The following is a 57,671-nucleotide window of genomic DNA, read 5'->3' as shown; positions in this document are numbered from 1 at the left end:
CAGTCAAGAAACACCGGCGGGCTCGGCGGCCAACGCCCCCTCCGAAGCCTGCGCGCCGCCTGGCATCCAGGCCAGGTTGTGGGAGCACCTGTTGAGCTGGCTGCAGCGTAAGCGAAGCCAGCGGGCACTCAATGGTGTGTTGCTGGTGGTCGACTTGCCGGCGCTGCTGCATGGCAAGCCCGAGCAGCGCGTCGCGCTGGCCCATGGGTTGCGCACACGCCTGTACGAAGTGAGCAGTCAATTGGGGGCGCGCCTGCCGCTGTACGTGGTACTGACCAAATTCGATCTGCTGGACGGCTTCGACCAGTTCTACAGCCAGCTTCCGGCCGCCAAGCGTGAAAGCCTGTTGGGGTTTACCTTCAAGCTGGATGCGGTAGACGCGTTCGACGCCTGGCTGGATGAGTATGACGAGCACTACGGGCGGCTTCTCACCCAATTGCATGAGCAGGTTATCGACCGGCTGGATGTACTGGGCAAGACAGCACCGTGCGGGCGCCTGTTCTCACTGCATGCACAACTGATCGGGTTGCGCCCCATACTGCAAGCATTCTTGCGCGAAACCTTGGCGAGTGACCGGTTCACCACGCCACCCTTGGTACGTGGTGTGTACTGGTCGTCAGTGGTACAGCAAGGCGACATGCGCAATGCCTTTGTCCGTGAAGCGGCACAGCCCTACACGACGAAGCTGCCCCTGCGTGAAGGTAAGGCACAAGGGAAGGCGTTGGTCTATTTCATCCAGCAAGCATTCAGGCGGGTTATTTATCAGGAAGCCGGGCTGGCGGGCGACAATGTTCGGGTTGCGCGCAGCAAGCGCCACTTGCTGTGGGTGGGCTCTGGTGTAGGCATCCTGGCGTTCAGTATCGCCATTGCCAGTTGGCAGCGTTACGCCGATATCAATGGCGCCAAGGCTGCCAGTGTGCTCGCCAAAAGCCAGGAGTACAGCGGTCACGAAGTCGATATGCGTCTTGATCCGACCGGGCGCAACCTGCTGGCGCCACTGGACCAGATTCGCGATGCGGTGGCGGTGTTTGGCGACTATCGTGCGGCCTGGCCGGTGGTTGCCGATTTTGGCTTGTATCAAGGGCGCAACATTGGTCCCTTGGTTGATGAGGCGTACCTCAGCTTGTTGTCGAAACGTTTCTTGCCGGCCTTGGCCAGTGGTGTGATCGATGCCATGAACGCAGCACCCCCTGGCAGCGAGCAACAAATGGCCGCGCTCAGGGTTTACCGGATGATCGAGGACCGCCACAGCCGCCGCCCCGAATGGGTCGAGGACTGGATGGCCCGGCAGTGGCAACGCGCCTTTCCTGGCCAGGGGCAGTTGCAGCGTGACCTCATGCAGCACCTGAAATACGCCTTGGCCTATGCCGATACCGATTTGCCGCAGTATCGCCAGCGGGTCAGCGAAGTGCAGCAGGCGTTGCGCAAATTGCCGTTGCCACAGCGGGTCTATGCTGGGCTCAAACAACAATCGTACCAGCAGTTGCACGCCGGGCTGGACCTGCGCCACCAGGTAGGGCCTGCGTTCGATGTAGTGTACCAGCCGTCTTCCGGGGCCAGGCAAGGAAATGAGGATGTACGGCTGGCCGCCATGCTCACCGCCAAAGGCTTCAGGGAATACTTCGCGCCGCGCAGCCAGCGGTTCGCTGAAATGGCGATGGTTGATCAATGGGCATTGGGGGAGCGCAGTCAACTTGACTATTCGGACGTTGACCGCGATGCGCTGACCGAGCGGCTGTATAACCTATACAGCGCCGATTACATTGACAGCTGGCGGCGCGCCCTGAACGCTTTTACGGTGGCTGACTTCCGTGATCTGGACCATGGTGTCACGATCCTGGAACAGTTGACCGGCCCCGCAGCACCTTTGCAGCGGCTGCTGGATACGGTCAGGGATAACACCTCGCTCGCGCCGCCAGCAGGTGTTGAAGCACCGGGTGAGCTGAGTGCGTTGTGGGCAGCAACCGGGAAACCCGAGCAACAGCAAGCGTTGGCCATCCAGCGGGCGTTTGCAGGCTTGGGCGCCATGCTGCAGGCGACAGGAGAAAAGCCGAGCTACTACGATGAAACCCTTGGCGCTGTTGCGGCCGTGCTGGACTACGCCAAGGCCGTACAAGACAGCCCGGACCGCGGCAAGGCTGCATTGCAAGCCGTGCATCAGCGCTTTGCGATGACAGGGCAGGACCCGATCGGCACCCTGCAACGTGTTGCCACAGGTTTACCGGAGCCCATCAGCCACCAGGTCAGAAAGCTCGCCGACCAGACTGCTCAGGTGCTGAACGTTGAAGCACTGCGCGAACTGGAGCGACGTTGGGATGCTGACGTGTACAGTTTTTTCCAGCAACGCCTGGCAGGCCGCTACCCCTTTGTGGTGAAGGCACCCGATGCTTCTTTGGATGACTTCGAGGCGTTCTTCGGGCCGAAAGGGCGCCTGCAGCAGTTTAATGATCGGTATCTCAAGGTTTTCCTGAAGGACAATCTTGAGGCTTTGCAGTCCGCTCAGCACGGGCAATCCCTGATTCGTGACGACGTGATCGAGCAGCTCGAGCTGGCGGATCGCATCCGCGAAACATTTTTCGATCAGCGTGGCAGGCTAAGTGTGCAGTTCAGCATCGAGCCCTTGGGGCTCAGTGCGAACCAGCGTACCAGCCTGCTGGACCTGGATGGCCAGTTGATTTCCTACACCCATGGGCCAAGCCATATCACGGGTATTGTCTGGCCCAATACCTTGGGGCAGCAGGTTCGTAGCAATCTCACCTTGCTAAGGCAAAATGGCAACAGCAGTAGCCTGGAGTACCGTGGCCCGTGGTCGATGTTCCGCTTGTTCAGCCGCGGCGCGCTCAATGGCCGGACGGCGACCAGCGTGGACCTGAGCTTCAGGACCGGAGATGGCGTGATGCGCTATCGGCTTAACGCTGAAAAAGCCTTCAACCCCATTACCCAGCAACCGTTCAAAGGCTTCCGCTTGCCCCGAGGCTTGTTGCAACAGCCAGCCAATGGGGGGCAGGCGATGTTGTCGGGTGAGCAGCGACCATGAACATCGTCACGGGCGCAGTTCATAGACTGCGCAGGCTTTCTAAGGCTGGGTATGCGCTGGCTGACCCCAGCCTCTGCTTACTCCACAGCCTCCGCCACGCCCTGATCCTCACCCAGGAACCCGCCACTCTGATGCTGCCACAACCGTGCATAGGTACCCTTTTTCGCCAACAGTTCGGCATGGGTGCCTTGCTCGATGATGCGCCCTTCATCCATCACGATCAGCCGGTCCATGGCGGCGATCGTCGACAACCGGTGGGCGATGGCAATAACGGTCTTGCCTTGCATCATTTCATCCAGGCTCTCCTGAATGGCCACTTCCACCTCCGAGTCCAGCGCGCTGGTGGCTTCGTCCAGCAGCAGGATCGGTGCGTTCTTCAGCATCACCCGGGCAATTGCAATACGCTGGCGTTGGCCGCCAGACAGCTTGATGCCGCGTTCACCCACCAGGGTGTCGTAACCGCTGTTGCCCTGGCGGTCGCTGAGCTGGCTGATGAAACCATCGGCCTGGGCACTGGCCGCGGCGGCACGGATCTGTGCTTCGGTAGCATCAGGGCGGCCATAGGCAATGTTGTCGCGAATCGAACGGTGCAACAGCGAGGTGTCCTGAGTGACCATGCCGATGGCGCTGCGCAGGCTGTCTTGCGTGACCTTGGCGACGTTCTGCCCGTCGATGCGTATTTCCCCTTTGTCCACGTCGTAGAAGCGCAGCAGCAGGTTGATCAAGGTGGACTTGCCGGCGCCGGAGCGGCCGACCAGGCCGACTTTTTCGCCCGGCCGAATGTGCAGCGTCAGCTCATTGAGCACCTGGCGCTCGCCATTGTAGTTGAAGCTGACCTTGTCGAAACTCACCGCGCCACCCGTGGTTACCAGCTCTGCGGCACCCGGCGCATCCTGCACTTTGGGGCCGCGGGTAAGGGTGGCCATACCGTCCTGCACGGTGCCGATGTTTTCGAACAGCGAGGTAATTTCCCACATGATCCAGTGCGACATACCGTTGACGCGCAAGGCCATGGCGGTAATCGCCGCGACGGCCCCGGTGCCGACCTGTCCCTGGTGCCATAGCCACAGTGCATAGCCACCGGCACCAAAGATCAAGCCCACCACCAGCGCCTGGTTGACGATTTCGAACTGGCTCACCAGGCGCATCTGGCGAAAACCGGTCTGCTTGAAGTCTTCCATGGCTGCGCGCGCAAAGTGCGCTTCGCGGTTGGAGTGCGAAAACAGTTTTACCGTGGTGATGTTGGTGTAAGCGTCAGAAACCCGCCCGGTCATCGACGATCGGGCATTGGCCTGCTCCTGTCCGACCTTGCCCAACCGGGGTACGAAATACAGCATGGCCAAACCGAACAGCACGACCCAGGCAATGAAGGGCAGCATCAGTTTCAGGGCAAAGCCACCGGCCAGGGCAATGATCGCGATGAAATACACGCCAATCCCGGGCAGGATTTCGATGAGGGTAAACAGCACATCGCGTACTGCCAGCGCCGTCTGCATCACCTTGGTAGTGACCCGGCCAGAAAACTCGTCAGAAAAGAACGACAAGCTCTGGCGCAACATCAGGCGGTGAAAATCCCAACGCAGCCGCAGCGGCAGGTTGATCGCCAGCACTTGGTGCTGAACCATGGTGCGCAGCGCCACCAGCCCGATGCTGACCAGCAGGACGATGCCAATACCCCACAGCACTCGGCTTTCCTCGGGGCCAACAGTACCGCCGGCCTGCCAGGACGCGAGCAGGTCGACCACCTGACCGAGGAACGCGAACAGCCAGGCTTCGTATATCGACACCCCGGCACTGAGCAGTGCCAGCGCCAGGATGTAGCCACGAGCGCCGCGGGTACAAGCCCACATGAAGCGCAACAGGCCAACCGGCGGCGGTGGTACCTCGTCGGGCGGGAAGGGGTCGAGCCGACGTTCAAAGATACGCAGCATGCTTGTCTCCGGAAAACGGTTTTTGCATTGGCCAATGCCCTGCCGGCTTGCCTTTGGCGACTTTTGTTTTTAACCCGGAAAAGGTCGGCCTTGGGGTGTTTGTTAACAAACCTTTGCAACTCATTACATTTCAGATTGATTTCATTCTGCCTTGATGCTGTATAATTGACGCAACTTTGTGTTTCTCATCATTTTTGTCGTTTTTTTGACATGAGTCATAAGGCGTCAGCAGAGGATGTGACACATTCCGCCTTCAAACCGTTTCAATTTACCTTTTGCAGAGCCAGTGTTTTGACTAATGGAATGCAGTTGTTGGCGATTTCCGGCCTGAGCGTCGAGAGCAGCCAGCTTCATCAACAAGGACTGTACTGGTTAGCCTGTGACGCCGCCGAAGACGCCTCCTTGCTATGCCGCCAGGTAGTCGAAGGCCTGCCCGATAATACCAGGGCAGCCTTGATCGCCGATGCGCAAGCCATGGATGACGTGCTGGGTGCGCTCGACGCAACGCGCGGCCCGGCCGAGCTGGCACTGTATGAGGCCAACTCGCAAGCCACCCGTTATCTGGTTGAAGACCTGCCTCGTCTTGATGCCCATGGGCGTGTGCTGGTGCTGCTGGCACCGGCACACGCCTGGCTGGATAGCGAAGTCGAGCACTGGTGCAATGCGCTGCGCACGGCATTGTTGGCTGAAGCGGCGTTGCTGCTGGTCGTCAGTGGGGGGCAGAGCACTGCCTTGGTCGAGCGTCTGCGCGTTTTCAACCAGTGCCTCGACGGCCTGGGGCAGGTGTACCGCGGCAAAGGTGGGGTACGCTACCTGCAGCATTTCTGGAGCAGCCCGCTTGGCAAAGCCGCCACCCGGGACATGGAGCTGACTCGGCTGAGCGCGGGCTTTGCCGTTGCTGCCGCGCCTCAGGCACCCAGCGACACCGGTGGTGACGAGTTGCTGTGCCTGGCCCAGCGCCCGGTACTGGAAGGCGCGCCAGCCTTCTCCGAACACTGGCAGGTCTGCGAAAGCTTTGAGGAACTGGGGGGCAAAGCCAGCCGGGCGGTGTCTGCCACGGTGATCTTTGCCATGGACGGTGGGCAGCGTCTGGATAGCCTGGCGCGCCAACTGCACCACCTGCGGCAGTCGCGTGGCAACGCCTTGAAGCTGGTCGTGCGCGAAATGGCGCCGACCCTGCGTTATCAGGACGAACAGTTGCTGCTGGCTTGTGGTGCCAGCCAGATCGTGCCGTTCGGTGCCAGCTTGTCACGCTTCCTGACCATGGTGGAGAGCATCCAGGGTTACGTCTGGCGTCGACACCTGCCAACCGACTTCGATGCCTTGCTGGCACGTCTGCGGCCGCTGGCCATCTGCGGATTGGTAGCGCCACGGGCGTTCGCCGATGCAGTGCAAAGCATGTGGCACGGGGTGCGCAACGGCGAAATCGTCCACCAGTTGTTGGTGTTGCGCCCAGCGCCCGGCCTGACCCCGCTACAGGCTTGCTCGCGTACGGTATTCCGCCGTGATGGCGACATTGCCTGCGTGGTTGGCGAGGTGCTGTTCCTGTTCCTGTTCGCTTGCCGCTCCGAAGGGGTCGAGCAAGCGCTTGACCACATTTTCCAACTGTCATGGAAAGAGTTGTTCATCAGCCAGGAAGTGCTTGCCGGCGTCGACAGCCTGGCCACTCCGGCCTTCCTTGACAGCAACCTACCGCAGCCACCCCGGAGCGACACAGTGGCGCAACTGCCTGCACAGGCATGGTCGGCGCTGGCACCGCGCAAGGTAGGCCTGGCCAAGCGGGGCGACGCATGAACTTCGTGCAACTGCTGCAGGTGGTCGGCATTACCGCACTCGTCACGCTGGGCCTGGCCTTGTTGCTAGTGCGCCTGAGTTCGGCATTACGTGGCGGGTTGCGCCGCCGCCTTCCCCCCCGCTATCTGAAACCGCTGGGCGTACGCCGCCGCGCTGCACGCCAGGAACCCCAGAATGACTAATACCACCATCACCCTACCGGTACTGGCCCGCTGGCCTGGACTGGGAGGGTGGAACCTCTATTTTTTTGCAAAGTTTCTGCTGGTCGCACTTGGCATGCTCGACTTCCAGGCGCTGCCGAACCTGTTGTTCGCTGCGTTTCTGCTTGTCCCTTTGCCGGGCAAGTGGCTGCGTATTGCCCGGCAACTGCTGGCGGTGCCAATCGGCATCGCGCTGTTCTACCAGGACACCTGGCTGCCACCCTTCAGCCGCCTGCTTGCGCAGCCGGGGGTGCTGGACTTCTCGTGGGACTATCTGCTCGAGCTGCTGGGCCGCTTCATCAACTGGAACCTGCTGGGGGCGCTGGCAATGTTGCTGGTGGGTTACCTGTACCTACGCCATTGGCTGCGCCTGAGCACCCTGAGCCTGCTGGGGTTGGCATGGCTGTCGGTCGGCGGCTTGCCGTTGCTGGGTGCAAGCCAGGCGCCCGGCGTGGCGGCGCGCACCGCAGCCGAACCCGCGCCAGCCACTGCAGTAGCCGACAATGCCGCGCTCGACAGCTGGCTTGAGCGCTTCTTCGCCAGTGAGCGCGAGCGGGTGACGGCGTTCCCGGCCGTGAATGCCGATGAGCAACCGTTCGACCTGCTGGTGATCAACATCTGCTCGCTGGCCTGGGATGACCTGTCTGCCGTGGGGCTACGGGACAACCCGCTGTTGTCGCGCATGGACGTGATCTTCGACCAGTTCAACTCGGCGACCTCCTACAGCGGCCCGGCCGCCATCCGTGTGCTGCGAGCCAGTTGCGGGCAGTCGTCGCACGCTGGCCTGTACCAACCGGCCCCGGAGCAGTGCCTGTTGTTCCAGAACCTGGCCCGGCTGGGTTTCCAGAGCAATACCTTGCTCAACCACAGCGGCCGGTTCGACAACTTCATCGGCGACATTACCCAGCAGCACATGCCGCAACCGGGCATGCGAAATACCGACTTCCCACGGGCACTGGTGGGCTTCGACGGCTCGCCGATTGCCAGTGACCTGGATGTATTGCGCCGTTGGTGGGGGCAACGCAAAGGTACCCCGGACGAGCATGTGTCACTGTTCTACAACAGCATCAGCCTGCATGACGGCAACCGTATCGTCACTGCCGACGGCGGTACCCGCGTGGCCGACTATGCCACCCGCGCCAATCGCCTGTTTGGCGAGCTTGGCACCTTCCTTGACGAACTGGAGCGCAGTGGCCGCCGGGTAGTGGTGGCCATTGTCCCTGAGCATGGGGCCGCGTTGCATGGTGACCGCATGCAGTTGTCTGGCATGCGCGAAATTCCCACGCCGTCGATTACCCATGTGCCGGTCGGCCTGAAGTTCATCGGCATGGGCCAGCCTGCCCGCAACGAGCCGCTGCGGGTCACAGCTGCCACCAGCTACCTGGCGTTGTCCGAGCTGATCTCGCGTGTGTATGCGGGCCTCGGCCAGCAGCAGGTGCTGGATGTGCCCGGCCTGCTGACCGACCTGCCAACCACCGAGCAGGTTGCCGAAACCTCTGGCGCACAGGTGCTGAATTACCAGGGGCGTGCCTACATGCGCCTGCAAGGCCAGCCTGACTGGCAGCCGATCCCCAAGGAGCGCCCATGATCACTGGCAAGTCAGACCCGTCCGACCGTAGCGACGATATTGCCCAGTTGCGCCAGCACCTGGACATGCCAGAGCTGAACTATCAGGACATCTCGATGCTGGTGGGCGTTCAGCAGGCCCTGCAGCGCTGGCCATTGCTGGGTGAAAGCTGCAGGGCCAGCAGCGACGATGCGCTGTACGCGGCTGTCATCCAGCGCGAGAGGGTCGCGCCATGACCAGCCTGGCATTGCATGGGGTGCGCGGAGGCCTGGGGCGCAGCGCCTTGCTGGCTGCATTGGGCTACGCGCTGCAGGGCGTGGGCGAACGGGTGCTGTTGATTGACCTGTGCCCCAGCAACTTGCTCGGGCTGCACTTCAACCTGCCGCTGAATACATCCGAGGGCTGGGCGCTGGCCGAGCGGGAAGGGCGGCCATTCAGTGATGCCGTGTACGAGGTGCTCGATGGCCTGTGCCTGCTGCCGTACGGCAACCTGGCCGACGGTGCGCAGCACCGTGTGCCCGATGCGCAGTCATGGCGCGCCCGCCAGGTCGAGCTGGCCAAGCATTTCGACTGGCTGTTGTACGACCTGCCGCAATTGCCGGGCGATACCGCCGGCAACGGCATCGAGACTGATGTACGGGTACTGGTGGCGGAAGCCGAAATGGCCAGCCATCTGCTGCTCGGGCGCCGCCCGGTCGAGCACTTCGACATGCTGCTGGTCAATCGCTACGACCCGGCCAGCCGCTTGCAGAGCGACCTGTTGATGGTGTGGCGTGATCTGTTCCGTGATCGCTTGCCGATCCAGGTGGTCCATCGCGACGAAGCCTTCCTCGAAGCGCTGGCGTACAAGGCACCTCTTGGCCTTTACGCACCGCAGAGCCTGGCCTGCCGTGATGTGCAGAGTCTGGCGGTGCGCTGTCTGACGAGGCGCCAGCCGTGACCCTGACCCCTCTGTCGGCCTATACCTGGTTCACAGTCCGTGGCACGCGCCTGCCGGTTGCATGGCTGTTCACCCTCGGCGTGTGGCTGGCCTTCCTGTTCCTGCGCCTGGAGTCTCCTGCCTGGCAGGCGCTGCTGGCCGAGCGCCAACGCCTGTACCCGCAACTGGCGGGCAAGCGCCCCACGCTGGGTGACCCGCTACGCCTGTTGATCCAGAGCCTGTGGTTGCTGCTGCGGCGCCAACCGCAGGCACGTACTGCAGGGCCTGGCCGCCGCGCATTGGGCGCGGTGCGCATGCACCTGCGGGGGGCAGGCGGGGTGGCGCGCCACTACCGCGGCCTGCTGATCGATGCACTGCACCAGGTGCCTGCGCGCTACCGCGCCAGTGCTTTCAGGCACGAAGCCTCGGCACGCCTGCGCGGCCTGAACGCGGTTGCCCGGCGGACGTTCTACAGCGTGCTGACGGTGTTCGCCCTCAGCCTCGCCCTGCTGTGTGTGACCGAGCCGTTCGGCTACCTGGCGCAGCTGATGTTCATCTGCCTGCTGCTGGTCATCGCCATGCTGGTGCGACACATGCCGGGGCGTTTCCCGACTTTGATGCTGATCGTGCTGTCGACCATCATCTCCTGCCGCTATCTGTGGTGGCGCTACACCTCGACCCTGAACTGGAACGACAACACCGACTTGGTATTCGGGGTGATCCTGCTGGCGGCAGAAACCTATTCGTGGTTCGTGCTGATCCTGGGTTACATCCAGACCAGCTGGCCATTGCAGCGCAAGCCGGCGAACCTCCCGGCCAACACCAGGCACTGGCCAACCGTCGATTTGCTGATCCCCACCTACAACGAAGACCTGTCAGTGGTGCGCACCACGGTAATGGCCGCGCTGGGCCTGGACTGGCCACGCGAGTGCCTGCGCATCTACATCCTCGATGATGGCCGCCGCGACACGTTTCGTGCCTTTGCCGACGAAGTGGGGGTAGGGTATATCGTGCGGCCCGACAGCAAGCATGCCAAGGCCGGTAACCTCAATCATGCGCTGGGCGTCACCGACAGCGAGTTGATCGCCATCTTCGACTGCGACCATGTACCGGTGCGCTCCTTCCTGCAACTGACCGTGGGCTGGTTTCTCAAGGACTCGAAACTGGCGCTGGTGCAGACACCGCACCATTTCTTCTCGCCTGACCCGTTCGAGCGCAACCTCGGCTCGTTCCGCCGCCGCCCCAACGAAGGGGAGCTGTTCTACGGCCTGATTCAGGATGGCAACGATATGTGGAACGCGGCGTTTTTCTGCGGCTCTTGTGCCGTGCTGCGCCGCACCGCGCTGGAAAGCATCGGTGGTTTTGCCGTCGAGACCGTGACCGAAGATGCCCACACCGCCCTGCGCCTGCATCGCCAAGGGTGGACGTCGGCCTACCTGAGCATTCCGCAGGCCGCGGGCCTGGCCACCGAAAGCCTGTCGGCGCACATCGGCCAGCGCATTCGCTGGGCCCGTGGCATGGTGCAGATCTTCCGCACCGACAACCCGCTGTTCGGGCGTGGCCTTAGCCTGTTCCAGCGGGTGTGCTACGCCAACGCGATGCTGCACTTCCTGGCCGGCCTGCCGCGGCTGGTGTTCCTGACGGCGCCTCTGGCGTTCCTGTTGCTGCATGCCTATATCATCTACGCACCGGCATTGATGATTCTGCTGTACGTGCTGCCGCACATGATCCACGCCAGCCTGACCAACTCGCGGATGCAGGGCAAGTACCGACAAACCTTCTGGGGCGAGGTCTACGAGACCGTACTGGCCTGGTACATCGCCCGCCCGACCACGGTGGCGCTGTTCGCGCCGAAAAAAGGCACGTTCAACGTCACCGCCAAGGGCGGCCTGATGGAGCAGGAACAGTTCGACTGGCGCATCGCCCAACCTTACCTGTGGCTGGCGGCGCTCAACGTGGTGGGTCTGGGTTTTGCGGTGTGGCGTCTGTTCGCCGGCCCGACGTCCGAAATCGGCACGGTGATCGTCAGCTCGCTGTGGGTGATCTACAACCTGCTGATCATCGGTGCCGCAGTTGCGGTGGCCGCCGAAGTGCGCCAGGTGCGCCGCGCCCATCGGGTGCAGATGCGCTTGCCGGCGGGGTTGATGCTGGCCAGCGGTCATGCCTACCCCTGCACCCTGGTCGACTACTCCGACGGTGGTGTCGGCCTGCAGGTACAGCCAGGTCTGGAGCTGAACCCGGGGGAGCAGGTACGCCTGCTGCTCAACCGCGGCCAGCGTGAGTTCGCCTTCCAGGCGTGTGTCACCCGTACGGTCGGGCAACACGTGGGCCTGGTGTTCCACGACCTCGCCCTGCAACAGCGCATCGATCTGGTCCACTGCACCTTTGCCCGCGCCGATGCCTGGCTTGGCTGGAACGAGCAGCACGAGGTCGAGCGCCCGCTGCGCAGCCTGATCGATGTGTTGAAGCTGGGCGGCGTCGGTTACGTGCGCCTGGTCGAGCACATGCCGCCATGGCTGCGGGCGTGGTTGCGCCCACTGCGTTCGCTGGCGCTGTGGCTGGCCAGCTACTGGCCCCGCACACCGCGGGCCATCCCTTCCATGAACCCTGTTGATCGAGACGCATGATGACTGGTTATCCCGCGCGTACCTGGGGCCTGGCGATGGCGCTGTTTACCGCCTTGTCGCAGAGCGCCGCTGCTGCTCCTGTAGCCCCGCTTGCCGAGCCTGCGGTACCCACAACCACGGTACCAAACTGGCCGGTTGTGAAAACCTTCGAGCAGCTTGGGCATGCGTCCGACAGCCTGCTGCTGGGGGTACGCAACAGCGAGCATATCGAGTTCGGCCTGCGTCGCGATCGCCTGGCCACCGATGCCAGCTTGCAACTGGACTACACGCCTTCGCCAGCCTTGCTGCCGAACCTGTCGCACTTGCGTGTCTACCTCAACGACGAGCTGATGGGCGTAGTTCCGGTGGAAAAGGAGCAGTTGGGCCAGCGTGTACGTCGCCAGCTGCCGTTGGACCCGAAACTGCTCGGCGACTTCAACCGGGTACGTCTGGAGTTTGTCGGACACTATACCGATGTCTGCGAAGACCCGGCGCACAGCGGCCTGTGGCTTAACCTTAACCGCAAGAGCCAGGTACAGTTGCACGAGCAGGCGCTGGTGCTGGAAAACGACCTGGCGTATTTCCCGTTGCCGTTCTTCGATACTCGCGACACCGGCAAGGTAGTACTGCCGGTGGTGTTCAGCGGCGTGCCGAGCCTGGGCGAGCAGCGTGCGGCAGCAATCCTGGCATCCTACTTCGGCAGCCAGGCCGGTTGGCGCAAGGCCAGCTTCCCTGTGCTGTACAACCACCTGCCGGCCCGTGGCGAAAAACCTGCACCGAGCATCGTGTTTGCCAGCAACGACCGTCGCCCGGCGTTCCTCGCCGATCTGCAGCAGTTCCCGCCAGTCGACGGCCCCGTGCTGCAGGTGATCGATCATCCGGACGACCGCTTCAGCAAAGTGCTGCTGGTGCTGGGCCGTAACGACGACGACCTGATCAAGGCCGCCTCGGCGCTGGCGGTCGGCAACAATCTGTTCCGTGGCGCGCGCGTCAAAGTGGAGCAGATGACCGCGCTGCAACCGCGTCAGCCCTACGATGCGCCGAACTGGACGCGCACCGACCGGCCGGTGCGATTTGCCGAACTGATGGATTACCCCGAGCAACTGCAAGTCAGCGGCCTGCAACCGCGGCCGGTGACACTGGAACTGAACCTGCCGCCCGACTTGTTCGTCTGGCGCAACCAGGGTATTCCGCTGCGCACCCTGTACCGCTATACGGCGCCAGCGGTGACCGACGAATCGCGCCTGAGCATCAGCGTCAACGATCAGTACATCACCAGCATGCCGCTGATGGGCAATGACCGGCGCGGCGGTACCCTTGAGGAAATGCGCCTGGCAGTGCTGTCCGGTGACAACACTGCATTGACCGAGAACTCGCTGGTGCCGGCGCTGAAGATTGGCGACCGCAACCGCCTGCGCTTCGACTTCAGCTTTGCCAGCACCCTGGGCAGCGCCCAGCGCGATCGCTGCCAGACCTCGCTGCCGGTGGACGTGCGTGCAGCGATCGACGACAACTCCACCATCGACCTTTCCGGTTACCACCATTACATCGCCATGCCCGACCTGCGTGCATTCGCCCGCAGTGGCTTCCCGTTCAGCCGCATGGCCGACCTGTCCGAGACGCTGGTCATCATGCCGGCCAAACCTACGGCGATGCAGGTCGGCACTTTGCTCGACACGGTTGGCGGGTTGGCCGGACAGATCGGTTACCCGGCGCTTGGCCTGCAATTGATCGACGACTGGCAACAGGCCGCAGCGGCAGATGCCGACTTGCTGCTGATCGGCAGCCTGCCCGAGGCCCTGCGCGATGCGCCCAACCTTGGCCTGTTGCTCAGCGCCCAGCGTGACTGGTTACTGCAGGGCCGCAGCGCATCGTTGCCCGGTGGCCAGCGTTTCGATACTGAGCCGGTGGCTGCAAGCAGCCGCGTGGCGGTCAGCGCCCAGGCGCCGATTGCGGCCATCACCGGGCTGAAGTCGCCGTTCCACGAGCAGCGCAGTGTTGTGGCCTTGCTGGCCAACAGCGACAGCGATTACGCATTGCTGCGCGACGTGCTTGGCGATGTGGGCAAGCTCGATGCGGTGGCGGGTTCGGTAACGCTGGTACGCAGCAGTGGCGTGAGCAGCCAGTTCGTCGGCGAGCACTACTTCGTGGGCGCGCTGCCGTGGTGGCTGCTGCTGTGGTTCCACTTGTCCGAGCACCCTGTGTTGCTGGCGGTGATCGCGGCTGTTTGTGTGGTGCTGTTCGCCTTCTTGTTGTGGCGGGCACTGCGCTGGGCTGGCAAGCGCCGCTTGGGTGAGGCGGGGTGATGAAGCGCCAGATGCTGGTAGGGCTGGTCGCCTTGGGCCTGCCCGTTTTCGCCACTGCCGGGTCGGTTTGCCCATGGCCTGCCTGGGAGCGGTTCAAGGCCGAGCTGGTGAGTGTGGATGGCCGGGTCATCGACCCGAGTGACGAGCGCCTGATCACCACCTCGGAAGGGCAGAGTTACGCGCTGTTCTTCGCCCTGGTAGGCAACGACCGGCAAACCTTCGCGCAGTTGCTGCGTTGGACCAGCAACAACCTCGCCGAGGGTGACCTGGCCCGGCATCTGCCTGCCTGGCTTTGGGGCCGTGACGGGCAGCAGCAGTGGCAGGTGCTGGACGCCAACAACGCCAGTGATGCCGACCTGTGGATCGCCTACAGCCTGCTGGAAGCAGGGCGGTTGTGGGACCAGCCGGCCTACACGCAGCTGGGCCAGCACCTGCTGTGGCGTATCGCCGCGCAGACCGTGCGCAAGCTTCCAGGCCTCGGTGTGATGTTGCTGCCAGGTGACTACGGCTTCGAAGACGCCCAGGGTACCCGCCTGAACCCCAGCTACCTGCCGCTGCAGCTGCTCGACCGTTTCAGCGAGGTGGACCCATTGTGGGGTGAGCTGGCGGCCAACACGCGGCGTTTGTGGTTGGCATCGTCGCCAAAGGGCTTTGCCCCGGACTGGTTGCTGTGGACGCCGGCCGGAAAGCCAGCGGCAGACACGAAACATGGCAATGCCGGTGATTATGACGCCATTCGCGTGTACCTGTGGGTCGGCATGTTGGCCGAGGGGGCGGCGCAACGCCGCGAACTGGTGGCCCATTATGCGCCGATGGTGGCATTGACCCAGCGCCAGGGGCTACCTCCTGAGCACCTGGATACACGCAGCGGTGAAGCCCGCGGCCATGGCCCGGCGGGTTTCTCTGCGGCCTTGCTGCCATTGCTTGCTGCCTCGCCTGAGCACGTGGCCGGCTTGGCGGCCCAGCGCCAGCGCTTGCGCGAACAGCCGATCGAGGCCAAGGCGTATTACAGCCAGGTGCTGGCGCTGTTCGGCCAGGGCTTCGACGAGGCCCGTTACCGTTTTGACCCGCACGGCCGCCTGTTGCCGGCCTGGAGCGCGCCATGCAGCGAATGATCGGCGTGTTGATGCTGGCGGCAATAACCTGGCAGGCAGATGCGCAACCCAAGGATATCGATGAACAGCGCCAATGGCTGCTGGACCAGGTACGCCGCGGCGAAGCGCTGCACCGTGACGACCTGGTGCGCGATGCGCTGGGCCGTTTGCAGTTGCTTGAACCGCGCAACCCGGACGTGTTGCTGGCGGCCTTGAGCCTGGCATTGCGCGAGAAGAACAGCAGTGAAGCCGAGCAGTTGAGTGCGCGGATCAGTGCCGTTGCGCCTGGCAGCCTGCAAGCACGTCAGGCCAGGCGCCTGCTTGAACTTCAACAACCGGCGCCTGCGCGGCGCTTGCAGCAGGCGCGTCTGCTGGCGGTTACCGGCCGTAACGAAGAGGCGCTGGCGGTGTACGAACAGTTGTTTGCCGGCGAACCACCCAGCCTTGAATTGGCCCTGGACTACTGGCGCGTGCGCGGCAATCTGCCAGGCCAACGCCCAGAGGCGATCCGCCAGTTGCAGCGGTTGGATCAGCAGTATCCAGGCAGTGCCGGGCTGCGCCAGACCTTGGCTGGCTGGTTGTTCGCCGAAAAGCGTGACCGCGAGGCCTTGGCCCTGCTCGATCAGCTGGCGCGAGACCCCGGTGCACGGGATGCCGCTGCCCAGCGCGAGTTCGACTACCTGTCCGGGCAAGCCGTGAGTGCCACCAGCGCGGCGGCCTGGCAAGCCTTTCTTCAGCGTTACCCGGCTTCACCGTTGTTGGCACAGGCCAGCGAGACCTTGCAACAGCAGCGCAAGCTGCTGGCCGACCCGGCATGGCAGGCCGGTCAACGGGGTAAGGCGTTGCTCGACAAGGGCCGTAATGTCGAAGCCGAAACGCAGCTGCGCCGCGCCCTGCGCCAGTACCCGGGCGATGCCAGCCTGCAGGGGGCCCTGGGTTATGCGTTGATGCGCCAGGGCCGCCATGAAGACGCCCATGCTGCGTTCCGCGCGGCGAGCGCCAAGGAGCAGGACACCTACCGGATCAGCCAATGGAAGGACCTGGAGTCGTCCAGCCAGTATTGGGCCCTGCTGAAAAAAGCCGAGCGGGCCCTGGCGGCGAAAGACGTGCGCGGTGCGCGCACACTTTACCGGCAGGCTCGCCAGCAACGGCCAAAGGATGAATACGCGTTGTTGGGCCTGGCAGATGTCTCGCTGGCCGAGGGCGATGTGGCGGCTGCCGAGCGGCAGTACCTGCAGGTACGGCGTATGGCGCCGGATAACGAAAGTGCCGTGCGTGGCTTGATGCGCGTTTACCAGGCGCAATCGCCAGGCAAGGCGCAGGCATACCTGGACAGCCTGCCCCCACGGCAGCAGGCGCAGTTCGCCAGCCTGCGACGCAGCCTGGAACTTGCGCGGTTACGCCAGCAAGGGGACGAAGCCCTGCAGCGCGAGGACTGGTCGACGGCCAGCCACGTACTGGGCCAGGCCGCGGCTCTGGCCCCCGATGAGCCTTGGCTGGTGTATCAGCTGGCCAACAGTCTGCGTCACCAAGGGCGCAATGGCGAGGCCGACGGGGCATTTACCTGGCTGGTGCAGCACCAGCCACGTGATCCGGCAACGCGCTATGCCCACGGCCTGTTCCTGGCGTCCAGCGACCGTGATGCCTTGGCTCTGGACAGTCTGAGGGCGGTACCTCAGGCGACCTGGAGCGCGGACATGCACGCGCTGGAGCAGCGTGTTCAACGGCGTATGACCCTGGCCTCTGCGCAGCAGTTGCAGGCACAAGGCCGCAGTGCCGAGGCGACAGCCTTGCTTGAAGCCGGCCTGGCGCGTGGTGAAGGTAGCCCGGACGACTTGATGCTGTTGGCTGACTGGGCAGCAGCGCGTGGTGAACATGGCAAGGCGCGCAGCTATTACCAGCGTGTACTGGTCGTGCAGCCTGGGCGTCCTGATGCACGCCTTGGGGTGATGGAAAGCGCAGTGGCCGAAGGCAACCTGCAGCAGGCCCGGCACATGCTGGGCGTGAAGGTGCCACAATTTGCCGCTGATGACGGCAACGCCCAGCGGCGCCTGGCGGCGGTGTGGACCGCGTTGGGCGAACACGATCAGGCGGCCAGGCTGCTTGACCGTGTTGCAGCGCAGCAGACGCGCCCCGATCCGTTGTTACGGCGCGACGCCGCCCGCCTGGTAGCGCAGGATGATCCTCAACGAGCACTGGACCTTTATGCGGCGGCGATGGCCGATGCACAGTTGCTGGACCGTGCTGCCGTAGCGCCACGGGATGACCGTGCATTGACCCTGGCCAGCCGCGAGCAGGATGGCGACGACTGGCTGGCCCGCAGCCTGCGCAGTGATGTGGATGCCCTGTATCGCCAGCGCAATACCCATGTGACGCTGATGCATGACTACGGCTGGCGCGAGGATGACGGTACGCCCGGCACGTCGGAACTGAGTACCCAGTCGACCTTGTTGCATGTCGACACTCCTTGGCAGGAGGGCACCGCGTTTGCGCGGGTAGAGCGCATTGGCATGGATGCGGGGTCGTTCGAGCCGAACGATCAGGGGCGCTACACCCCCGACTTCGGCAGTTGCCAGTTTGTTGGCCAGACCGCTGACGGCAAAACACTGCCCGCGTGCACGGGGGGATCGCAGACTGCAAGCGGCAGTCTGTTGGCGTTGGGTTGGCAGGGCAGCCGCTGGGCGTTCGACCTGGGCACCACCCAGGGCTATGCAATCAACAACTGGCTGGGCGGCGCAACGGTCAACGGTGACCTCGGGCAGGTTGGCTGGTCGCTGACCGCCTCGCGCCGGCCGATGAGCAATTCATTGCTGTCGTTCGCCGGCGCACGCGACCGCCCGACGGGCGTGCGCTGGGGCGGGGTCACTGCCAATGGCGCCACGCTCGGCCTGAGCTGGGACCAAGGTGGCGACAACGGGGTGTGGGCCAGCCTGGGGCACCATTGGCTGTACGGCGAAAACGTGGCCGACAACCAGCGGACCCGGGCCATGGCCGGCTTTTACCACCGCGTGGTGGAAAAGGCCGACGAGCGTGTGCGTGTAGGCGTGACGCTGATGCACTGGCGCCACGACAAGGACCTGGGCGGCTACAGCCTGGGGCAGGGCGGTTACTACAGCCCGCAGCGTTACAGTTCGGTGGGCGTGCCGGTCAGTTATGCCTGGCGCAACTACGACTGGTCGCTGCTGCTGGAAGGTTCCGTCAGCTGGTCTCAGGCCCATAGTGGCAGTAGCCGCTTGTACCCGGACGCACACATCAACCGCAAGGTACTGGCGCAATATAGCGTCGATTCCAACCTTGATGCGATGACTGAAGCCAGCGACAGCAGTGGGTTGGGCTACCGCCTGCGCGGGCTGTTCGAACGGCGCCTGAGTGACCAGTGGGTACTGGGCGGCGGCTTCGACTGGCAGCACAGCGATGACTATGCGCCTAGCCATGGCATGCTCTACCTGCGCTACCTGTTCGAACCGTGGCGAGGCAACCTGGCCCTGCCGGTGACACCACTGGAGCCTTACAGCGAGTGGCGGTGACGGCAATCGCGGCGTTGCAAGGGGCGCGCCTGCACGGGGCGATGCGGGCCAAGGGTTGACACCAGGCACGCCGCCCCACCATTATCCAGCCATACCTACGCAACGGGCTTGCCAGCATGTCCCCATCCAACCACGCCATTTCCGCTTCGGGCTTCATCGCCCAGGCAGGCGCGTGCGTTGCCGTTGCCAAGAAATCCAAGAAACAGCCGCTCATCTGACCGAGGCGCGCTGTCTCGTCAGGTGGGCTGACGAGACAGAAGGCGCCAGGTATCCCTGCCACCACCTCCACTCTTCGCCCTGCTGACGCTGACTTTCGGTCAACATCAGGAGTTTTTGCATGTCGAATTTCCGTGGTATCTGGATCGCCCTCGTCACGCCAATGCGCGCCAATGAAATCGACTTCCCAGGCCTGGAAAAGCTGGTGAAGAAGCTGCTCGAAGACGGTGTGGCCGGTTTTGTGGTGTGCGGTACCACGGGTGAGGCGGCGGCATTGTCCAAGGTCGAGCAACTGGCGGTGCTGGATGCCGTGCTGGCCTGGGTGGAGCCGGGCAGGGTGGTCATGGGCCTGTCAGGTTACAACCTGCGCGAGCTGTTGGCCTTCCAGGCTGAAATCCAGCAGCGTGACATTGGCGGGCTGCTGGTTCCCGCACCTTGCTACATCTGCCCTTCGCAGGCTGGCATCGAAGCCTTCTTCGCCACCGTGGCCGATGCCGCCAGCGTGCCAGTGATCGTCTACGACATTCCCTACCGCACCTGTGTGCGTATCGAACGTGAAACCCTGCGCCGTATCGTGCGCCATCCACGCATTGCAGCGGTGAAAGACTGTGGCGGTGACAGCGAGACGACCATGGCCTTGATCGAGGACGGCCACGCCCAGGTGCTGGCCGGTGAAGACCTGCAGATCTTCAACAACCTGTGCCTGGGTGGGGCTGGGGCCATTTCAGCCTCCGCGCATGTGCGCGCCGACCTGTACGTACGCATGGTGCAGCAGGTCGACAGCGGCGATTGGGCCGCCGCGCGTGGTACGTTCTACCAGTTGCTGCCCTGGATCAAGGTGGCTTTTACCGAGCCCAACCCGGCTGTGGTCAAGGCGGCGTTGCAGCTGCAAAGCTTGATTGCAGACGAGCTGCGCGAGCCCATGCAGGCGTGCACGAATACCACCCGAGACAAGCTGCAAAGCGTGCTGTGCTCACTCGGCGCCTGAAGCGGCAACGGTTGATGGCGGGTTGACAAGCCGCCACACCCGGCATATACCGTTGGTTGTCAGGAGCCGCGCATCAATGGCGATGTCGCGGCCTCCACACCGAACCCCAAAGAGCAAATGAGCTCTCTCCGCATGCGGAGAGGGCTTTTTTTCGTCCCTGAAAAATAACAACAAGAGGTGGTCAACATGCGTCATGGTGATATTTCCAGCAGCAATGACACCGTCGGCGTCGCCGTGGTCAACTATAAGATGCCGCGCCTGCATACCCGCGATGAAGTGCTCGAAAACGCCAGAAAAATCGCCGACATCATTGTCGGCATGAAGCAGGGGCTGCCGGGCATGGACCTGGTGATTTTTCCGGAGTACAGCCTGCAGGGCATCATGTATGACCCGGCCGAAATGATGGAAACCGCCGTGGCCATACCCGGCGTGGAAACCGAAGTGTTCGCCCAGGCCTGCCGCAAGGCCAACGTCTGGGGCGTGTTTTCGCTGACCGGCGAGCGCCATGAAGAGCACCCGCGCAAATCCCCCTATAACACCCTGGTGCTGATCGACAACAACGGCGAGATCGTGCAGAAGTACCGCAAGATCATCCCCTGGTGTCCGATCGAGGGCTGGTACCCGGGCGACCAGACCTACGTTGCCGATGGCCCCAAGGGCCTGAAGATCAGCATGATCATCTGCGATGACGGCAACTACCCGGAAATCTGGCGCGATTGCGCCATGAAAGGCGCCGAGCTGATCGTGCGCTGCCAGGGGTACATGTATCCGGCCAAGGACCAGCAGGTGCTCATGGCCAAGGCCATGGCGTGGGCTAACAACTGCTATGTTGCAGTGGCCAACGCCGCGGGCTTCGATGGTGTGTATTCCTACTTCGGTCACTCGGCAATCATCGGTTTCGATGGCCGTACACTTGGCGAGTGCGGTGAAGAGGAGATGGGTATCCAGTACGCTCAGCTGTCGATCTCGCAAATTCGCGATGCGCGGCAGAACGACCAGTCGCAAAACCACCTGTACAAGATCCTGCACCGTGGCTACAGCGGTATGCATTTGTCTGGCGACGGCGACCGCGGCATTGCCGAATGCCCATTCGAGTTCTATCGCACCTGGGTGCTGGATGCCGAGAAGGCCCGCGAGGACGTCGAGGCCCTGACCCGGCGCACCTCGGGGGTGGCGCAGTGCCCGGTCGGCAGTCTTCCCTACGATGCCAAGGAAAAGGAAGCCCGCTGACGGGCTTGCCCAGCGTGCCTGCGGGCACGCTGTTTCACAAAGCGAGGGGAAGACCATGCCGTTCCTGAACGACCTGCTGGAGCAGACGCGTCGCGATGCGTCCTCCAGCGCTGCACTGAATGCCGAAAACTGCCACACCCGGGCAATCGTCGAGACCCACCAGCGTAGCGAAGACACCCTGCAGTCGCGTTTCCGCTTCGATGTCGCTGCCGTCATGCAGGTAGTACGCAACGAAGTACTGGGCCAGGACGAAGCCTTGCAGGCCATCGAAGATGTGCTCACGGTGGTGCGGGCGGATATTCTCGACCCGCGCCGGCCGCTGTTCACGGCACTGTTCCTCGGCCCGACCGGAGTCGGCAAGACCGAGGTCGTGCGTGCCCTGGCCCGCGCCCTGCACGGTGATGCCGATGCCTACTGCCGGGTCGACATGAATACGCTGGCCCAGGAACACTACGCCGCCGCCCTGACCGGCGCGCCACCGGGCTATGCTGGCGCCAAGGAGGGCCGCACGCTGTTCGACCAGGCGCTGCTGGACGGAAGCCAGGGACGCCCGGGGATCGTGCTGTTCGATGAGCTGGAAAAGGCCAGCAAGGAGGTGTCCCAGGCGCTGCTCAATGTGTTTGACAACGGCCTGCTGCGCTTGGCCTCCGGTGAAAAGAGCTTCAATTTTCGTAACACGCTGGTGTTCATGACCAGCAACCTGGCGGCAGACGAGATACGCCAGCACCGGCTGGGCCCGCTGGCGTCGCTGCGGCGCCTGCTTGGCCTGCAGGCAGCGCGCCGCGAGCGTTTGCCGGGTCTGGTGCGGCGGCGCCTGGTGAAGCGTTTTTCTGCCGAGTTCGTCAACCGCATCGACAGCACCGTGGTGTTCAATGCCATCGAACAGGAGGTGGGCGAGCGCATCGTTGAACTGGAGGTGTCACGCCTGAACCGGCGCCTTGCCAAGCATCACTGCCGCCTGCAGCTGGATGCTGCGGTGGTTGGCAAGCTGGCCAGCGAAGGCCATGACCTGGAGTTTGGCGCGCGTGCGCTCAAGCGCTTTATCCGCCATGAGCTGGAAGTGCCACTGGCCGAGTACTTGCTCGGTAACCGCATCCCATGCCGGGCAGAAGTGACGTGCATGACGGTGGCCGGCCACCTCGAGCGCGGGCGCATCCGTTTTTCGTTGCCGACATGATGGTTGTCACAGGATGGTGTGATGAGTAGACAAGACAGGCAATTGAAGGTGGGTTTGCTGTTCGCCGAAACCGGCGTTACCGCAGCCATTGAACGCTCGCAGCGCTGTGGCGCGCTGCTGGCGGTAGAACAGGTTAACCGCGAGGGGGGAGTGCTCGGCCAGCCGGTGCTGACCCTGGTCGGCGACCCCGGAGGCGACCCGGACCGTTATCGCAACCTGTGTGACGACTATGTGCGCAACCACGGCGTGCGCCTGATGCTCGGCTGCTACATGTCGCACACCCGCAAAGCCGTGATGCCCGTCATCGAGCGCGCCGATGGCTTGCTGTTCTATCCCACGCCCTACGAGGGCTTCGAGTACTCGCCCAATATCATCTACGGCGGCCCGGCACCCAACCAGAACAGCGCGCCGCTGGCGGCATACCTGACACGTCATTACGGCGCCAGGGTCGCCTTCGTCGGTTCCGACTACATCTACCCGCGGGAAAGCAACCATGTCATGCGTCACCTGTACAAGCAGCATGGCGGCGAAGTGGTGGAAGAAGCCTACATGCCCCTGTACCCCTCGGCCGATGACTTGGCCCTGGTGGTCGAGCGAGTGGTACGTTCTGCCCCGGATGTGGTGTTTTCGACCGTGGTCGGTACGGGGACGGCAAGCTTCTATCAAGCAATAGCACAGCGCTATGGCAATGGCCCTCGGCCGCCGATCGCCAGCTTGACTACCAGCGAGGCAGAAATTGCCGAAATGGGGGCCGAGGTGGCTCACGGCAACATCGTCGTGGCACCGTACTTCACCAGCGTCGAGTCGCCGCAAAGCAATGCATTCGTCAGTCAGTGCCGTGCGTTCTTTCCGGCCGATGTGCGCATCACTGCTTGGGCCGAGGCGGCGTATTGCCAGATGCGCATGCTGTGCCAGGCGGTGAATGCCACCGGCAGCCTGGAGGTGGAAGTGATCCGCAATCACCTGTACCACACGAGCATGGATAGCCCCCAGGGCAGGGTGCAGGTGGAGCAGCAGAACAACCATTCGCACCTGTTTTCACGCATTGGCGAGATCGATGCAAGCGGGCAGATCTGCATCAAATGGCAATCGCCTACGACCATCCGTCCTGACCCCTATGTGGTGGTTCACAACCTGGACGACTGGACTGCGAGCATGATGGGAGGCGGCCCCTCATGAGCACTTCGAACATCCTGAACACGCTGCGTGAACTGCACGTGGGCATTGTTTGTCCGCCCAGTGAAATCACTGATGCCCTGGTACTGCAACTGATGCGTATCGGCTGCTCGGTGAAGCAGTGCTGGCCACCGCCCAAGGCCTTCGACACCCACACTGACCTGGTGTTTTGCGGGGTGTTCGAAGGCCGCCACCATGCCGAGTTGGGCAAGCTGCTGGCCCAGGGCGGCGTACGCCTGACCGCCATCGCCTTGGTGGAGTACGAGAGCCCGACCATTCTTTCGCAAATCCTGGAGCTGGGGTGTCACGGCGTGATGGTGCTGCCGCTGGACAACCACAAGGTGCTTCCGGCGTTGGTGTGCGCCAGAAGCAACAGTGAGGCCCAGGCCCGCTTGATGCAGAAAAATGCCCAGTTGCAGGAGCGTCTGGAGCACCAGGCCGACATCAACAAAGCCAAGGTCCTGCTGATGGCGGCCCAGGGCTGGCAGGAGCCTGAAGCCCATGCCTACTTGTCGAAAGAGGCGATGAAACAGCGGTTGTCGATGCTGGAAATGGCAAGAAAAACCCTAAAACAATTCGAATGAGAAGAGGTTGCCATGTTGTACGGACTGGTTCTGCTGTATGTGGGTGCAGTGTTGTTCATCAACAGCATCTGGCTGATGGGGCGTATCACCGACCGCGAAGTGACGGTGATCAACCTGTTTGTCGGTTTGCTCAGCCTGTTGGTGGCGGTCTACCTGATCTTCGTGGTGGGCTCGGACGAAGGCATCAAGGCCGGAGCCTTGACCCTCCTGTTCGCCTTTACCTACCTGTGGGTGGCCGCCAACCAGATGCTGCAGGTAGATGGACGCGGGCTAGGCTGGTTCTGCCTGTTCGTCAGCGTGACGGCGCTGGTGGTGACAGTCAGCTCCATCCCTGGCGCCGAAGGGCTGTTGAGGGTGTGGGATGTGCTGAACTGGGCGGCGTGGACGGTGTTGTGGTTCAGCTTTTTCCTGCTGCTGGCGCTGGCCAGGAAGATCCAGCGTCTGGTGGCGGCAATGACCTTGCTGTGCGCGATCTTCACAGCCTGGGTGCCCGGGTTGTTGATCTTGTGGCAGCAGATGGGCTGACGACCATGCGCCCGCTGTGGAGCAGCCTTGCGCTGCTTACGGCAGGCGCTTTTCCATCGGCTGATACACCAGCCCGGCAAGCTCGCCCACGTCGCCTGCCGGGGTAAAGCCGTACCGTTGGTAAGCGGGTACAGAAGACAATGATGCCTTTACCGTCACCACCTCAGTTCTGGCATGCTCCAGTGCTGCGTTCATCAGGCGCTTGCCTATGCCCTGGCGTTGCAGGCCTGGTGCAATGAACAGCATCGCAACGTGACGGCCTTCCTTGAGCTCGATCAGCCCTGCGATAGCGCCTTCGACAAAACAGGCCAGCATGAGGTTGTCACCCTGCATGCGCTCGGCAAACGCCTGGGGTGCCGACACCTGGGTAAAGGTTTCGATACCTTGCGCCGACAGCGTGGGCGCGACCGCCTGCATGAAGGCATCCATGCACAAGGCGCAGGCCTGGGGGAGGTCGTCAGGGGTGAGCGTGCGTACTTGCATGGTAATCGTCCTTGTATGGTTTCCTTGTGCTGCCAACTTTAACTTGTTACGGGTTCAAGGGCCGAGCCTTGAGGCGTTAACCTGAGGTACACAGCTTGCGCTTTGATTGGCGGCCTCAAGCTGCCGTGGCAGCGCCCGGCTTGCGTTCGTCAATCAGGATGTCTTCGAAGAATGCCCCGACAGGTTCGGTAGGGTGGCACAGTTGTATCTCCAGCACCCATACCACCTCGCTCGGGACAATCTCCACCTCGGCCAGCTTGTCCTGGCTGTACAACACATGCGGGAAGTCGGCGATGCGATGCCCGGCCAGGTTGCGCTCCAGCTGCCAACCTTTGGCCTGGGCACTGCGCTCGGCGAAGTCATACAGTTTTCGCCCGGTCAACCCGCGGCCCCAGGCCTGACGAGTCTCGTCGAACACTTCATGCAGTGCCTTCACGCAGGCGTGGTGCAGGGCGTGCTGGCCAAACACGAACGTATCGCCATAATCACCTTCATAGCCATCCCATACCGGGCCAACGTCGACCACGACGATGTCCGTGGCGCGTAGCGCACGTTGAAGGTCAATGCCTTGCCGTGGCGTACGCACGGTATCATCGCCAAATCGGATGTAGGTGGGGTGCCAGGTGTGTGAGGCGCCCATCGCCTGCAGGGTATGCGCGGCCATCTCCAGTGCCTGTGCGGTGGTCATGCCGACCTGCAGTTGGCTGGCAATGGCGGCCACGGCCCGCACCGACTGTTCGCGGGCCGCGAGCATGCCGTCCAGCGAATAACGTGGGCCGACCTTTTCCAGCTCAGGGTGCAGCGTGCTGGCTGCTGAAGCCTGCGTTGTCAGTGCACCACTGGCGACAAAGGCCTCGGCCACAAAACGATGGGGCTGTACCCCTGCCGCAAGGCATTGCTCGCGAGTCTGGCTGATCATTGTGGCATTGCCACAGGCGTAGACCTGGGCTTCGCCCCAGCGATGCGTCTGGCTGAGCGCCACCTGCTGTATACGGGCCTGGGCCGAGAGTACCGGTTGCCAGTGGAAGTGTGGGTGCACACTGCTGGACACGTCGAGAAATTCGCGGTCATAAAAATCCGCCGGCGATGAGCCGCCCCAGTACAGCGTGACGTCGGCATCGCCGGCCAAGGCCGTCAGCAGCAGCGGCTTGATGCCGGCGTAACCTGTGCCGGTGGCGAAAAGGATCAGCGGGCGTTGGTCATCGTGCTGCCAGGTACAGGCGCCCAGCGGGCCTTCGAGCTTTACCGTTGCACCTGCTTGCAGGGTGGGCAGCAAACCTTCGGTGAACAGGCCGCCGCTGACCTTGCGGATGTGAAACACCAGTTGCCCTTGTTCCTGGGCAGGCAGGTTGGCGATGGAGAAACAGCGGCTGTCGCCGTTGCCCAACTGAAACCGCATGTACTGGCCCGCCCGCACCTCCAGCGGCTGAGCAGGCTGCAGCACCAGTTCGACGATATCTGCGCTCAGCGCGCGCTTGCCAACCACCTGTGCCTGGGTTTCCAGTGCTGGTGCGTCCAGTGACCAGCCGGGTATTTCCAGGCGCATGTCGCTGCAGGCGTGGCTCTGGCACAGCAACATCTCGTCGGCGGCCAAGGGATAGGAAGGCGGCGGTGTGTCCGCATCCCGCTGCTTGTCCTGATGCTGCCCCGATACCACCTTGACCTTGCACGAGCCGCAGGTGCCGCGGCGGCAGGAAAAGGGTACCGGCAGGCCGCTGGCGAGCATGGCATCGAGCAGCAGCTCCTGGCTGGCTTCGAAGGTTTTGCCCGAGGGCGACAATTCAATGACGTGGCGGCTTTGCATGAGCACCTCGGGGCAAATGGAGGTTCGATTGTTGCTATAGTCCAGGACCAGCAGAACCTCCAGTTTTGGATATTTCATATGGTCCAGCTTCGTAAATGGCAGCCACTGCTCAAACTCGATGGGGCACAGGCTTCGTACCGGCAGATCGTCGAAGGGCTGGTGGCCGCAATCAGCGAGGGTCGCCTGCGCCCTGGCACGCCGTTGCCGGGCACGCGGGAGATGGCGCAACTGCTGAACGTCAATCGCAAGACCGTGATCCTTGCTTATGAGGAAGCCGAAACCAAAGGCTGGCTGCAAAGCGTGCAACGCCGGGGCACCTTTGTCAGCCAGCAACTGGCGCCAGGCACAGCGGCCGTGCCCGGTGCCGTGCAGCCTTTTGCCCTGGCGCTGCCAGAGGAACCTGCCGTTGCCTACTTCAAGGCGAACGAACAGGCTGTAGCGCAGCAAGGGCGGCCGGGGGCCTTGTTCTTCGACAACGGCGCCTGTGACCACCGGCTGCTGCCACAGGCTGTGCTGCACCGCTATTACCGCAATGCCTTGCGCAGCAGCTTCACCAGCAACAGCGTGCGCCACGGCAGCGAGTGCAGCAGCCGCAATCTGCGCAGCGCCCTGGCCGACATGCTGCGGCACAATCGCAGCCTGAACGTTGGCGCCGAGCATATCTGCCTGACCCAGGGGGTGCAGATGTCGCTGTCCCTCGTGGCCAGTGTGTTGCTCAAGCCGGGTGACGTTGTGCTGGTCGAGCGCCTGAGTTACCCCCCTGCGTGGGAGATCTTCCGTCAGCTGGGTGCCCGCCTGGTGACCGTGGAGCTGGACCATGAGGGGTGCCGGGTCGATCAGCTCGAGGCCCTGTGCCGGCAGCACAAGGTGCGGATGATGTACATAACACCCCATCACCAGTTCCCGACCACGGTCAGCCTGCCAGCCGGGCGCAGGCAACAGTTGCTGGAGCTGGCGCGCCAGCATGCCTTTTGCGTGGTCGAAGAGGATTACGACTACGAATACCACTTTGCCGGGCGGCCTTATCTGCCGTTGGCCAGCGACCGCCATCAACGGCACGTGATTTACATTGGCTCACTGTCCAAGCCTTTGGGCAGCACGTTCCGTTGCAGCTATATCGTGGCACCGGTGGAAGTGACAACCGTGCTGGAACGCAGGGCGATGCTGACCCTGGGGCAGGGCGATGCAGTCATGCAGCAGATGTTGGCGGACCTGATCAATGATGGCGAGCTGAAGAAACACCTGCGCCGGGTCAACCGCGAGTACCGGCGCCGGCGTGAGACCTTGTTGGGGTGTTTGCGCGATGCGTTCGGTGAGCAGATCAGCGTGCAGGCGCCAGAAGGTGGTCTGGCGCTGTGGGTGAGGTTTGCCGATGGGATCAACGTGGATCAGTTGGTCGACAAAGCGCTGGAGCTGGGCCTGGTGGTGCGCAGCGGGCGACAGTTTTCACCGTTTGGCCATGCCGAGAACGCCTTGCGCCTGGGGTTTGCTTCGCTGGATGCGGATGAGATCCGGCAGGCAACCCAACGCCTGGTAGACGCAGCGAAAGCGATTGGCAAGGCGCGGTGGGTGTAGGCACGGCCATCTGCCGCGACAGGGGATGGCACGGGCTTCGCCCGTGTTCGCTGGCAAGCCCGCAGTGATCGCGCAGGCCTCAGGATCTGTGCAAGAGGGTTACTCCCCCAAGGATCCCGCGGCCTTTTGGATGTTCAGCAAGGCAGCTGCTCCTGCCTGTCAATGCGATAGCCTGAGCGCCCACTCAGGAACAGCGGGTCGTAGGCGTCGCCCCACCCCAGATGCAGCGCGCCGGGTCGCAAACGATAGTTTTCCCACGCCTTGCCGCGCGCCTTATAGTGGCGGGCTTTTCCCGATTGAAGTCAAAGGAGTGGCACACATGCGCGTACTAACCCTGCTTGCGGCAATAGGAGCCAGCTTGTCGCTGTCCTCAACGTTGGCAGCACCGAGCCAGGCAGTGCCAGCGCCTGGTGAGCGCATTTCGGTGCAGGTCGAAGGCGCGGGGCCGGACGTTATCCTGATCCCTGGGCTGGCTTCATCACGTGAGGTATGGGCGGGGCTCGCCACTACCCTGCGCCAGCAGTACCGCCTGCATCTGGTGCAGGTTGCGGGTTTTGCCGGCTCGCCTGCCGTGCCTTCTGTAGACGGTCGCGTGGCCGCTCCCGTTGCTGAGGCGGTTGCAGATTATATCCGCAGCCAGCACCTTGAGGCGCCAGCCATCATTGGCCATTCGCTGGGCGGTGAAGTCGCGCTGATGCTAGGCGCACGCCACCCCGAGCGGGTAGGGCGGCTGATGGTTGTCGATGCGCTGCCGTTCTACACGTTACTGATCGATCCCACGGCAACTGCTGAAACGGCCGCAGCGCAGGCTGGCACAGTGCGTGGCGCGATGTTGGCGGCCCCGGCAGCGCAGACCGAGGCCATGCAGCGCGCGGCCATCGACCGGTTGGCCAAGACGGCAGCGGTCAGGCCTGCACTGGTTGATGCGGCGCTGCGCTCGGACCGCCAGGCAGTAGCCGATGCCACCCATGAACTGATGATCACCGACCTGCGTCCCGAACTTGGCGATATCCAGGCACCGCTGGAGGTCGTGTATGCCTATGACTCCATGTATGGCATACCCGCTGCCAGCGTTGACGCAACCTTCGCTAAGGCCTATGCCGGGGCGCGAGGTGTCAGCTTCAAGCGTATCGATGGCAGCTTCCACTTCATCATGCTGGATCAACCGCAGGCGTTCGCCGAGGCGGTAGTGGACTTCCTCAGCCGCTGAGGTTGGCCTCAACGCATTCCGTTCGGTTACCGCACATAACCGCATCGCGGCGCCTCAAGCCTGCGCCAGTACCTCCGATAGCAGCACACCCACCCTCGAATCATCGATCAGAAGTGGTGCCAACAAGGAGTACTGCCCGCATGCTTGCAAACCTGAAAATTCGCACCGGAATGTTCTGGGTGTTGTCGCTGTTCAGCCTGACCCTGCTGTTTTCGACCGCCAGTGCCTGGTGGGCTGCCTTGGGTAGCGACCAGCAGATCACTGAACTGGACCAGACTGCGCACCAGTCGGACCGGTTGAACAATGCGTTGCTGATGGCGATTCGCTCCAGCGCCAATGTGTCTTCGGGCTTTGTCGAGCAGTTGGGTGGCCATGACGAGAGTGCAGGCAAGCGCATGGCGCTGTCGGTGGAACTGAACAACAAGAGCCAGGCGCTGGTCGACGAATTTGTCGAAAACGCCCGCGAACCGGCCCTTCGCGGGTTGGCAACCGAGCTGCAGGCAACCTTTGCCGAATACGCCAAGGCGGTAGCCGGGCAGCGTGAAGCGACTCGCCAGCGTTCGCTGGAGCAGTATTTCAAGGTCAATAGCGATGCCGGTAATGCCATGGCGCGGCTGCAAACCCTGCGCCAGCAACTGGTGGGCACACTGAGCGAGCGAGGCCAGCAGATCATGCTCGAGTCCGATCGGCGTCTGGCCAGGGCGCAATTGCTGAGCCTGTGCCTGTTGGGCGTGACCATGGTGCTGGCGGTGCTGTGCTGGGCCTTCATTGCCCAGCGTGTGTTGCACCCCCTGCGTGAAGCCGGTGGGCATTTCCGGCGCATTGCCAGTGGCGACCTGAGTGTGCCGGTGCAAGGGCAGGGTAACAACGAGATCGGTCAACTGTTCCATGAACTGCAGCGCATGCAGCAGAGCCAGCGCGACACCCTTGGGCAGATCAACAACTGTGCCCGGCAGCTGGATGCCGCCGCCACGGCGTTGAACGCGGTCACCGAGGAAAGCGCCAATAACCTGCGTCAGCAGGGGCAGGAGCTGGAGCAGGCCGCGACTGCCGTGACCGAAATGACCACGGCAGTGGAGGAGGTTGCGCGCAACGCGATCACCACCTCGCAAACCACCAGTGAGTCCAACCAGCTGGCCGCGCAAAGCCGCCGGCAAGTCAGTGAAAACATTGACGGCACCGAAGCCATGACCCGCGAAATCCAGACCAGCAGTGCGCACCTGCAGCAGTTGGTGGGGCAGGTGCGGGACATCGGCAAGGTGCTGGAAGTGATCCGCTCGGTGTCCGAGCAGACCAACCTGCTGGCGCTCAATGCTGCCATCGAGGCGGCCCGTGCCGGTGAGGCCGGGCGCGGCTTTGCGGTGGTGGCGGATGAGGTGCGCACACTGGCCTACCGCACGCAACAATCGACCCAGGAAATCGAGCAGATGATCGGCAGCGTGCAGGCGGGGACCGAAGCTGCGGTGGCTTCCATGCAGGCCAGCACCAACCGCGCCCAGTCGACACTGGACGTGACCCTGGCCTCGGGGCAAGTGCTGGAGGGCATCTACAGTGCGATCGGCGAAATCAACGAGCGCAATCTGGTCATTGCCAGTGCGGCCGAAGAGCAGGCTCAGGTGGCGCGGGAAGTAGACCGCAACTTGCTGAACATCCGCGAACTGTCGAACCATTCCGCGGCAGGTGCGCAGCAGACCAGCGAGGCGAGCAAGGCGTTGTCGGGGCTGGTGGGGGAGATGACGGCGTTGGTGGGGCGGTTCAAGGTTTGAGCCGCTGCGCCTGCGTGGAACATTAAGATAAGGTTAAACTTATTCAAAGTTCCCCTTGCGGGTTGACTTCGATACTACGCTTGAATAAAGTTCGACCGCCCCGAGCGCGGGGCCTTTTTTCCCTTCACTGAAGAATTCAATGGACACAGTATCTAGTCGCTGTCTGACCCCTGCCGTATGGCCCGGTCAGGCACTTGAACCGGAACACCGGTCCCGACACCCCGGTCGGGCAAGCCGCGCCAGAGCCTGATGCTCCCCGTGACTTGCCGCCGCCGGTGTTGGCCGGTTGGAGGCAAGCTCATGAACCTCACTTCATTCGTTTCACATCGCCAGCCTGCGTGCCTTGCGCCGCGGCAGGCCCGCGCCTGGCCGCTGCGTCTGCACGGCTATCTTGACCACCACCAGGACCCCCCAAGTAGTTGCGGGGTGCTGGCGCGTCTTCATGCACGCTTGAGCCCCCGCACTTCTCACTGAATAAAAGATATTGAGCGGTATCTTTATGCTCGAGCTTTTCACGTTAAAAGTTCGCGGGATGACTATTGCCCTGTGTTTATGAAAAGGAATTAAACCATGGATTGCGCGAGTAGAAAGTTCGCTGCCGAAACAACTTCCGACTCTCGGCAGCGGACAGACAACTGTCGGAAAGAACCAGCATTATTCAGCGACCCGACATGCCTTCGTTCACCGCCTGAGTGAAACGTCTGTGTGTCGTGCCGCCGCAGCGGCAGGAGCACAGCAACATGACTGTCAAACACCGTAACACCTTATCGGCCAAGGCCGAACGCGAAACCCGCCTGTCCACCCGCGCCGCCCGTGAAGCGCGCAATGGCCTGGCGGTCACCCTCGCCAATCTCGATGCCAGCGATCAGGGCCTGACCGAGCACGAAGCCGCCAAGCGCCTGGCGCGCGATGGGGCCAACCAGGTCGCCCACGGCCCGCAACCCCACGCCTTGGTGCAGTTGCTCAAGGCCCTGCATAACCCGTTCATCTATGTACTACTGACCCTGGCCGGGATCAGCTTCGTCACCGACTACTGGCTGCCGCTCAGCGCAGGCGAAGCCGACGACGCCGACCTGACCAAGGTCATCATCATCATGACCATGGTCAGCCTCAGCAGCCTGCTGCGCTTCTGGCAGGAGTACCGCTCGAACAAGGCTGCCGACGCGCTCAAGGCAATGGTGCGCACTACCGCCACTGTGTTGCGCCGCGAGCAGATCGGGCAAGCCCCGCGCCTGCGCGAAGTGCCCATGGACGAACTGGTGGCCGGCGACATCGTGCAGCTTTCTGCAGGTGACATGATTCCCGCCGATATCCGCCTGCTCGAAGCGCGTGACCTGTTTATCAGCCAGGCCGTGCTCACTGGCGAAGCGTTGCCGGTCGAAAAGTACGACACCTTGGGCAATGTCGCGCAGAAGTCCGCCGCCGAGCATGGCGCCCGCCAGGACAACCTGCTCGAGTTGCCGAACATCTGCTTCATGGGTACCAATGTGGTCAGTGGCCGCGCCCGCGCCGTGGTGGTCGCCACCGGCCGACGCACCTATTTTGGCTCGCTGGCCAAGGCCATTGCCGGTTCGCGCAGTCAGACCGCGTTTGACCGCGGCGTGAACAGCGTCAGCAGCCTGCTGATCCGCTTCATGCTGGTGATGGTGCCGGTGGTGTTCATGATCAACGGTGTGGTGAAAGGCGACTGGGGTGATGCCTTCCTCTTCGCGCTTGCCGTGGCAGTGGGCCTGACCCCGGAAATGCTGCCGATGATCGTCAGCGCCAACCTGGCCAAGGGCGCCGTGGCCATGGCCCGGCGCAAGGTGGTGGTCAAACGCCTGAACGCCATCCAGAACCTGGGCTCCATGGATGTACTGTGCACCGACAAGACCGGCACGCTCACCCAGGACCGGATCATCCTCGAGCACCATGTGCGCTTCGACGGCCAAACCGACAAGCACATCCTCAAACTGGCCTGGCTCAACAGCCATCACCAAAGCGGCATCCGCAACCTGATGGACCAGGCCGTGCTGCATTTCGCCAGCCAGGATCGCCAGTTCCAGGCGCCTTACGCCTACGCAAAGGTCGACGAACTGCCGTTCGACTTCATCCGCCGCCGCCTGTCAGTGGTGGTGAAGAATGCCTTGGGCGATCACCTGCTGGTAAGCAAAGGGGCGGTCGAGGAGATGCTCGCCATCGCCACCCATGTGCAGGAAGGCGACAAGGTCGTTGCCCTTGATCCGTGCCGTCGCCAGCAGCTGATGGCCAGGGTCGATGCCTTCAACCAGGACGGCTTCCGCGTGCTGGTGGTTGCCACCCGGGAGATCCCGGCGGCCGAAGGCAAGGCGCAGTATCACACCGAAGATGAGCGCGATCTGGTCATCCAGGGCATGCTGACCTTCCTCGACCCGCCCAAGGAAACTGCCGGCCCGGCCATCGCCGCCTTGCGCGACATGGGCGTGCAGGTAAAGGTACTGACCGGCGACAACCCGGTGGTCACGTCCAAGGTCTGCCGTGAAGTGGGCCTGGCGCCAGGCCAGCCCTTGCTCGGCCAGGACATCGAGGGCATGGACGACACCACCCTGAAGCTTCAGGTGGAGGAGCGCACCGTCTTCGCCAAGCTCACCCCGCTGCAGAAATCACGGGTGCTCAAGGCCCTGCAGGCCAATGGTCACACCGTGGGCTTCCTTGGCGACGGCATCAACGACGCCGCCGCCCTGCGCGATGCTGACGTCGGTATCTCGGTGGACAGCGGCACCGACATCGCCAAAGAATCAGCCGACATCATTTTGCTGGAAAAGAGCCTGATGGTGCTCGAGGAGGGCGTGCTCAAAGGCCGCGAAACCTTCGGCAACATCATGAAGTACCTGTGCATGACTGCCAGCTCCAACTTCGGCAACGTGTTCTCGGTCCTGGTGGCCAGTGCGTTCATTCCGTTCCTGCCGATGCTGGCGATTCACTTGTTGCTACAGAATCTGATGTACGACTTTTCCCAGCTGTCGTTGCCCTGGGACCGCATGGACAAGGAGTTCCTCAGCAAGCCACGCAAATGGGATGCCCGCAACATCGGCCGATTCATGTTGTGGATAGGTCCTACGTCGTCGATCTTCGACATCACCACGTTCGCCCTGATGTGGTACGTGTTCGCCGCCAACAGCGTCGAAATGCAGGCGCTGTTCCAGTCTGGCTGGTTCATCGAGGGCTTGCTGTCACAGACGCTGGTAGTGCACATGCTGCGCACTCGCAAGGTGCCGTTCTTCCAGAGCACCGCTGCATTGCCAGTGATATTGGCAACGGGGCTGGTCATGGCATTGGGTATCTATATCCCGTTTTCCCCTGTGGGCGCGATGGTTGGCCTGGTGCCGCTGCCGTGGGAGTACTTCCCTTGGCTGGTCGCTACCCTGCTGGGCTACTGCGTGGTCGCCCAGGCCATAAAGACCCTCTATATCCGCCGTTTCGGCCAGTGGTTTTGAGCCATTCAAGGAGATCCGACCATGCGAGTGCTGATCTGTGCAGGACGCAACTACGCCGACACCCGGCGCTGCCGGCAGGCCTTGGACGACGTCCAGCGCCAGCGGCCGATCCGGGTGTTGATCCACGGTGGCAGCCAGTTCCTTGGCGGGGAAATCGAAAGTTGGGCACGCGAGCATGGCGCCGATCTGGTGCGTTACCCGCCAAACTGGCAGTTGCACGGCAAGCAGGCCGAACGCCTGCGCAACCTGTTCATGCTCAATGACAGCCGCCCTGACTTGTTGCTTGCCTTGCCCGGGGGGGATGACACCGAGGAGCTGCTGGCCAGGGCCCGTGGTGCCGAGGTTCAGGTGATTTGCGCCAGGCAACCACGTCAGCCTGAGCGGGGCGATTGCAGCTAATGCAAGCGCCTGGGGCCGTACGGTACCTGTGGCAGCGGGCTTGCCCGCGAAGCAGGCGCCTCGGTTTCACGGCCTCAAGCATTGAGCAGCCGCCCTGGGCGGCTGCTCAGCCTGGCTGCACTGCCAGATCGTTGCTGACGTTGCGCCCCAGCACCAGCACGGTGACAAAGCCACAGCCCACCAGCGCTGTGGCCAGGCTCAGCAGCACCGCAGTGCCCATGTGGTCTACGACTTGCCCGCCGAAGAACGACCCCACGGCAATGATCACCTGGAACATGGCCACGAACAGTGGCATGCCACGCTCGACATCCTTGGGCGCCACGACAAACATCCAGATATTGGCGCAAGCCGGGAACGCACCGAAGGCAAAGCCCCACAGTGCGATCAGCATCGCGGCTCCCGTCATGCCGGTGGCGAAGTGTGGGAACAGGGCGGTGCTGACTGCGATCATGAGCGCGACCAGCATCAGCGTATGCCGCACGCTGCGGTTGGCTGCAAAGCCGGCGAAGATGTTACCCATGAAGCCGGCCACGCCATACAGCAGCAACAATGAACCGATCGTAGGCCCGTCAAAGCCGGCATTCTGTTTGAAAAACGGTGCGACATAGGTGTACGCAGCAAAGTGTGCCAGGCCGATCAGCAATACGGCGATCAAGCCGACCCGTGCTTGCGGGTTGATGAACAACGCCGGCAGGTCGCGGATGCGGATGGCCTTTTCCGGCATCAGCCGCGGCAGCAGGAATACCTGTGCCAGCAGCACCGGTACGCCTACCAGTGCAGTGACCAGGAAAGTCATGCGCCAGCCCATCAGGCCACTCAGCCACGTGCCCACAGGCACGCCCACTACCGTCGCCAGGGTTACGCCCGCCATGATGATGGAGTTGGCTTTGGCTACGCCCATCCCTTCAGGTGCCAGGCGGCCGCTGAGGGCGATGGCTGTGGCCCAGAAGCCGCCAATACTGATACCCAGTAGCACCCGGCCGGCCAACAGCAGGCTGAAGTCGCCGGCGTAGGCCACGATGGCGTTGGCGATGATCATGATCAGCGTCAGGCCGATCAGCAGGTAGCGCCGGTCCAGCGCGCCGACGCCTACGGAAATCAACGGGGCGGCCAACGCAGCCATGATGCCGGGCAAGGTCACCATCAGGCCGGCAAGGCCTGCACTGATGCCAAGGTCGCTGGCCACATCGTTCAGCACCCCCACCGGGAGGAACTCACTGGTGACCAGGGCGAACGCACCCACGGCTACTGAGAGGATTGCCAGCCATTGCTGGGTGACACTCTGTTGATTGTGTTCGGGAAGGCCGCGGGGGGCCTGGCTGTTGCTTGGCATGGGTTAGGTTCCATGAGGGATCTCGCCTGTAGCAGGCGCAAGAGCGGGGGGATTTGCAGGCGATTGTAGAGACGGCCTTGCCTGGCCGACAGGCAGGCCGCTCGATAGTAATCATCAGTGCAATCGATGAAACGCCTTGCGTAGAGCGGCTGCTCTGAGCAATGGCGTCCCGCTTGCGAATGCTATGGGCGGGGGCCTTTCTTCCCTAACCCGCGCGCCGTCAGGCTAGCCAAGGGCGCTTGTGCTTGACCCGGACAGGTGCAAGAGGCGGCACTGCAGCGTGCTCATGCCGCCTATGGCGCCACCAGCACATCACACAGTGATTCGTTCAGCACATGCTTGGTGACGCTGCCCACCAGCAGCTCCTCCAGCGCGCTTGCCCCCTGCTTGCCGACCACAATCAGGTCGCACTCCAGCTCCTGCTCCTGCTCGACAATGCACCAGCCCGGGTTACCGTGCACCAGGACCTGCCGTGCATCGGCCATGCCGGCAGCCTCACTCAACGCCGCGAGTTGTGCTTCTGCATCCTTGCGGATGACATTGCGGTACTGGGTGAGGGTGCCGTGGTCGATATGGGCGAAGCGCACGCTGGCTTCGAATGGCGCTTCGTACACATGCAGCAGAATGATCTCTGCTTGCGGGGCAAGGGCCTTGGCCAGTTTGATGGCGCGCAGTGAAACGGGCGAAAAATCGACTGGCACCAGCACGGTGCGGTAGGCATCACGCGGGGCCGGCTTGACCACGAGCAAAGGGCAGGGCATGTGGTTGAGCATTTTCTGCACGGTTGACCCCAGCAGCAGGCGCCGCGCCACGCTCTGGCCCCTGGCGCCACACACCAGCAGGTCGCTGTGCTTGTCCTGCGCCACCCGGTTGATCTCCGTGATCACCGAGCCGCTGGCAACCTGCACGCCAGCGGAGATGCCGTAGCGCTGGAACAGCATGGCTGCCAGTGCGCGGGTTTTTTCGCCTGCGCTCTCCAGTACGCGTTTCAACAGGTCGTCATCAGGCGTCATCAACTGTTTGAGGCGCTCGAAGGGGGCCGGGTTGGCAACGTAGAGCAGGTCCAGCGAGGCCTGCTGCGCATCGCTCAGGTAGGCAGCGCGCTCAGCTGCGTTGCGGGCGTGTGGGGAAAGGTCGGTGGCAACCAGTATGTGTTTCAGCGGGTTCATGTGGGGCTCCTTGTCCAAGGTTGCGCACCGTGATCAAGCGGTAAACCTTGAGCACAGTGCGCCTGGCGGTACTTGAGTCGTTCCTTGCGTGCAGCCATCGTCGCGCGAACCCGGCGCGAGGGCTTGATTTGGGTCAATGGAGTGTCGGTGCGGCGGCGGATCATGCCGGCAACAGCACGCAACCAGGCGCAGCCAGACCCTGACGTTCAGGCAGTAACGGCCGACCATTGCTCGAACGCTGCCTGCATTCTTTGCCGGGTCTGTGCGTCGGCGGGGATCAGGTGTTCGATGCGCAGTGATTGCACGGTGACATCCAGCGGCATACCGAAGGTGGTGAACGTGGACAGGAACCTCAGCTCGCCATACGGGGTGTTCACGCGGGTCAGCAACAAGGGGGTGGCTGTCGCCGTCTGGCACGGGCTTGCCGGGGCCGGCAAGTCGCGCAAGTGCGCTGCCAGTGCCGGATTGCCTGCGGCCTCCCTGGATGCGCGGTGCCAGGCTGCAGCGCGGATTTCCGGCGCGTTGACCAGGTGATCACCCAGACCACCGGGGCACAGCAGTGTCTGCAGCAGGTTGAGGCCGGTCGCCGGCTGTGCGCTGACACCGGCCATCGCCAGCAGCAGCCCGGTACTGGTGTTGGCGGCGATGACGTCCCAGCTGCTGTCGATGACGATCGCCGGAGCGGGGTTGTTCACCTGCAGAATATGCTCGATGGCAGTATTCACCAAGGCCAGTTCAGGCGCATCGAGTGGCGTGGCGGCATAGCGGGGCGCGTATCCAGCAGCAACGAACACTTCATTGCACCGCTCCAACGGCGTATCCAGGGCCGACAGGAGGGCATGCAAGGTGCCTGGGCTGGCTTTGGCGCGTCCTGTTTCCACACAGCTCAGATGACGCTGCGACAGCCCTGTCAGCAGCGCCAGTTCCAGCTGGCTGAGGTTGGCCTGACGGCGCAGTTCGCGAAGATGCTGGCCCGCTGAGATGTGCGGGGCAGGGGTGCTGCGATGGAACAGATGATGATTCATGCGTTGCCCTGATCGTCCTTGAGTGCAATGTCCATGACCTCACGGGTCATTGAGTGCAAGCAACCCTATCACTACTGTGCCGGTAAACCCTATCAAGGAGAGCCCTATGGGCTTGCGTAACCTGGTGACCAGAGGCGTTGCCGAGGGGGGCCAGCCATGAGCGGTGCTCTGCAGGTCTATGCGCTGTGCGTGGTGGTGCTGTCCCTCAAGATGTTCCTGGTTTCCTGCTATCAGGGCTATCACCGCTTGCGCTTTGTCGCGTTCACCAACCCGGAGGACGCTGCCGTGTTCAGGCGCGTCGCCCAGGCCGTTGAACGCCCGCAGGTGATACGTGCTGCCAAGGTATGGGCCAACGATCTGGAGAACATCCCCATGTTCTTTGCCCTCGGCGGGCTGGCTGTCGCGCTGGAGGCAGCCACGCTGCCGGTGCTGTGGCTGAGTACGGTGTTCACGGTTGCCAGGGTCCTGCACACGCTGGCCTATCTGCGGGGCCTGCAGCCATGGAGAACGTTGTTCTATGGCATTGGGGTCATCTGCCTGCTGGGCTTCTGCTCACTCATCGCAGCGAAAATAGGCGACTGACCCAAAATATTGCATGAGTCATCTTGATGCTTTCACATAGCAGTACTAATACTTAAGCACTGCCGAAGGGGATGATCATGCAAACACGCTTCGTTGTGGTTCCCGCAGTGCCACCCAAGAAAGAGGCTTATCCTCGGCGGCTTGGCTTTCCCGCCGCACTGGGGGAGGGGTATGACCTCTATGACACGCAAGACAAGATGCGTCTGAGCCTGAACTTTTCCACCCGTGCCCAAGCCGAGTTCGAATGTGCATGCCGCAACCGCTGTGGGGATGCCGGTGATGCAGATCTCGCCAGTATTGGTTGATCGCCTGCAGTGGCCCGGTTCTTGTTCCTTGTGCTGCTTTGCAGGGGCTATCGCCACATTCAAGCGTTTGCGATGAGGCTGGAACCGTTTCAGGGTTCCGGCTCAGCGGCTGATGGCACAGGCAAAAAGCTCTACTGCGCGGCTTGCCATTCAACAGTCACAAAGTTGTAACACAGCTGATGCAAAGTGTGCTGGCCATCACACGGAGCACTTTTTGATGAAACGCCTGATGAAGTCTGCTGCACTCGCCGTTGCGGTTTCCCTTTGCGCCACCTCGGCAGCCTTTGCTGCAGAAAACGTCCGCTTGACCGGTTCGGGCGCCAGCTTCCCTGCACCGATCTACCTGACCTGGTTCAAGGACTTCAGCAAGAACACGGCTGGCGTCACCGTCGATTACCAGTCCAAGGGCAGCGGTGCGGGCGTTCAGGACTTCCTGAACAAGACTGTCGACTTCGCCGCCAGTGACTCGGCCATGAGCGAAGCAGACATTGCCAAGGTTGGCGAAGGCGTGCAGTTGCTGCCAATGACAGCCGGTGAAATCGTCCTGGCTTACAACCTGCCGGGTAACCCTAAAGGGCTGAAGCTGCCGCGCGACGTCTACTCCAATATCTTCCTCGGCAAGATCACCCAGTGGAACGACCCGCAAATCGCGGCGGCCAACCCTGACCTGAAGCTGCCTGCCACCCCGATCACCGTGGTCGTGCGTGCCGACTCCAGCGGCACCACTGCCGTCTTCACCAAGCACCTGTCGGCCATCAACGCTGACTTCAAGCAAGGGCTGGGCGAAGGCAACACCGTCAACTGGCCGGCCACCGACAAGTTCATCAAGTCGCCGAAGAACGACGGCGTAACCGCCACCGTCCGCCAGACCCCGGGCGCCATCGGCTACATCGAGTACGGCTTCGCCAAGCTGGCCAAGGTCGATTTCGCCGTGTTGCAGAACAAGGCTGGCCAATACGTCGTGCCGAATGCCGAGAGCGGTGCCGAAGCACTGGCAGCGGTGAACATGCCGGAAAACCTGGTGGCCTGGCTGCCTGATCCGGACGGTGCCAAGTCCTACCCGATCACTTCCTACACCTGGATGATTTTCCGCAAGGACAACGGCAACCCGGAAAAAGCCAAGGCCATGCGTGAAATGGTCGAGTACAGCCTGACCAAAGGCCAGACCATCGCCGACTCGATGGGTTACATCCCGCTGCCGCCGTCGGTAGTCGATCAGGTGCGTAAAGCGTCCGCCAACATCCAGTAATACCCAGGCGCTCCCGGTATCGGCATGAAGCCGTGCCGGGGGTGTTTGTCTCTTGTCCCGGAACTCGCCAATGAACACTCCTTTTGCCATACCGGATAACCCCGACTCCGCGTGCCAGCCACCGTCTGCGAAAGACTTCCTGGTCGATCGCACCTTCCGTGCGCTTGCGCGCATTGGCGTGGTGCTGGTGCTGGCGCTGGTCTTCGCGCTGGTCTACGAAGTCGGCCGCAAGGCACTGCCCGGCATTGAAAAGCACGGTTTTGACGTGTTGTTCGGCAGCGTCTGGGACGTTAACCAAGGCAAGTACGGTATTCTGCCAGCGATCTGGGGTACGCTTTACAGCGCCTTGATCGCCCTGTTGATCGCCGGTTTCTTCGGCGTCAGCATGGCCATTTTCCTGACCCAGGATTTCCTTCCGGCCAAGCTTGCCGCGGTGTTTCGCACCATCGTCGAGTTGCTCGCCGCCATCCCCAGCGTGGTGTACGGCCTGTGGGGCATCTATGTGGTCATCCCGGCGATTCGCCCGCTGACCGCCTGGCTGAACAGCGAGCTGGGCTGGATCCCGTTTTTCGGCACCTCCCTCAGTGGCCCAGGCCTGCTGCCTGCGGCGCTGGTGCTGGCGATCATGATCCTGCCGACCATCGCGGCGGTTTCCCAGGATGCGCTGACCAGCGTACCGATGAAAACCAAGCAGGCTGCCTACGGCATGGGTACCACCCACTGGGAAGCCATCCTCAAGGTGATGGTGCCCTCGGCGGCTACCGGCATCTTCGGTTCGCTGGTGCTGGGCCTTGGCCGTGCACTCGGTGAAACCATGGCGCTGGCCATGCTGGTCGGCAACGCCAACACCATTTCCCTGTCCTTGTTCGCACCGGCCAACACCCTGGCGGCGCTGCTGGCGCTGAACTTCCCGGAAGCCGGCCCGAACGAGGTCGAAGTGCTGATGTACGCGGCACTGGTGCTGATGTTCATCACCCTGCTGGTGAACGTCCTCGGCTCTATGATCATGCTCTACGCCCAGCGTGGTAACAAACAATGACTGACCTGACGACCCCTGTAGCCGCGTTGCCCAGCCTGCAGCGCAAGCTGGAAGGCCGCGCCCTGCGCAGCCTGGTATTGACCACCCTGGCATGGTTTGCGGCACTGGTGGCCAGCGTGCCGCTGATTTCCGTGCTGTACATGCTGATCACTCGCGGCGGGGCACGCCTTAATCTGGAAGTGTTCACCGAACTGCCACCTACCGGCTTCGAGATGGGCGGTGGTTTCGGTAACGCCATGGCCGGTACCTTCGTCATGGTCGGCATTGCCGCCGCCATCGCTGTGCCGGTCGGTATCCTGGCAGCGGTGTTCCTGGCCGAGCTCGGCCCCGACAGCAAGCTGGCCAACGCTGCGCGCTTTGCCGCCAAGATGCTCACTGGCCTGCCATCGATTCTGGCCGGGGTGTTTGCCTACGCCCTGGTGGTGATGACCACCGGCACCTACTCGGCACCGGCAGGCGGCGTGGCCCTGGCGGTGCTGATGCTGCCGATCGTGGTGCTCACCGCTGAAGAGTCGATGAAGATGGTGCCCAAGATCATGAAGGATGCTGCCTACGGCATGGGCTGCACCCGTGCCCAGGTGATCTGGAAGATCGTCCTGCCCACCGGCCTGCCGGCCATCCTTACCGGGGTGATGCTGGCCGTGGCCCGCGCCGCTGGCGAAACCGCGCCACTGCTGTTCACCGCATTGTTCAGCAACTACTGGATCTACCACGACGGCGACCTGGCGGTGATGAACCCCACAGCCTCGCTTGCGGTACTGATCTACAACTTCTCCGGCATGCCGTTCGACAACCAGCTGGAGCTCGCCTGGGCGGCCTCGCTGGTGCTGGTCATGATCGTGCTGGTCATCAACATTTTGAGCCGAGTCTTCGGCAAGCCCAAGTATTGAGAAAGGGAGCATCCAACTTGAACGTATCCACTGCGCAAAGAGCCGCTCCCATGGTCAGCGAAGCCCCCATCGTCATGGACTGCAAGCTCGACAAGATTTTCTACGGTAACTTCATGGCCGTGCGTGACAGCCATGTGCCGATCAGGAAAAACGAGATCACCGGTTTCATCGGCCCTTCGGGCTGCGGTAAGAGTACCGTGCTGCGTAGCTTGAACCGTATGAATGACCTGGTGAAGGGCTTCCGTTTCGAAGGCCATGTGCACTTTCTTGGGCAGGATGTCTACGGCAAGGGTGTCGACCCTGTTGTAGTGCGCCGCTATATCGGCATGGTGTTCCAGCAGCCCAACCCGTTCTCGATGAGCATCTTCGACAATGTGGCCTTCGGCCTGCGCCTGAACCGCTACAAAGGCGACTTGGGCGATCGCGTGAAGCACGCCTTGCAAGGCGCCGCCCTGTGGGACGAAGTGAAGGACAAGCTCAAGGTCAGCGGGCTGTCACTGTCCGGTGGCCAGCAGCAGCGCCTGTGCATCGCCCGTGCCATCGCCACCGAGCCGGAAGTACTGTTGCTGGACGAGCCCTGCTCGGCACTCGACCCAATCGCCACCCGCCGCGTGGAAGAGCTGATGGTCGAGCTGAAAAAGGACTACACCATCGCCCTGGTGACCCATAACATGCAGCAGGCGATTCGTGTGGCCGACACCACCGCTTTCTTCTCGGTGGATATTTCCCAGGGCACCCGCACCGGCTACCTGGTCGAGATGGGCCCGACCGCGCAGATTTTCCAGAACCCCCGCGAGCAGCTGACCAGCGACTACATCAGCGGCAAGTTCAGCTGAGCCCTGCAAGCCCAAGGTGGGCGGGTGTTGCAGCCAGGAAGGTTGCAACGCCCGGCCGCGTTACCTTCCGTTAAAGTGTTACCCGGGATTACCAATGCGAGCGACGCGTCGTCTTGATCTGTCAGCGGTAGAGCGCGCACTGCGCGAGGTGCAGGGCCGCTTTACCGAACTCAGCCAGCATTTCACCGAACCGCGGGACCCGTTTACCGACGAGGTACTGCTGAATGTGCTTGAAGGCTATGCGCTGATTGACGACTATGTCGCCCGCGGTATCGACCTGTTCGACCTGCAACAGCTGAACCTGATGCTGGAAATCAATGCCACCGTGCTATGCGGCAGCGATCCGGCCTGTCGCCTGGAATTCGCCCCACACCTTGCGGCAACCGAAGCGCACTTTTTCAACAACGTGGAAGGTGGCATCAAGGATTTGTACAACTGGTACTGCTCGTACCGCAGCGATTCGATCTGGAAGCGGGCGGCGGGTGTGTATGTACGCATTCTCAGCAAGCCGCAGCTGTTCATCGAAGGCAACAACCGCACGGGTTCGCTCATTGTCAGTTACTTGCTGATGCGTGCCGGGCTGCCGCCATTCGTGCTGTCACTGGACAACGCCGAGGGTTACTTCAACCCGTCCTCGGTCATACGCAACTCCGCCAAACACGGTGTCAAGGCTTTGTACGAACTCCCCAAGATCAAGAAAAAGTACGCCGCTTTCCTGGAAGCGAAGGCGCCTGAGCCCGGCAAGTTCTTCCTGAGCGGCACGCCCGAGCCTGCCTGTGAGGGGAGCCGCTGATGCAACATTCATCACTGTTCGCACGAGGGCGGCAAGCCATCGAACGCAAGCTCAAGCGTGGCCAGGTACGCATTTCGTTCGATATCGACGACACGCTGGCCTGCCTGCCCGAGCACGCTGCCGCCGAGGACAGCAAACTGCCGGGTTTCGTCCATCGCTGGCTGGGTGAGCCCCTGCGCAGCGGCACCCGCGAACTGATCCGCGACCTGCGCCGCCAGGGCTGCAGCATCTGGATCTACACCTCGTCGGGGCGCACCCCGGCTTACATCCGCCGGTGGCTGATGCTTTACGGCATTCATGTCGATGGTGTGGTCAACAGCGATCGGCACCAGCATATCCTGGCCCAGCGCGGGCTGGAAAATTCACCCTCCAAGCTGCCTTCGGCTTTTGATATTGATCTGCACGTAGATGATTCCGAAGGCGTGCGCCTGGAAGGTGTCGACCACGGTTTCCGCGTGGTGGTGGTGTGCCCGAAGGATGAGCACTGGGCGCAGAAGGTGAAGGATGCGGTGGTGGATGTGCAGGCACGGCTGGCCTGGCAGCAACCGCACCGCTATGAGATGCCTGCTTGCCAGCGTTCGCAGGCGCTGGCTTCCTGAAGCCAGGAAATTCCGCTCAGACAATGTAATGGGGGCTGCTTTGCAGCCCTTCGCGGGCTCGCCCGCTCCCACAGGGGTCGTGGATATCCTGAAATTGTGGGAGCGGGCGAGCCCGCGAAGGGCCGCAAGGCGGCCCCGGTTCATTCAATCGTATTGATACCCGCCTGCCACTCCTGCCTGAGCCATAAGTCTCGAACCAGGACCCAAGCAGGTACCGGGACCAAATCACCGGGCCGCACCCTCCCGCCCCAAAGCACTCGCCACCCCACGCCAAAGCAGCGTTCCTGGCAATTTGCCCCCTTCTGATAATCGCCTCCGACATCCCGTCCCCGTTTGGAGCGCGCCATGCACAACAACAATAAGCACCTGCCGCCTCGTTTTCTCGCAGCCGCCATCGCCAGCTTTTCTGCGCTTGGCCTGAGCAGCGTCGCCGAAGCCGAGATCATGCTGTACGACAAGGACCAGACGACGTTTTCCACCGATGGCTATATCAACGCCTTCTACGTCAACAGCGAGGTCGACCGTGAGGGCGAGCAGTTTGACCGCCGCCAGTCGCGGGTGAAGATGGGCTTCTTGCCCAACTACCTCGGCTTCAACATGGGCAAGCAGGTGGATGACCTGAAGCTCGGCGCGCGTGCCTCGTTCTGGGTAACCATCAACGACAGTGAAACCAACGGCACCGACACCGCCATCGACGTGCGCCAGTTTTACGGCACGGTGGCCAACCCCGAGTGGGGCGAGGTGCTGATCGGCAAGGACTTCGGGCTGTTCGCCCGTTCCAACATCCTGCTCGACGAACTGCTGGCCGGTTATGGCCAGGTCAGCGACACCCTGGGGCTGGTGGACGGCGGCGGGGTTTCGTTCGGCAACATTGGCAGCGGTTACCCATACCCGTTCCCTACCTCGCAGATCACCTACCGTACGCCAGTGATGGAGGGCCTGCGGGTGGCGGTGGGCATCATGGACCCGGTGGACACCAACGACAGCAGCCCGACCGGAAAGGCCTATCAGGAAAACCCACGCACCGAGAGCGAGATCACCTACCAGTTCGACCTGGGTGGGGCGCAGATCTACAGCTGGGTCAACGGCAGTTACCAGACCTCGGACAATACTGACTCCACGGTAGAAACGATCACTTCCAAGGGGGTGGGTTACGGGGTGCAGGCAAAGATGGGCGGCTGGTCGCTGACCGGTTCGGGGTTCCAGGCCAAGGGCATCAACCCGTTCTTCACCAACAATGCCGGCGAACCGGTTCTGCGCAATGTCGACAGTGACGGCTACCTGCTGCAGGGCTCTTACAAGTTCGGCAAGAACCGCGTGGCGCTGTCCTATGGCAAGACCAAGGACGATGGCAATGGTGCGGTTGGCAGCGGTGCGGACTACGAGACCCGGGGGGTGGCGCTGTTCCATGACATCAACGACAACCTGAAACTGGTGGCCGAGTACAACCAGTTTTCCATCGACGGGCATGACACCCGTGCGCAGAACGAAGACACCGATACCTTTGCCGTGGGCGCGGTATTGACCTGGTAAGCGCCCGGGGCCGCAAGGCGGCCCCGATTGACGCGCTCTTTTACGCCCATGGAACCGCCCACCCGCTACCCAAGTAGCATTCGTCACCCGCCACCACCTCCTTAAACTGATCGCTCAGCCACCCCGTGCCGGAGACCACGATGCAGCAGGCTCATAACGACGGTGTGGTCAGTGCCATGTCTCAGGCGACCGACGCGCGGCTGGCCGCCCAGGACCTGGCGCGGCAGTTGCTGCACCCGCACTTGGGTTTCGTGCTGTTCTTCTGTTCCGCCGAATATGACTTGCAGGCTTTGGGCGAAGCGTTGGAGCAGGACTTTGGCGGCATACGCCTGGTCGGCTGCACCAGCGCCGGTGAAATCACACCGTTGGGCTACGGCCGTAATTGCGTGACGGCGGTGGGCTTCGATCACCGGCACTTTTCGATCGCCACCGCGTTGATCGATGAAATGGAGCGCTTCAGCCTGATCGACGCGCAGCAGATGGTCGAGCGGCTGGTCGGCACCTGCCGCAGCAATACCCTGGCGCCAATCAAGGGCCACAGTTTTGCACTCACACTGCTCGATGGCTTGTCCAGCCGCGAGGAAATGGTGCTTGCCGCACTCAGCGCAGCACTGGGGGATATCCCGCACTTCGGCGGCTCGGCCGGTGACGACAACTACCTGAACCGCACCCATGTGTATTACGGCGGTACATTCCACAACGGCGCAGCCGTGGTGGTGCTGGTCAACACCTGGCTCGACTTCGAAGTGTTCACCACGCATCACATCCTGCCGCGCCAGGAAAAGCTGGTGGTAACCGGTGCCGACAGCGCCCAGCGCCGGGTTTTCGAACTGAATGCCGAACCGGCGGCCGAGGAATATGCCCGCCACATCGGTGTGCCAGTGGCCGCGCTTGATCACCGGGTGTTCGCCGCCCACCCGCTGGCCGTGCGCATTCATGATCAGTACTACGTGCGGGCGATCCAGCAGATGCATCCTGACCTCAGTTTGAGCTTCTACTGCGCGGTGGAGAACGGCATCGTGCTCACGGCCATGACTCCGGGCCCGCTGTTGCCGAACCTGCACCAGCTGTTCGATGGCCTGCACCAGCGTCTCGGACCGTTGCTGCTGACCATCGGTTGTGATTGTTTCCTGCGGCGGCTGGAGCTGGAGGCCCATCACGGCCTGGAGCCGGTCGGCGCGTTCCTGCGCGAGCAACGGGTGATTGGCTTCAACACCTACGGAGAACAGTTCAATGGCATGCACATCAACCAGACCTTCACCGGGGTCGCCATTGCCCGCAACCGACCTCCTGTCGGTCGCTGAACTGCAGGCCGAGCTGACCCGGCTGCAGCATCAGAACCACAAGCTGCAGCGCATCAATGACGCACTGATCGAGCGCATCGAGTCGGGCGTGACCCGGGGCAACGACCCATACGCCGCGTTCCAGCATTCGGTGGTGCTGGCCGAGCAGGTGCGTGAACGCACCGATGCGCTGAACCAGGCCATGGCCGAGCTCAAGGCCGTCAACCGCCTGCTCAGCGAGGCCCGGCAGCGGGCCGAGACGGCCCACCAGCACCAGATTCGCCTGATTACCGACAACGTCCCGGCACTGATCGCCTACCTGAATGCCGATCTGGTCTACGAATTCACCAACAAGGTTTACGAAGAGTGGTATTGCTGGCCGCATGGCGTGATGCTGGGCCAGAGCCTGCGCGAGGCCCACAGCGAGCAGCACTACCAGCGCCTGGAAGGCTATGTGGCACGGGCGCTGGCGGGGGAGAGCGTGACGTTCGAGTTCGCCGAAACCAATATCAACGGCCAGGAACGCTACATGCTGCGCTCGTACGTGCCGAACCGCCTGGCCAGTGGCGAGGTGGTGGGCATCTTCGTGCTGATCCGCGACATCACCGAGCGCCGCAACACCGCGCAGGCGTTGCACCAGGCTTATCAGCATCTGGAGCAACGGGTACGTGAACGCACTGCCGAACTGACCAGCCTCAACGACCAGTTGCTGCGCGAAATCGAAGAGCGCAGCCAGGCCGAGTCGCGTCTGCGCGAGGCCAAGCGCGAGGCCGAGCAGGCCAACCTGTCGAAAACCAAGTTCCTTGCTGCGGTCAGCCATGACCTGTTGCAACCGCTGAACGCGGCGCGGCTGTTCACCAGCGCGTTGCTAGAGCGCGACGAGCCGCAAAACGCTGCCCACCTGGTGCGTAATGTCAGCAATTCGCTGGAGGATGTGGAAAACCTGTTGGGCACGCTGGTGGATATTTCCAAGCTCGATGCTGGCGTGATCAAGGCCGATGTCGCTCCGTTCGCCCTCAGCGAGCTGATGGACAACCTGGCCGCCGAATACGCCCAGGTGGCGCGTAGCGAAGGGTTGGCGCTGCACTTTGTGGGGTGTTCTGCCGTAGTGCGCAGTGACATCCAGCTGCTGGCACGCATCCTGCGCAACCTGCTCAGCAATGCCATCCGCTACACCCGCAGCGGGCGCGTGGTGCTGGGGTGTCGGCGCCAGCGCGGTGGTGTGCGGATTGAAGTCTGGGACAGCGGCATCGGCATTGCCGAAGAACACCTGGAAGACATGTTCCTGGAGTTCAAGCGGGGTGAGGTGCAGCGCCCGGACCAGGACCGTGGGCTGGGCCTGGGCCTGGCGATCGTGGAGAAGATCGCCGGCATCCTCGGCCACCGGATCCGCGTGCGGTCATGGCTGGGCAAAGGCTCGGTGTTTGCTGTCGAGGTGCCGCTGAGTGCCACCGCACCCAAAGCCCAGCCGAGCCAGGCGATCTGCGAGCCGATGCTCGAACGCCTGCGCGGGGCGCGGGTGTGGGTGCTGGATAACGACGCGGCGATTTGCGCGGGCATGCGCACCTTGCTGGAAGGCTGGGGCTGTCGGGTGGTCACTGCGCTGTCGGAGGAAGACCTGGCGCGTCAGGTGGACAACTACCACGCCGAGGCCGACCTGCTGATTGCCGACTACCACCTGGACAATGACTGCAATGGTGTCGACGCCGTAGCGCGGATCAATGCCCGCCGTGCCCAGCCGCTACCGGCGCTGATGATCACTGCCAACTACAGCAACGATCTCAAGCAGCAGATCCGCGAGCTGGGTCACACACTGATGCACAAGCCCGTACGGCCCATGAAGCTCAAGACGGCGATGAGCCATCTGCTGGCCAGTGGCGTGGCATAGCGGTTGGCCGCTTCGCGGGTTGACCCGCGAAGCGGCCGGAACAGGTCAACGGCGCAGATAATCAGCAAAATCGATATCGCCAGCACTGAGGATGGCTTGTACCCGGTTGTGCACATTGAGCTTGCGCAAGATCGCCGAAACGTGGGCCTTGACGGTGGTTTCGGCGATGTCCAGCGTGTAGGCGATCTGCTTGTTCGATTCGCCTTTGGTCATGCGCTCGAGCACCAGCAGTTGCTTGCGGGTCAGGGCCTGGAGCATTTCCGGCGGGAAGCTCGGGGTATCGTTATGGCGCCGGCTGGTACTGCTTTTCTGCGCGCGGATGATGTCTGGCGGCAGGTAGACATTGCCATTGAGGATCTGCTCGATCGCTTCGATCATCTGTGAACGTGGCGACGATTTGGTGATGAAGCCCACGGCACCGTAGGTAATGGCCTGCAGCACGATCTGCTTTTCCTGCTCGGCCGAAACGATGACCACCGGCGTGGTCGGTGCCTCGTTGCGCAAGGTGATCAAGCCATTGAGGCCGTGCATGCCGGGCATGTTCAGGTCGAGCAGGATCAGGTCGAGGTCGTCATGCGCCTGGGTCAGGGCCAGGGCGCTTTCAAGGTCGGCGGTCTCCATGACCTCGCTGCCCTGGAAACCATCGCTGATGACATTGTGGATGGCTTCGCGAAACAGGGGGTGATCGTCGGCAATCAGAATTTTGTACATGGCCTTTTCACCTTGTTTTTATTGGATGGAGCGGGGCACGCCTACGCAGGCATTTCAGGGGAACGGCACCGGTTGTGCCGGCTGCAATGGCAGGTTGGCTTGCTGCCAGGCATCCAGGCCGTCGCGGTACCAATACAGGTTGTTATAGCCCAAGGCTTTCGCGCGTTTTACCGCGTTCCAGCTTAACCAGCAATCGGAGCGGCAGTAAAAGACCAGTGGTTGGTCCGGGTGCCCGGCCGTGGCTTTTTGCAGGTTGCGCACGAAGTAGTCCTGCCATGCCGGGCTCAGTGCGCCGTCGCCGGTGTTGGCCAGCCACAGGCTGCCGGGGAGGTTGCTGTGCGGTTCGTCTTCGATGAAGCGACCTTGCAGCCATTGACGGCGATAGACGTCGATCAGCACCGGCCGGGGCGTCTGGCCCAGCAGGCTTTGCAATGTGGCGGTGTCGACGACCTGGCCGCCTTCGACCTGTTGCGGGGTCGGGCTGCGGTAGTGCGTGGTGCGATAGCCGTCGGCGGAGAACAGCGGCGCCGTGTCAGCCTGGGCGATACCTAGCGTCAGGCTCAGCGAAAGTACCGCCAGCAAGGGGCGTGGCAGCCGGGGCAGGGCACGTGGCATGGAGGTTTTCCCTTTTTGTTATGGACTCATTACATGCCAGTGGCGGTGCTTTGTGAATGCGACGATAGACAGTAAATGCAGTACTAAAGTAGTAGATGGCCGGGCGCCTGAAGGCATGGAGACGCCCTAGGGAGCAACTGTCTTGCTCAATTTCTGAAAGCTGGCGCGATCCCTGTGGGAGCGGCCTTGCGTCGCGAAAGGGCCGCGCAGCGGCCCCAGGATCTCGGCATCATGCATAGATTGCTGGGGCCGCTTTGCGGCCCAATCGCGACACAAGGCCGCTCCCACACGCGTTGCACGCCAGGTTTTCAGCGCGGCTTGCGCAGCGCTGCATGCTGAGGGTTGAAGGTGAGGATCGCCAGCAGGGTGAACAATGCGGTCAAGCCCAGGCACACCGCCAGCGCCAGCATATTCAGCCGCTCATAAAGCGCAAACCGCACCAGCTCTACGGCATGGGTGAACGGATTCACAGCACACAGCCAGTACAACCACTGACTGGCCTCGCGCATTTTCCACAGCGGGTACAACGCCGAAGACAGGAAGAACAGCGGGAAGATCACGAAGTTCATCACCCCGGCGAAGTTCTCCAGCTGGCGGATGGCGTTCGACAGCAATAGCCCCAGGGCACTGAGCATGAAGGCCACCAGTAGCAATGCCGGCAGGGCCATCAGCAAGCCCGCAGCCGGTGGCTGTACCCCGTATAACCAGGCGATGGCGAGGAAGGCATAGACTTGCAGCAGGGAAATCAATGAAGTTGCCAGCAGTTTGCTGCCCAGCAGGAACGGGCGTGGCAGCGGGCTGGTCAGCAACACGCGCATGCTGCCCATCTCGCGGTCGTAAACCATCGACAGTGAGCCCTGCATGCCGTTGAACAGCAGAATCATGCAGGCCAGGCCGGGGATGATGTACACCTCGTAGGGGATGTAGGTGTCGTAGGGCTCGATGATGGCAATGCCCAGCGCTGCGCGAAAGCCGGCAGCGAATACCAGCAACCACAGCAGCGGGCGCACCAGCGCGCTGAGCAGGCGTGTACGCTGCAGCACGAAGCGCAGCCATTCGCGCAGCATGATGCCGTTGAAACATTGCCAGTAAGCGTTCATCGGGCGTTGGCTCCTGAGGGGGCGTTGGTCAGGCGGGCAAAGGCGTGATCGAGGTCACCACCGTGCTCAAGGCTCAGCGCATCGGCGGTGCCACTGGCCACCAGGCGCCCCTGATGCAGAATCAACAGGTCATCGCTGGGCTGCACTTCGTCCAGCAGGTGAGTGGCCCACAGCACACTGAGCTGCTGCTCGCGGCACAGCCGGCGCAGGTGCTGGTTAAGCGCCAGGCGGCTGGCCGGATCGAGGCCGACGCTGGCTTCGTCCAGCAGCAGCAGGCGCGGTTCGTGCAGCAGCGCGCGGGCAATTTCCACCCGCCGCCGATGGCCGATGTTCAGCTCACGCACACGATCGCGCCGGCGTTCACCAAGGCCTTGGCGGGCCAGTTCGGCTTCGACCCGCAGGTTGCTCTGGCGCCGCGACAGGCCATGCAAGGCGGCGTGGTAACGCAGGTTCTGTTCAACGCTCAGGTCCAGGTCCAGGGTGCTTTGCTGAAACACCACGCCCAGCTGGCGCAAGGCCGGGCGTGCAGCGTTGCGTAGCGAGCAGCCGCACACGCGGATGTCGCCATGCTGCAGGTCGTACAGGCGGGTGAGCAGGGCGATCAGGGTCGACTTGCCGGCACCATTGGGGCCCAGCAATGCGGCGAAGCGCCCGGGTGCCAGGCTGAAACCGACCTGCCTGAGTGCCTCGCGCTGGCCATAGGCAAAGCTCACGTCACTGACATCGAGGGCGTTCATGGTGTCACCACCACACCCCAGGGGTAGCGCCCGACCTTCACCGACTTGAGCACTTTGAGGTTCTTTGCATCAATGACCGAAACGTCACCGCTGACACCGTTGGTGGCCAGCAACTGGCGCTGGTCCGGGGTGAATGCCAACTGCCAGACCCGCCGCCCGACCAGCAGGTAGTCGAGCACATCAAAGGTCTTGGCATCGACTACCGCCACATGGTTGGCCGGGCCCAAGGCGACGAAGGCGTACTTGCCATCGGCGCTGAGCTTGATGCCCACTGGCTGGACTTTGTCCGGGTGCACGCCCTTGATCTGGAAGTTCAGGGTTTTCAGCACCTGGCGCGTGGCCACGTCGAGTATGGTCACCGTGCCGCCGATCTCTGCCGAGGCCCACAGGTGCGAACCGTCTTTGCTGAACTCGACGAAGCGCGGGCGCTGGTCGACCAGCGTGCTGTCGGCCAGGGTCTGGGTGCTGGTGTCGATCCAGTGCAGCATGTTGGTGGTTTCGCTGGTGTTGACCGCCCACTTGCCGTCAGGGCTGACCGCCATGCCTTCGGGTTCGATGCCAACGTCGATCTGCCCGAGTACCTTGTCGGTGACGGTGTCGATCACCGTCACCAGCGCATCGTCCTCGTTTGATACATACAGCCAGCGGTCGTTGGGGTGCAGGGCGAACTGCTCGGGGTCCTTGCCGGAAGGCAGCTCCTTGATGATCTTGCGGGTGGCCACGTCCATCACCTGCACCCGGTCCGAATCGCTGGCGCAGATATACAGCAGCTTGCTGTCGTGCGACAGCAGCAAGCCACGCGGGCGCTGGCCCACCGGCAGGGTTTCGGTGACTTCCAGCGTTTGCATGTCGATCAGGCTGAGGCTGTTGTCCTTCTCGTTGGAGACCCAGGCGGTGGCAGCCATGGCGTGACTGCTGGCCAGCGCCAGGGCGCCCGACAGCAGGCTGGGGTAAATCAGGGCCCGGTGGAAGAGGGGGCGGCGCATGGCGGATTCCTTATTGTTGTGGTTGTCGGGTCAGGGGTAGCTACACGTCACTTCGGGCTTGTCATAGCCCAGGCTGTCCATTTCGTTGAAGGGATGCAGGAAGCCCTCCTGCGGCGAGGTGCTGACCAGGGCGCGGGGCTGAACCAACGGGATCGGCTGGCGCAGTTCGCCGTTCCACGGGCGGTAGCTGAGCTTGCGCCCCTTGAAGCCGTCCAGCGGCAACTGCTCGCTGAGCAGCAGTTGCTGAACCGCGCGAGGTTCGGCCAGGCGCAGCTTGCTGGCCGCACTGGCGACACTGCGTACAGCCATCCAGGCGGCGAAGTCACGGTCATTCATCCAGCGCCCGGCCTGGGCCTCGAAGCGTTTTTGCAACTGCGCCGCCCCGAAGGTTTCCACCGTCTTGTGCCAGCCCGTGGGGGTCAGGCCCTGGGTACCGGCCACCGGGCGCGGATACCACGTCTGGTAAGGCAGGTACTCGCCGAAGTCACCGCGCTCGTCGGCCACCAGCACCACGTCGTATTCGGCAGTCTGGGTGAACAACGGCATCTCGGCCTGGGCGCTGCGGCGCTGGTCGTTGTCGAAGGTCCAGGTTTTTTCCGCAACCAGTTGCACGCCAAAACGCTTCACCGACCGGCGCAGGGCAGCGGCGTACGCCTGGTCGTCCGGGGTCTGGCCGACCACCAGCAGTGCCCGTTGCCATTTGCGCAGTACCAGGAACTGCGCCAAGGCATCGGCCAGCATGGCCCGGCTCGGCAGGCTGTGCAGGACATTGCCCAGGCACTGGCTGCTGCGCAGGCTGTCGTCGGGGCTGCCGGCGTTGAACAACAGGCTGTCGGGCAGGGCGGTAGACAGCGCGCGCAGGCTGGCGGCCGGGGCATTCACCACGAACAGGCGCAGGCCTTGTTCATGCTGGGCCCTGGCGGCTTGCAGCAGGGCCTCGGGGCTGTCGACGTTGGCGCTGGTCAGCTGAAATTGCTGCTTCAGGAAACGTCCGGTGCTGTTGCTGTCGGCAATGGCCAGTTCGGCACCTTGTAGCCCGGCATCGCCGGGTTCGGGGATGACGTTGGACAGCAGCGGGCCAGCGGCGGGGCGATAGCCCAGGTAGCCGATGCGTATGTGCAGCGGGGCTGCGGCCTGGCCCTGAGCGGCGGGCGCCAGGGGGGCAGCCAGCGTTGCGGCCAAGGCCAGCAGGCAGGTCAAGGCAAGGTGGGCAGGCTGGCGCATAACACACTCCACGGCAGATGGCGCCAGCATAGGAAGCCCGCCGGGAGGGGGAAATATGCAGAAAGTAGCGCTCGGCCGGTACCAAGGTAGTAATTCAGTGCGGGGGCCGCAGTTTTACGATGGTCCACAACGGCCTGAGGAGAACCGCTTGTGCGCCTTGTCAACTTGTCGGCCCTGTGGCGAGTCAACCTCTGGGTCACGTTATGCTTCGCCTTGGTGACACTGGCTTGTGCCGGGGTGCTGTTGCACCAGGCGGTGGCTGACGTCGAGCGTGAGTTGCAGTCAGCCGAAGCGGTGGTGGCGTACCTGGGCGACACCGCCGAACGCGACCCGGTAAACCTGCAGCCCGGTTTGACCAAGAGCCTGCGCCATGTGCGGGTGCATTGGCTGGCAGCGGGTGAGGTGCCAAGGCTGCCGCAAGAGGCTGGTATGGATGCCTGGCTCGGCCGCCAGTTGTTCGGCGAGCGCTACCACAGCAGCCGGCTGCTGGACTTGAGTGATGGCCGTCGTGTGTTGATTGCCGTGGATGCGCGGGATGAAATCGATGAAGTCTGGGACTCCCTGCAGCAACTGCTTGGCGTGTGTGGCCTGGCATTGTTGCTTAGCCTGTTGACCATCCGCTGGGCGGTACGGCGGGCCATGAACCTGCTGGATGAGCTGCTGGGCGCCTTGCACCAGGTCTCGGGCGGGCAATTGACGGCACGCCTGCGCGAAGCCGGCCTGCCGGAAGCGCGCCAGTTGGCGAAACACTTCAACCGCATGGCCGCAGCCCTGGAGCAGGCCCAGGCCGACAATGCCCAGCTGACCCAGGCCCTGCTGGCGGTGCAGGAGCAGGAACGTACCCAGCTGGCGCAGACCCTGCACGATGATCTGGGGCAATACCTGGCAGGCATGCGTGCCCAGCTATGCCTGCTGCGTATGGTGGCCGAACAGCCAGAAGTGGTGACGCAGACGGCGCAGGCCCTTGAACTCAACTGCGAGCGCCTGCAGCAAGGTTTTCGCGCGCTGGTGCACAACTTGTATCCGGTGGCGCTGCACTACATGCCGCTGGCCGAGGCCTTCGGGCTGTTGGTGAGCCAGTGGCAGGCCAGCCAGGGTATCGAATGCCGGCTGCGGGTTGGCGAGCACTTGCCGGCGCTGACTGGGCCGAGCCGAACGCATTTGTACCGCTTGTTGCAGGAGGCGCTGACCAACGTCGCCCGGCATGCCGGTGCCAGCCAGGTGCGGGTACGCCTGCAGCGCAGTACCAAGGGCTTGCGCCTGTTCATTCGCGACAACGGCTGCGGCGCCCACCAGCCCCAGCGCCCAGGGGTAGGCCTGCACTCGATGGCCGAGCGCGCCCGCAGCCTTGGGGGCGAGTTACGCATTTTCAGCCGCCCGGGGGGTGGCTGGGCGCTGGCCCTTAACATTCCCGAGGAGGTGTGATGAATATCGTGTTGGTCGATGACCACGCCGTGGTCCGCCAGGGCTACGCCAGCTTGCTGCGGGCGGTGCTGCCATTGGTGCAGGTACGTGAGGCCGCCAGTGGTGAAGAGGCGCTGGCCAGGGTCCAGGAGCAGGTGCCCAACCTGGTGATCATGGACTTTGGCCTGCCCGGTATCAGTGGCCTGGAAACCACCCGCCGCCTGCGCCAGCGCCTGCCGCAGTTGCGGGTGCTGTTTTTCAGCATGCACGACGAGCTGCCGCTGGTGCGCCAGGCACTGGATGCGGGGGCTTCGGGCTACCTGACCAAGAACTCGGCGCCCGAGGTGCTGATCGAGGCGGTGCAGCGGGTGTTGGCCGGGCATGCCTACATCGAGCAGCCCCTGGCCACCCAGCTGGCTTGCCTGTCACAGCAAAGTACCAGTGACCCGCGGTTGCAGCGCATGACCCAGCGCGAACTGGAGATATTCACGATGCTGGCCAAGGGTACCCCGGCGCGGGTGATTGCCGAGCAGTTGTGTATCAGTGCCAAGACCGTGTCCAACCACCTGACCTTGCTCAAGAGCAAGTTGCAGGTCAGTTCGCATGCCGAACTGGTGCATCTGGGGATTGACCTGGGGGTGGTGCGGGTGGCGGGGTGAGGTATTTCACTGCACCTGTTGGGGCTGCGTCGCAGCCCACCGCGCACAACGGAATGAGTCCCCCCCGACATGTGTCTACCACCAATCTGGTGTAGGAGCGGGTTTACCCGCGAATACGGTAGCGGCGGCAACAGTGAACGGC

Annotated in this window: 46 protein-coding genes (1 of these 46 running past the window's edge); 34 read left to right on the top strand and 12 right to left on the bottom strand. The window is 62.8% G+C overall.

Annotated features, from left to right (window positions below; genetic code table 11):
• Positions 1-3,037, top strand: the 3' portion of a protein-coding gene (tssM, locus tag ACF8GF_RS15930; protein ID WP_392487532.1) for a type VI secretion system membrane subunit TssM. It extends 584 nt beyond the left edge of the window; only the last 3,037 of its 3,621 coding nucleotides appear in the window; its start codon lies off the left edge, out of view; its stop codon occupies positions 3,035-3,037.
• Between the two features lie 77 nt (positions 3,038-3,114).
• Here tssM and ACF8GF_RS15925 read toward each other — a convergent pair whose 3' ends face one another.
• Positions 3,115-4,968 carry an ABC transporter ATP-binding protein gene (locus ACF8GF_RS15925; RefSeq protein WP_176684143.1) on the bottom strand — a complete coding sequence of 618 codons (1,854 nt, stop codon included), beginning with the start codon at positions 4,966-4,968 and terminating at the stop codon, positions 3,115-3,117.
• A 303-nt stretch (positions 4,969-5,271) separates the two neighbouring features.
• On the opposite strand from ACF8GF_RS15925, the gene ACF8GF_RS15920 reads away from it, so the two are divergent.
• The 15 genes from ACF8GF_RS15920 to ACF8GF_RS15850 all read left to right on the top strand — a co-directional run bounded on the left by ACF8GF_RS15920 (position 5,272) and on the right by ACF8GF_RS15850 (position 24,877).
• The gene (locus ACF8GF_RS15920; RefSeq protein ID WP_176684161.1) at positions 5,272-6,762 is read left to right on the top strand and encodes a BcsE family c-di-GMP-binding protein; all 1,491 of its coding nucleotides are present in this window, start codon (positions 5,272-5,274) and stop codon (positions 6,760-6,762) included.
• Positions 6,759-6,944, top strand: a complete 186-nt coding sequence (gene bcsF, locus ACF8GF_RS15915) for a cellulose biosynthesis protein BcsF (RefSeq protein WP_176684142.1) — start codon at positions 6,759-6,761, stop codon at positions 6,942-6,944. The genes ACF8GF_RS15920 and bcsF overlap by 4 nt, the downstream gene beginning before the upstream one ends.
• Positions 6,937-8,550 carry a cellulose biosynthesis protein BcsG gene (bcsG, locus tag ACF8GF_RS15910; protein WP_176684141.1) on the top strand — a complete coding sequence of 538 codons (1,614 nt, stop codon included), beginning with the start codon at positions 6,937-6,939 and terminating at the stop codon, positions 8,548-8,550. Before bcsF ends, bcsG begins: the two co-directional genes overlap by 8 nt.
• Positions 8,547-8,765: a cellulose biosynthesis protein BcsR gene (bcsR, locus tag ACF8GF_RS15905; RefSeq protein ID WP_176684140.1), complete on the top strand. Its 219-nt coding sequence runs from the start codon at positions 8,547-8,549 to the stop codon at positions 8,763-8,765. The genes bcsG and bcsR overlap by 4 nt, the downstream gene beginning before the upstream one ends.
• Positions 8,762-9,469 carry a cellulose biosynthesis protein BcsQ gene (gene bcsQ, locus ACF8GF_RS15900; RefSeq protein ID WP_176684139.1) on the top strand — a complete coding sequence of 236 codons (708 nt, stop codon included), beginning with the start codon at positions 8,762-8,764 and terminating at the stop codon, positions 9,467-9,469. The genes bcsR and bcsQ overlap by 4 nt, the downstream gene beginning before the upstream one ends.
• Positions 9,466-12,075, top strand: a complete 2,610-nt coding sequence (gene bcsA, locus ACF8GF_RS15895) for a UDP-forming cellulose synthase catalytic subunit (protein ID WP_176684138.1) — start codon at positions 9,466-9,468, stop codon at positions 12,073-12,075. Before bcsQ ends, bcsA begins: the two co-directional genes overlap by 4 nt.
• Positions 12,072-14,360, top strand: a complete 2,289-nt coding sequence (bcsB, locus tag ACF8GF_RS15890; RefSeq protein ID WP_392487531.1) for a cellulose biosynthesis cyclic di-GMP-binding regulatory protein BcsB — start codon at positions 12,072-12,074, stop codon at positions 14,358-14,360. The genes bcsA and bcsB overlap by 4 nt, the downstream gene beginning before the upstream one ends.
• Positions 14,360-15,475 (top strand): cellulose synthase complex periplasmic endoglucanase BcsZ, encoded by a 1,116-nt coding sequence (gene bcsZ / locus ACF8GF_RS15885; protein WP_392487530.1) that lies wholly within the window; start codon positions 14,360-14,362, stop codon positions 15,473-15,475. Before bcsB ends, bcsZ begins: the two co-directional genes overlap by 1 nt.
• On the top strand, positions 15,463-18,981 hold the full coding sequence (bcsC, locus tag ACF8GF_RS15880; protein ID WP_392487529.1) for a cellulose synthase complex outer membrane protein BcsC: 3,519 nt from the start codon (positions 15,463-15,465) through the stop codon (positions 18,979-18,981). Before bcsZ ends, bcsC begins: the two co-directional genes overlap by 13 nt.
• Before the next feature lie 337 nt (positions 18,982-19,318).
• Positions 19,319-20,185, top strand: a complete 867-nt coding sequence (gene dapA / locus ACF8GF_RS15875; RefSeq protein WP_392487528.1) for a 4-hydroxy-tetrahydrodipicolinate synthase — start codon at positions 19,319-19,321, stop codon at positions 20,183-20,185.
• 186 nt (positions 20,186-20,371) lie between these two features.
• The gene (locus ACF8GF_RS15870) at positions 20,372-21,415 is read left to right on the top strand and encodes an aliphatic amidase (protein ID WP_176684133.1); all 1,044 of its coding nucleotides are present in this window, start codon (positions 20,372-20,374) and stop codon (positions 21,413-21,415) included.
• Positions 21,416-21,470: 55 nt separating this feature from the next.
• A complete protein-coding gene (locus ACF8GF_RS15865) occupies positions 21,471-22,592 on the top strand; it encodes an AAA family ATPase (protein WP_176684132.1) in 1,122 nt (373 codons plus the stop codon).
• 21 nt (positions 22,593-22,613) lie between these two features.
• A complete protein-coding gene (locus ACF8GF_RS15860) occupies positions 22,614-23,771 on the top strand; it encodes a transporter substrate-binding domain-containing protein (protein ID WP_392461232.1) in 1,158 nt (385 codons plus the stop codon).
• The gene (locus ACF8GF_RS15855) at positions 23,768-24,352 is read left to right on the top strand and encodes an ANTAR domain-containing response regulator (RefSeq protein ID WP_012052055.1); all 585 of its coding nucleotides are present in this window, start codon (positions 23,768-23,770) and stop codon (positions 24,350-24,352) included. Before ACF8GF_RS15860 ends, ACF8GF_RS15855 begins: the two co-directional genes overlap by 4 nt.
• 12 nt (positions 24,353-24,364) lie before the next feature.
• Complete coding sequence (locus tag ACF8GF_RS15850) at positions 24,365-24,877, top strand: AmiS/UreI family transporter (RefSeq protein WP_209966662.1); 513 nt, start codon at positions 24,365-24,367, stop codon at positions 24,875-24,877.
• A 36-nt stretch (positions 24,878-24,913) separates the two neighbouring features.
• On the opposite strand, the gene ACF8GF_RS15845 is transcribed toward ACF8GF_RS15850, so the two are convergent.
• Positions 24,914-25,360 carry a GNAT family N-acetyltransferase gene (locus ACF8GF_RS15845; RefSeq protein WP_176684129.1) on the bottom strand — a complete coding sequence of 149 codons (447 nt, stop codon included), beginning with the start codon at positions 25,358-25,360 and terminating at the stop codon, positions 24,914-24,916.
• Between the two features lie 115 nt (positions 25,361-25,475).
• Positions 25,476-27,242 (bottom strand): M24 family metallopeptidase, encoded by a 1,767-nt coding sequence (locus tag ACF8GF_RS15840; RefSeq protein ID WP_392487527.1) that lies wholly within the window; start codon positions 27,240-27,242, stop codon positions 25,476-25,478.
• On the opposite strand from ACF8GF_RS15840, the gene ACF8GF_RS15835 reads away from it, so the two are divergent.
• The 5 genes from ACF8GF_RS15835 to ACF8GF_RS15815 all read left to right on the top strand — a co-directional run bounded on the left by ACF8GF_RS15835 (position 27,243) and on the right by ACF8GF_RS15815 (position 35,569).
• On the top strand, positions 27,243-28,739 hold the full coding sequence (locus tag ACF8GF_RS15835; RefSeq protein ID WP_392487526.1) for a PLP-dependent aminotransferase family protein: 1,497 nt from the start codon (positions 27,243-27,245) through the stop codon (positions 28,737-28,739). It begins immediately after the preceding gene.
• Between the two features lie 319 nt (positions 28,740-29,058).
• A complete protein-coding gene (locus ACF8GF_RS15830) occupies positions 29,059-29,949 on the top strand; it encodes an alpha/beta fold hydrolase (protein ID WP_392461235.1) in 891 nt (296 codons plus the stop codon).
• Positions 29,950-30,089: 140 nt separating this feature from the next.
• The gene (locus ACF8GF_RS15825) at positions 30,090-31,715 is read left to right on the top strand and encodes a methyl-accepting chemotaxis protein (protein WP_392461236.1); all 1,626 of its coding nucleotides are present in this window, start codon (positions 30,090-30,092) and stop codon (positions 31,713-31,715) included.
• Between the two features lie 740 nt (positions 31,716-32,455).
• Positions 32,456-35,170: a magnesium-translocating P-type ATPase gene (gene mgtA, locus ACF8GF_RS15820; protein WP_392487525.1), complete on the top strand. Its 2,715-nt coding sequence runs from the start codon at positions 32,456-32,458 to the stop codon at positions 35,168-35,170.
• A gap of 21 nt (positions 35,171-35,191) precedes the next feature.
• Positions 35,192-35,569 carry a DUF2493 domain-containing protein gene (locus ACF8GF_RS15815; RefSeq protein ID WP_392487524.1) on the top strand — a complete coding sequence of 126 codons (378 nt, stop codon included), beginning with the start codon at positions 35,192-35,194 and terminating at the stop codon, positions 35,567-35,569.
• A gap of 106 nt (positions 35,570-35,675) precedes the next feature.
• Here ACF8GF_RS15815 and ACF8GF_RS15810 read toward each other — a convergent pair whose 3' ends face one another.
• The 3 genes from ACF8GF_RS15810 to ACF8GF_RS15800 form a co-directional block, all read right to left on the bottom strand.
• Positions 35,676-36,902 carry an MFS transporter gene (locus ACF8GF_RS15810; RefSeq protein WP_392487523.1) on the bottom strand — a complete coding sequence of 409 codons (1,227 nt, stop codon included), beginning with the start codon at positions 36,900-36,902 and terminating at the stop codon, positions 35,676-35,678.
• Between the two features lie 293 nt (positions 36,903-37,195).
• Positions 37,196-38,071 (bottom strand): universal stress protein, encoded by an 876-nt coding sequence (locus ACF8GF_RS15805; RefSeq protein ID WP_392461238.1) that lies wholly within the window; start codon positions 38,069-38,071, stop codon positions 37,196-37,198.
• Positions 38,072-38,277: 206 nt separating this feature from the next.
• The gene (locus ACF8GF_RS15800; RefSeq protein ID WP_392487522.1) at positions 38,278-39,096 is read right to left on the bottom strand and encodes a helix-turn-helix domain-containing protein; all 819 of its coding nucleotides are present in this window, start codon (positions 39,094-39,096) and stop codon (positions 38,278-38,280) included.
• Between the two features lie 156 nt (positions 39,097-39,252).
• Here ACF8GF_RS15800 and ACF8GF_RS15795 point away from each other — a divergent pair, with 156 nt between their 5' ends.
• From ACF8GF_RS15795 to ACF8GF_RS15745, 11 genes are all read left to right on the top strand, one after another.
• Positions 39,253-39,678, top strand: coding sequence for an MAPEG family protein (locus ACF8GF_RS15795; protein WP_176684121.1), 426 nt, complete (start codon positions 39,253-39,255; stop codon positions 39,676-39,678).
• A gap of 71 nt (positions 39,679-39,749) precedes the next feature.
• A complete protein-coding gene (locus ACF8GF_RS15790) occupies positions 39,750-39,983 on the top strand; it encodes a hypothetical protein (protein WP_176684120.1) in 234 nt (77 codons plus the stop codon).
• Between the two features lie 217 nt (positions 39,984-40,200).
• Positions 40,201-41,232: a phosphate ABC transporter substrate-binding protein PstS gene (gene pstS, locus ACF8GF_RS15785; RefSeq protein WP_176684119.1), complete on the top strand. Its 1,032-nt coding sequence runs from the start codon at positions 40,201-40,203 to the stop codon at positions 41,230-41,232.
• Positions 41,233-41,302: 70 nt separating this feature from the next.
• Positions 41,303-42,271: a phosphate ABC transporter permease subunit PstC gene (pstC, locus tag ACF8GF_RS15780; protein WP_004574212.1), complete on the top strand. Its 969-nt coding sequence runs from the start codon at positions 41,303-41,305 to the stop codon at positions 42,269-42,271.
• Positions 42,268-43,161: a phosphate ABC transporter permease PstA gene (pstA, locus tag ACF8GF_RS15775; protein ID WP_003254119.1), complete on the top strand. Its 894-nt coding sequence runs from the start codon at positions 42,268-42,270 to the stop codon at positions 43,159-43,161. Before pstC ends, pstA begins: the two co-directional genes overlap by 4 nt.
• Positions 43,162-43,211: 50 nt before the next feature.
• Positions 43,212-43,997 (top strand): phosphate ABC transporter ATP-binding protein PstB, encoded by a 786-nt coding sequence (gene pstB / locus ACF8GF_RS15770; RefSeq protein WP_003254117.1) that lies wholly within the window; start codon positions 43,212-43,214, stop codon positions 43,995-43,997.
• 94 nt (positions 43,998-44,091) lie between these two features.
• Positions 44,092-44,790, top strand: coding sequence for a hypothetical protein (locus ACF8GF_RS15765; RefSeq protein WP_392487521.1), 699 nt, complete (start codon positions 44,092-44,094; stop codon positions 44,788-44,790).
• Entirely contained in the window at positions 44,790-45,389 is a 600-nt protein-coding gene (locus tag ACF8GF_RS15760; RefSeq protein WP_021784016.1) for a hypothetical protein, read from the top strand. The genes ACF8GF_RS15765 and ACF8GF_RS15760 overlap by 1 nt, the downstream gene beginning before the upstream one ends.
• A gap of 345 nt (positions 45,390-45,734) precedes the next feature.
• Complete coding sequence (locus ACF8GF_RS15755; RefSeq protein WP_392487520.1) at positions 45,735-46,922, top strand: porin; 1,188 nt, start codon at positions 45,735-45,737, stop codon at positions 46,920-46,922.
• A gap of 140 nt (positions 46,923-47,062) precedes the next feature.
• On the top strand, positions 47,063-48,226 hold the full coding sequence (gene nosP, locus ACF8GF_RS15750) for a nitric oxide-sensing protein NosP (RefSeq protein ID WP_003254110.1): 1,164 nt from the start codon (positions 47,063-47,065) through the stop codon (positions 48,224-48,226).
• Positions 48,195-50,093, top strand: coding sequence for a NahK/ErcS family hybrid sensor histidine kinase/response regulator (locus ACF8GF_RS15745; protein ID WP_392487519.1), 1,899 nt, complete (start codon positions 48,195-48,197; stop codon positions 50,091-50,093). The genes nosP and ACF8GF_RS15745 overlap by 32 nt, the downstream gene beginning before the upstream one ends.
• Before the next feature lie 45 nt (positions 50,094-50,138).
• Here the strand turns inward: ACF8GF_RS15745 and ACF8GF_RS15740 are convergent, their stop codons facing one another.
• From ACF8GF_RS15740 to ACF8GF_RS15715, 6 genes are all read right to left on the bottom strand, one after another.
• Positions 50,139-50,804 (bottom strand): response regulator transcription factor, encoded by a 666-nt coding sequence (locus ACF8GF_RS15740; RefSeq protein ID WP_209966632.1) that lies wholly within the window; start codon positions 50,802-50,804, stop codon positions 50,139-50,141.
• Between the two features lie 54 nt (positions 50,805-50,858).
• Positions 50,859-51,419 carry a PQQ-dependent catabolism-associated CXXCW motif protein gene (locus tag ACF8GF_RS15735; protein ID WP_176684113.1) on the bottom strand — a complete coding sequence of 187 codons (561 nt, stop codon included), beginning with the start codon at positions 51,417-51,419 and terminating at the stop codon, positions 50,859-50,861.
• 308 nt (positions 51,420-51,727) lie between these two features.
• Complete coding sequence (locus ACF8GF_RS15730) at positions 51,728-52,519, bottom strand: ABC transporter permease (protein WP_392461244.1); 792 nt, start codon at positions 52,517-52,519, stop codon at positions 51,728-51,730.
• Positions 52,516-53,256 (bottom strand): ABC transporter ATP-binding protein, encoded by a 741-nt coding sequence (locus tag ACF8GF_RS15725; protein WP_129932255.1) that lies wholly within the window; start codon positions 53,254-53,256, stop codon positions 52,516-52,518. The genes ACF8GF_RS15730 and ACF8GF_RS15725 overlap by 4 nt, the downstream gene beginning before the upstream one ends.
• Positions 53,253-54,242 (bottom strand): YVTN family beta-propeller repeat protein, encoded by a 990-nt coding sequence (locus ACF8GF_RS15720; RefSeq protein ID WP_209966628.1) that lies wholly within the window; start codon positions 54,240-54,242, stop codon positions 53,253-53,255. Before ACF8GF_RS15720 ends, ACF8GF_RS15725 begins: the two co-directional genes overlap by 4 nt.
• A gap of 30 nt (positions 54,243-54,272) precedes the next feature.
• Positions 54,273-55,466 carry an ABC transporter substrate-binding protein gene (locus ACF8GF_RS15715; RefSeq protein ID WP_392461245.1) on the bottom strand — a complete coding sequence of 398 codons (1,194 nt, stop codon included), beginning with the start codon at positions 55,464-55,466 and terminating at the stop codon, positions 54,273-54,275.
• Between the two features lie 150 nt (positions 55,467-55,616).
• Here ACF8GF_RS15715 and ACF8GF_RS15710 point away from each other — a divergent pair, with 150 nt between their 5' ends.
• Both ACF8GF_RS15710 and ACF8GF_RS15705 read left to right on the top strand, forming a co-directional pair.
• Positions 55,617-56,891 carry a histidine kinase gene (locus ACF8GF_RS15710; RefSeq protein WP_176684110.1) on the top strand — a complete coding sequence of 425 codons (1,275 nt, stop codon included), beginning with the start codon at positions 55,617-55,619 and terminating at the stop codon, positions 56,889-56,891.
• Complete coding sequence (locus tag ACF8GF_RS15705; protein WP_003254098.1) at positions 56,891-57,529, top strand: response regulator transcription factor; 639 nt, start codon at positions 56,891-56,893, stop codon at positions 57,527-57,529. The genes ACF8GF_RS15710 and ACF8GF_RS15705 overlap by 1 nt, the downstream gene beginning before the upstream one ends.
• Positions 57,530-57,671: the final 142 nt, after the last annotated feature.

Source organism: Pseudomonas sp. yb_5 (assembly GCF_043103865.1).
Lineage (GTDB): Bacteria > Pseudomonadota > Gammaproteobacteria > Pseudomonadales > Pseudomonadaceae > Aquipseudomonas > Aquipseudomonas putida_Y.
Note: the sequence above shows the minus strand (reverse complement) of the source record. Positions and strands in the feature narration are given on the sequence as shown.

Bases quoted from the DNA above. Each gene is read 5' to 3' on its own strand.
- ACF8GF_RS15835 (WP_392487526.1), top strand. From the start codon at position 27,243: ATGGTCCAGCTTCGTAAATGGCAGCCACTGCTCAAACTCGATGGGGCA.
- ACF8GF_RS15790 (WP_176684120.1), top strand. From the start codon at position 39,750: ATGATCATGCAAACACGCTTCGTTGTGGTTCCCGCAGTGCCACCCAAG.
- ACF8GF_RS15855 (WP_012052055.1), top strand. From the start codon at position 23,768: ATGAGCACTTCGAACATCCTGAACACGCTGCGTGAACTGCACGTGGGC.
- pstA (WP_003254119.1), top strand. From the start codon at position 42,268: ATGACTGACCTGACGACCCCTGTAGCCGCGTTGCCCAGCCTGCAGCGC.
- ACF8GF_RS15715 (WP_392461245.1), bottom strand. From the start codon at position 55,466: ATGCGCCAGCCTGCCCACCTTGCCTTGACCTGCCTGCTGGCCTTGGCC.
- ACF8GF_RS15845 (WP_176684129.1), bottom strand. From the start codon at position 25,360: ATGCAAGTACGCACGCTCACCCCTGACGACCTCCCCCAGGCCTGCGCC.
- ACF8GF_RS15870 (WP_176684133.1), top strand. From the start codon at position 20,372: ATGCGTCATGGTGATATTTCCAGCAGCAATGACACCGTCGGCGTCGCC.
- ACF8GF_RS15865 (WP_176684132.1), top strand. From the start codon at position 21,471: ATGCCGTTCCTGAACGACCTGCTGGAGCAGACGCGTCGCGATGCGTCC.
- ACF8GF_RS15810 (WP_392487523.1), bottom strand. From the start codon at position 36,902: ATGCCAAGCAACAGCCAGGCCCCCCGCGGCCTTCCCGAACACAATCAA.
- ACF8GF_RS15735 (WP_176684113.1), bottom strand. From the start codon at position 51,419: ATGCCACGTGCCCTGCCCCGGCTGCCACGCCCCTTGCTGGCGGTACTT.
- pstB (WP_003254117.1), top strand. From the start codon at position 43,212: ATGGTCAGCGAAGCCCCCATCGTCATGGACTGCAAGCTCGACAAGATT.
- dapA (WP_392487528.1), top strand. From the start codon at position 19,319: ATGTCGAATTTCCGTGGTATCTGGATCGCCCTCGTCACGCCAATGCGC.
- ACF8GF_RS15815 (WP_392487524.1), top strand. From the start codon at position 35,192: ATGCGAGTGCTGATCTGTGCAGGACGCAACTACGCCGACACCCGGCGC.
- bcsR (WP_176684140.1), top strand. From the start codon at position 8,547: ATGATCACTGGCAAGTCAGACCCGTCCGACCGTAGCGACGATATTGCC.
- ACF8GF_RS15730 (WP_392461244.1), bottom strand. From the start codon at position 52,519: ATGAACGCTTACTGGCAATGTTTCAACGGCATCATGCTGCGCGAATGG.
- bcsZ (WP_392487530.1), top strand. From the start codon at position 14,360: ATGAAGCGCCAGATGCTGGTAGGGCTGGTCGCCTTGGGCCTGCCCGTT.
- bcsC (WP_392487529.1), top strand. From the start codon at position 15,463: ATGCAGCGAATGATCGGCGTGTTGATGCTGGCGGCAATAACCTGGCAG.
- ACF8GF_RS15805 (WP_392461238.1), bottom strand. From the start codon at position 38,071: ATGAACCCGCTGAAACACATACTGGTTGCCACCGACCTTTCCCCACAC.
- ACF8GF_RS15800 (WP_392487522.1), bottom strand. From the start codon at position 39,096: ATGAATCATCATCTGTTCCATCGCAGCACCCCTGCCCCGCACATCTCA.
- ACF8GF_RS15860 (WP_392461232.1), top strand. From the start codon at position 22,614: ATGAGTAGACAAGACAGGCAATTGAAGGTGGGTTTGCTGTTCGCCGAA.
- pstC (WP_004574212.1), top strand. From the start codon at position 41,303: ATGAACACTCCTTTTGCCATACCGGATAACCCCGACTCCGCGTGCCAG.
- ACF8GF_RS15830 (WP_392461235.1), top strand. From the start codon at position 29,059: ATGCGCGTACTAACCCTGCTTGCGGCAATAGGAGCCAGCTTGTCGCTG.
- ACF8GF_RS15740 (WP_209966632.1), bottom strand. From the start codon at position 50,804: ATGTACAAAATTCTGATTGCCGACGATCACCCCCTGTTTCGCGAAGCC.
- pstS (WP_176684119.1), top strand. From the start codon at position 40,201: ATGAAACGCCTGATGAAGTCTGCTGCACTCGCCGTTGCGGTTTCCCTT.
- ACF8GF_RS15795 (WP_176684121.1), top strand. From the start codon at position 39,253: ATGAGCGGTGCTCTGCAGGTCTATGCGCTGTGCGTGGTGGTGCTGTCC.
- ACF8GF_RS15725 (WP_129932255.1), bottom strand. From the start codon at position 53,256: ATGAACGCCCTCGATGTCAGTGACGTGAGCTTTGCCTATGGCCAGCGC.
- ACF8GF_RS15755 (WP_392487520.1), top strand. From the start codon at position 45,735: ATGCACAACAACAATAAGCACCTGCCGCCTCGTTTTCTCGCAGCCGCC.
- mgtA (WP_392487525.1), top strand. From the start codon at position 32,456: ATGACTGTCAAACACCGTAACACCTTATCGGCCAAGGCCGAACGCGAA.
- bcsF (WP_176684142.1), top strand. From the start codon at position 6,759: ATGAACTTCGTGCAACTGCTGCAGGTGGTCGGCATTACCGCACTCGTC.
- ACF8GF_RS15705 (WP_003254098.1), top strand. From the start codon at position 56,891: ATGAATATCGTGTTGGTCGATGACCACGCCGTGGTCCGCCAGGGCTAC.
- bcsB (WP_392487531.1), top strand. From the start codon at position 12,072: ATGATGACTGGTTATCCCGCGCGTACCTGGGGCCTGGCGATGGCGCTG.
- nosP (WP_003254110.1), top strand. From the start codon at position 47,063: ATGCAGCAGGCTCATAACGACGGTGTGGTCAGTGCCATGTCTCAGGCG.
- ACF8GF_RS15720 (WP_209966628.1), bottom strand. From the start codon at position 54,242: ATGCGCCGCCCCCTCTTCCACCGGGCCCTGATTTACCCCAGCCTGCTG.
- bcsG (WP_176684141.1), top strand. From the start codon at position 6,937: ATGACTAATACCACCATCACCCTACCGGTACTGGCCCGCTGGCCTGGA.
- bcsQ (WP_176684139.1), top strand. From the start codon at position 8,762: ATGACCAGCCTGGCATTGCATGGGGTGCGCGGAGGCCTGGGGCGCAGC.
- ACF8GF_RS15920 (WP_176684161.1), top strand. From the start codon at position 5,272: ATGCAGTTGTTGGCGATTTCCGGCCTGAGCGTCGAGAGCAGCCAGCTT.
- ACF8GF_RS15840 (WP_392487527.1), bottom strand. From the start codon at position 27,242: ATGAAATATCCAAAACTGGAGGTTCTGCTGGTCCTGGACTATAGCAAC.
- ACF8GF_RS15925 (WP_176684143.1), bottom strand. From the start codon at position 4,968: ATGCTGCGTATCTTTGAACGTCGGCTCGACCCCTTCCCGCCCGACGAG.
- ACF8GF_RS15760 (WP_021784016.1), top strand. From the start codon at position 44,790: ATGCAACATTCATCACTGTTCGCACGAGGGCGGCAAGCCATCGAACGC.
- ACF8GF_RS15850 (WP_209966662.1), top strand. From the start codon at position 24,365: ATGTTGTACGGACTGGTTCTGCTGTATGTGGGTGCAGTGTTGTTCATC.
- ACF8GF_RS15825 (WP_392461236.1), top strand. From the start codon at position 30,090: ATGCTTGCAAACCTGAAAATTCGCACCGGAATGTTCTGGGTGTTGTCG.
- ACF8GF_RS15765 (WP_392487521.1), top strand. From the start codon at position 44,092: ATGCGAGCGACGCGTCGTCTTGATCTGTCAGCGGTAGAGCGCGCACTG.